The sequence below is a fragment of the Streptomyces natalensis ATCC 27448 genome (genome assembly GCF_000935125.1).
Lineage (GTDB): Bacteria > Actinomycetota > Actinomycetes > Streptomycetales > Streptomycetaceae > Streptomyces > Streptomyces natalensis.
The window spans coordinates 629,091-685,851 of the sequence record NZ_JRKI01000061.1 but is presented as its reverse complement, the minus strand read 5'-3'; the positions used below and the strand labels follow the sequence as shown (position 1 = coordinate 685,851).

General features: G+C 70.9%; 53 protein-coding genes and 1 pseudogene (2 of these 54 only partly in view). 25 read left to right on the top strand and 29 right to left on the bottom strand.

From position 1 onward, the window contains the following. The 9 genes from SNA_RS42925 to SNA_RS33735 all read left to right on the top strand — a co-directional run. A protein-coding gene (locus SNA_RS42925) for a TadE family protein (RefSeq protein WP_030072574.1) crosses the window boundary here: on the top strand, positions 1-75 show its end. Its footprint begins 309 nt before the window's first position; 75 of the gene's 384 nt are visible here — the last part of the coding sequence; the start codon falls outside the window, past its left edge; it ends in the stop codon at positions 73-75. Beyond that, a complete protein-coding gene (locus SNA_RS33770) occupies positions 75-557 on the top strand; it encodes a TadE/TadG family type IV pilus assembly protein (protein ID WP_044368129.1) in 483 nt (160 codons plus the stop codon). The genes SNA_RS42925 and SNA_RS33770 overlap by 1 nt, the downstream gene beginning before the upstream one ends. Further along, a complete protein-coding gene (locus SNA_RS33765) occupies positions 554-1,894 on the top strand; it encodes a TadA family conjugal transfer-associated ATPase (protein WP_044368128.1) in 1,341 nt (446 codons plus the stop codon). The genes SNA_RS33770 and SNA_RS33765 overlap by 4 nt, the downstream gene beginning before the upstream one ends. Next, a complete protein-coding gene (locus SNA_RS33760; protein WP_030072570.1) occupies positions 1,891-2,841 on the top strand; it encodes a type II secretion system F family protein in 951 nt (316 codons plus the stop codon). The genes SNA_RS33765 and SNA_RS33760 overlap by 4 nt, the downstream gene beginning before the upstream one ends. Positions 2,842-2,922: 81 nt before the next feature. After that, on the top strand, positions 2,923-3,816 hold the full coding sequence (locus tag SNA_RS33755) for a DUF5936 domain-containing protein (protein ID WP_030072568.1): 894 nt from the start codon (positions 2,923-2,925) through the stop codon (positions 3,814-3,816). 502 nt (positions 3,817-4,318) lie between these two features. After that, on the top strand, positions 4,319-4,480 hold the full coding sequence (locus tag SNA_RS43485) for a membrane protein (protein WP_030072566.1): 162 nt from the start codon (positions 4,319-4,321) through the stop codon (positions 4,478-4,480). A gap of 8 nt (positions 4,481-4,488) precedes the next feature. Continuing rightward, positions 4,489-5,130, top strand: coding sequence for a pilus assembly protein TadG-related protein (locus SNA_RS33745; protein ID WP_030072564.1), 642 nt, complete (start codon positions 4,489-4,491; stop codon positions 5,128-5,130). Positions 5,131-5,194: 64 nt separating this feature from the next. Further along, entirely contained in the window at positions 5,195-5,779 is a 585-nt protein-coding gene (locus SNA_RS33740) for a hypothetical protein (RefSeq protein WP_030072562.1), read from the top strand. Between the two features lie 6 nt (positions 5,780-5,785). Further along, entirely contained in the window at positions 5,786-6,400 is a 615-nt protein-coding gene (locus tag SNA_RS33735) for an OmpA family protein (protein ID WP_030072560.1), read from the top strand. Positions 6,401-6,449: 49 nt separating this feature from the next. Here SNA_RS33735 and SNA_RS33730 read toward each other — a convergent pair whose 3' ends face one another. Continuing rightward, a complete protein-coding gene (locus SNA_RS33730; protein WP_030072559.1) occupies positions 6,450-6,854 on the bottom strand; it encodes a DUF192 domain-containing protein in 405 nt (134 codons plus the stop codon). A gap of 40 nt (positions 6,855-6,894) precedes the next feature. Between SNA_RS33730 and SNA_RS33725 the strand changes: the two genes are divergently transcribed. Further along, the gene (locus SNA_RS33725; RefSeq protein ID WP_044368126.1) at positions 6,895-7,629 is read left to right on the top strand and encodes a prepilin peptidase; all 735 of its coding nucleotides are present in this window, start codon (positions 6,895-6,897) and stop codon (positions 7,627-7,629) included. Between the two features lie 205 nt (positions 7,630-7,834). Here the strand turns inward: SNA_RS33725 and mgrA are convergent, their stop codons facing one another. Next, positions 7,835-8,872, bottom strand: coding sequence for an L-glyceraldehyde 3-phosphate reductase (gene mgrA / locus SNA_RS33720; protein WP_037794080.1), 1,038 nt, complete (start codon positions 8,870-8,872; stop codon positions 7,835-7,837). A gap of 124 nt (positions 8,873-8,996) precedes the next feature. Here mgrA and SNA_RS33715 point away from each other — a divergent pair, with 124 nt between their 5' ends. The 4 genes from SNA_RS33715 (at position 8,997) to SNA_RS33700 (ending at position 14,284) form a co-directional block, all read left to right on the top strand. Next, a complete protein-coding gene (locus SNA_RS33715; protein ID WP_044368125.1) occupies positions 8,997-9,794 on the top strand; it encodes an isoprenyl transferase in 798 nt (265 codons plus the stop codon). 387 nt (positions 9,795-10,181) lie between these two features. Further along, positions 10,182-11,519, top strand: a complete 1,338-nt coding sequence (locus SNA_RS33710; RefSeq protein ID WP_030072549.1) for a PhoH family protein — start codon at positions 10,182-10,184, stop codon at positions 11,517-11,519. Between the two features lie 408 nt (positions 11,520-11,927). Then, positions 11,928-12,623: an aggregation-promoting factor C-terminal-like domain-containing protein gene (locus SNA_RS33705; protein WP_044368124.1), complete on the top strand. Its 696-nt coding sequence runs from the start codon at positions 11,928-11,930 to the stop codon at positions 12,621-12,623. A 206-nt stretch (positions 12,624-12,829) separates the two neighbouring features. Beyond that, positions 12,830-14,284 carry an AI-2E family transporter gene (locus SNA_RS33700; RefSeq protein WP_044368123.1) on the top strand — a complete coding sequence of 485 codons (1,455 nt, stop codon included), beginning with the start codon at positions 12,830-12,832 and terminating at the stop codon, positions 14,282-14,284. A 158-nt stretch (positions 14,285-14,442) separates the two neighbouring features. Here SNA_RS33700 and SNA_RS33695 read toward each other — a convergent pair whose 3' ends face one another. Both SNA_RS33695 and SNA_RS33690 read right to left on the bottom strand, forming a co-directional pair. Next, positions 14,443-14,976: an alkyl hydroperoxide reductase gene (locus SNA_RS33695; RefSeq protein ID WP_030072545.1), complete on the bottom strand. Its 534-nt coding sequence runs from the start codon at positions 14,974-14,976 to the stop codon at positions 14,443-14,445. A 43-nt stretch (positions 14,977-15,019) separates the two neighbouring features. Further along, a complete protein-coding gene (locus tag SNA_RS33690; RefSeq protein ID WP_030072543.1) occupies positions 15,020-15,574 on the bottom strand; it encodes a peroxiredoxin in 555 nt (184 codons plus the stop codon). A 154-nt stretch (positions 15,575-15,728) separates the two neighbouring features. On the opposite strand from SNA_RS33690, the gene SNA_RS33685 reads away from it, so the two are divergent. After that, a complete protein-coding gene (locus SNA_RS33685; RefSeq protein ID WP_044368120.1) occupies positions 15,729-16,688 on the top strand; it encodes a hydrogen peroxide-inducible genes activator in 960 nt (319 codons plus the stop codon). Here SNA_RS33685 and SNA_RS33680 read toward each other — a convergent pair. From SNA_RS33680 to SNA_RS33640, 9 genes are all read right to left on the bottom strand, one after another. Beyond that, the gene (locus SNA_RS33680; protein ID WP_030072540.1) at positions 16,685-17,311 is read right to left on the bottom strand and encodes a Uma2 family endonuclease; all 627 of its coding nucleotides are present in this window, start codon (positions 17,309-17,311) and stop codon (positions 16,685-16,687) included. The genes SNA_RS33685 and SNA_RS33680 overlap by 4 nt on opposite strands. Before the next feature lie 92 nt (positions 17,312-17,403). Then, positions 17,404-17,979 carry a Uma2 family endonuclease gene (locus tag SNA_RS33675; protein ID WP_030072538.1) on the bottom strand — a complete coding sequence of 192 codons (576 nt, stop codon included), beginning with the start codon at positions 17,977-17,979 and terminating at the stop codon, positions 17,404-17,406. Between the two features lie 46 nt (positions 17,980-18,025). Then, complete coding sequence (locus SNA_RS33670; RefSeq protein WP_030072536.1) at positions 18,026-18,343, bottom strand: hypothetical protein; 318 nt, start codon at positions 18,341-18,343, stop codon at positions 18,026-18,028. Between the two features lie 28 nt (positions 18,344-18,371). Further along, complete coding sequence (locus SNA_RS33665) at positions 18,372-19,088, bottom strand: ABC transporter ATP-binding protein (RefSeq protein WP_044368117.1); 717 nt, start codon at positions 19,086-19,088, stop codon at positions 18,372-18,374. Continuing rightward, positions 19,085-19,609, bottom strand: coding sequence for a PadR family transcriptional regulator (locus tag SNA_RS33660; protein WP_030074023.1), 525 nt, complete (start codon positions 19,607-19,609; stop codon positions 19,085-19,087). The genes SNA_RS33665 and SNA_RS33660 overlap by 4 nt, the downstream gene beginning before the upstream one ends. Positions 19,610-19,714: 105 nt before the next feature. Next, positions 19,715-22,078 (bottom strand): FtsX-like permease family protein, encoded by a 2,364-nt coding sequence (locus SNA_RS33655; protein WP_044368115.1) that lies wholly within the window; start codon positions 22,076-22,078, stop codon positions 19,715-19,717. Continuing rightward, on the bottom strand, positions 22,075-22,761 hold the full coding sequence (locus tag SNA_RS33650; protein ID WP_044368114.1) for an ABC transporter ATP-binding protein: 687 nt from the start codon (positions 22,759-22,761) through the stop codon (positions 22,075-22,077). The genes SNA_RS33655 and SNA_RS33650 overlap by 4 nt, the downstream gene beginning before the upstream one ends. A 93-nt stretch (positions 22,762-22,854) precedes the next feature. Further along, on the bottom strand, positions 22,855-23,142 hold the full coding sequence (locus SNA_RS33645; RefSeq protein WP_044368112.1) for a type II toxin-antitoxin system antitoxin: 288 nt from the start codon (positions 23,140-23,142) through the stop codon (positions 22,855-22,857). Positions 23,143-23,181: 39 nt separating this feature from the next. Then, positions 23,182-24,147, bottom strand: a complete 966-nt coding sequence (locus tag SNA_RS33640; RefSeq protein ID WP_030072354.1) for an SPFH domain-containing protein — start codon at positions 24,145-24,147, stop codon at positions 23,182-23,184. Between the two features lie 260 nt (positions 24,148-24,407). On the opposite strand from SNA_RS33640, the gene SNA_RS33635 reads away from it, so the two are divergent. Then, positions 24,408-26,696 carry a transglycosylase domain-containing protein gene (locus tag SNA_RS33635; protein WP_044368110.1) on the top strand — a complete coding sequence of 763 codons (2,289 nt, stop codon included), beginning with the start codon at positions 24,408-24,410 and terminating at the stop codon, positions 26,694-26,696. Between the two features lie 205 nt (positions 26,697-26,901). Here SNA_RS33635 and SNA_RS33630 read toward each other — a convergent pair whose 3' ends face one another. The 5 genes from SNA_RS33630 to SNA_RS33610 form a co-directional block, all read right to left on the bottom strand. Continuing rightward, positions 26,902-29,445 (bottom strand): ATP-binding SpoIIE family protein phosphatase, encoded by a 2,544-nt coding sequence (locus SNA_RS33630; RefSeq protein WP_044368108.1) that lies wholly within the window; start codon positions 29,443-29,445, stop codon positions 26,902-26,904. Between the two features lie 63 nt (positions 29,446-29,508). Next, positions 29,509-30,192 (bottom strand): class I SAM-dependent DNA methyltransferase, encoded by a 684-nt coding sequence (locus tag SNA_RS33625; protein ID WP_030072364.1) that lies wholly within the window; start codon positions 30,190-30,192, stop codon positions 29,509-29,511. Between the two features lie 181 nt (positions 30,193-30,373). After that, positions 30,374-31,102 carry a cytidylyl-2-hydroxypropylphosphonate hydrolase gene (gene fomD, locus SNA_RS33620; RefSeq protein ID WP_044368107.1) on the bottom strand — a complete coding sequence of 243 codons (729 nt, stop codon included), beginning with the start codon at positions 31,100-31,102 and terminating at the stop codon, positions 30,374-30,376. A gap of 222 nt (positions 31,103-31,324) precedes the next feature. After that, positions 31,325-32,773, bottom strand: a complete 1,449-nt coding sequence (locus tag SNA_RS33615) for a class II fumarate hydratase (protein WP_044368105.1) — start codon at positions 32,771-32,773, stop codon at positions 31,325-31,327. A gap of 359 nt (positions 32,774-33,132) precedes the next feature. Continuing rightward, positions 33,133-34,806 (bottom strand): fumarate hydratase, encoded by a 1,674-nt coding sequence (locus SNA_RS33610; protein ID WP_030072371.1) that lies wholly within the window; start codon positions 34,804-34,806, stop codon positions 33,133-33,135. Positions 34,807-35,045: 239 nt separating this feature from the next. Here SNA_RS33610 and SNA_RS33605 point away from each other — a divergent pair, with 239 nt between their 5' ends. Then, the gene (locus tag SNA_RS33605; RefSeq protein WP_420823541.1) at positions 35,046-35,870 is read left to right on the top strand and encodes a DUF1707 SHOCT-like domain-containing protein; all 825 of its coding nucleotides are present in this window, start codon (positions 35,046-35,048) and stop codon (positions 35,868-35,870) included. 203 nt (positions 35,871-36,073) lie between these two features. Further along, a complete protein-coding gene (locus SNA_RS33600) occupies positions 36,074-36,436 on the top strand; it encodes a WhiB family transcriptional regulator (protein ID WP_030072375.1) in 363 nt (120 codons plus the stop codon). 174 nt (positions 36,437-36,610) lie between these two features. Here SNA_RS33600 and glpX read toward each other — a convergent pair whose 3' ends face one another. Next, a complete protein-coding gene (glpX, locus tag SNA_RS33595; protein WP_030072377.1) occupies positions 36,611-37,642 on the bottom strand; it encodes a class II fructose-bisphosphatase in 1,032 nt (343 codons plus the stop codon). 204 nt (positions 37,643-37,846) lie between these two features. Here glpX and SNA_RS33590 point away from each other — a divergent pair, with 204 nt between their 5' ends. After that, positions 37,847-38,383 carry a DUF4245 domain-containing protein gene (locus tag SNA_RS33590; RefSeq protein ID WP_030072379.1) on the top strand — a complete coding sequence of 179 codons (537 nt, stop codon included), beginning with the start codon at positions 37,847-37,849 and terminating at the stop codon, positions 38,381-38,383. A gap of 133 nt (positions 38,384-38,516) precedes the next feature. Here SNA_RS33590 and SNA_RS33585 read toward each other — a convergent pair whose 3' ends face one another. From SNA_RS33585 to SNA_RS33570, 4 genes are all read right to left on the bottom strand, one after another. Continuing rightward, complete coding sequence (locus SNA_RS33585; RefSeq protein ID WP_030072381.1) at positions 38,517-39,110, bottom strand: malonic semialdehyde reductase; 594 nt, start codon at positions 39,108-39,110, stop codon at positions 38,517-38,519. A 153-nt stretch (positions 39,111-39,263) separates the two neighbouring features. Beyond that, on the bottom strand, positions 39,264-39,554 hold the full coding sequence (locus SNA_RS33580) for an exodeoxyribonuclease VII small subunit (RefSeq protein ID WP_044368380.1): 291 nt from the start codon (positions 39,552-39,554) through the stop codon (positions 39,264-39,266). A gap of 135 nt (positions 39,555-39,689) precedes the next feature. Beyond that, a complete protein-coding gene (xseA, locus tag SNA_RS33575; protein WP_030072385.1) occupies positions 39,690-40,898 on the bottom strand; it encodes an exodeoxyribonuclease VII large subunit in 1,209 nt (402 codons plus the stop codon). Positions 40,899-40,944: 46 nt separating this feature from the next. Beyond that, a complete protein-coding gene (locus tag SNA_RS33570) occupies positions 40,945-42,363 on the bottom strand; it encodes an APC family permease (protein WP_030072387.1) in 1,419 nt (472 codons plus the stop codon). Between the two features lie 82 nt (positions 42,364-42,445). On the opposite strand from SNA_RS33570, the gene SNA_RS33565 reads away from it, so the two are divergent. After that, positions 42,446-43,474, top strand: a complete 1,029-nt coding sequence (locus SNA_RS33565; protein WP_078970413.1) for a 4-hydroxy-3-methylbut-2-enyl diphosphate reductase — start codon at positions 42,446-42,448, stop codon at positions 43,472-43,474. 75 nt (positions 43,475-43,549) lie between these two features. Further along, positions 43,550-44,395: a polyphosphate--glucose phosphotransferase gene (ppgK, locus tag SNA_RS33560; protein WP_030072391.1), complete on the top strand. Its 846-nt coding sequence runs from the start codon at positions 43,550-43,552 to the stop codon at positions 44,393-44,395. 61 nt (positions 44,396-44,456) lie between these two features. Here ppgK and SNA_RS45090 read toward each other — a convergent pair. Next, a pseudogene (locus tag SNA_RS45090) lies at positions 44,457-44,735 on the bottom strand (DUF6542 domain-containing protein); the annotation flags it as partial. A 979-nt stretch (positions 44,736-45,714) separates the two neighbouring features. Here SNA_RS45090 and ychF point away from each other — a divergent pair. Both ychF and SNA_RS33550 read left to right on the top strand, forming a co-directional pair. Continuing rightward, positions 45,715-46,803, top strand: coding sequence for a redox-regulated ATPase YchF (ychF, locus tag SNA_RS33555; protein WP_030064342.1), 1,089 nt, complete (start codon positions 45,715-45,717; stop codon positions 46,801-46,803). Between the two features lie 271 nt (positions 46,804-47,074). After that, the gene (locus SNA_RS33550; RefSeq protein ID WP_030064341.1) at positions 47,075-49,198 is read left to right on the top strand and encodes an ATP-binding protein; all 2,124 of its coding nucleotides are present in this window, start codon (positions 47,075-47,077) and stop codon (positions 49,196-49,198) included. 6 nt (positions 49,199-49,204) lie between these two features. Here the strand turns inward: SNA_RS33550 and SNA_RS33545 are convergent, their stop codons facing one another. The 3 genes from SNA_RS33545 to SNA_RS33535 form a co-directional block, all read right to left on the bottom strand. After that, positions 49,205-50,446: a hypothetical protein gene (locus tag SNA_RS33545; RefSeq protein ID WP_037788852.1), complete on the bottom strand. Its 1,242-nt coding sequence runs from the start codon at positions 50,444-50,446 to the stop codon at positions 49,205-49,207. Positions 50,447-51,686: 1,240 nt separating this feature from the next. After that, positions 51,687-51,950: a type II toxin-antitoxin system RelE family toxin gene (locus SNA_RS33540; RefSeq protein WP_030064339.1), complete on the bottom strand. Its 264-nt coding sequence runs from the start codon at positions 51,948-51,950 to the stop codon at positions 51,687-51,689. Further along, on the bottom strand, positions 51,943-52,209 hold the full coding sequence (locus SNA_RS33535) for a type II toxin-antitoxin system Phd/YefM family antitoxin (protein WP_030064338.1): 267 nt from the start codon (positions 52,207-52,209) through the stop codon (positions 51,943-51,945). Before SNA_RS33535 ends, SNA_RS33540 begins: the two co-directional genes overlap by 8 nt. A 602-nt stretch (positions 52,210-52,811) precedes the next feature. Here SNA_RS33535 and SNA_RS33530 point away from each other — a divergent pair. Next, positions 52,812-53,792, top strand: a complete 981-nt coding sequence (locus tag SNA_RS33530) for an alpha/beta fold hydrolase (RefSeq protein WP_241779937.1) — start codon at positions 52,812-52,814, stop codon at positions 53,790-53,792. 147 nt (positions 53,793-53,939) lie between these two features. Here the strand turns inward: SNA_RS33530 and SNA_RS33525 are convergent, their stop codons facing one another. Further along, positions 53,940-55,322 (bottom strand): FAD-dependent oxidoreductase, encoded by a 1,383-nt coding sequence (locus SNA_RS33525; protein ID WP_044368101.1) that lies wholly within the window; start codon positions 55,320-55,322, stop codon positions 53,940-53,942. A gap of 242 nt (positions 55,323-55,564) precedes the next feature. After that, positions 55,565-56,350 (bottom strand): PIG-L deacetylase family protein, encoded by a 786-nt coding sequence (locus SNA_RS33520; RefSeq protein WP_044368100.1) that lies wholly within the window; start codon positions 56,348-56,350, stop codon positions 55,565-55,567. A gap of 329 nt (positions 56,351-56,679) precedes the next feature. Between SNA_RS33520 and SNA_RS33515 the strand changes: the two genes are divergently transcribed. Then, positions 56,680-56,761, top strand: partial view of a GntR family transcriptional regulator gene (locus tag SNA_RS33515; RefSeq protein WP_030064334.1) — the beginning only. 671 nt of this gene lie beyond the right edge of the window; the window shows 82 of its 753 coding nt (coding positions 1-82); its start codon is at positions 56,680-56,682; the stop codon falls past the right edge of the window.

Sequence of the window (56,761 nt, the reverse complement as noted above, 5' to 3'; positions counted from 1 at the left end):
CTGTTCCCCGGCGCCGCCAGCTTCCCCTGGACGGTGTCCGGTTCGGCCGGCGCGGCGAAGGAGGCCCGGGACTGATGGCCCCCTTCCCGCTCCCCGCCCGGCTGCGCGGCCGCCCCCGCGACCGCGGCCAGGTCTCGATCGAATTCCTCGGCTTCCTGCCCGTCCTGCTGGCCGTGGCGCTGGCCGTGATCCAGCTGGGCCTGGGCGCCTACGCCGTCCAGCAGGCCGGTACGGGCGCCCGCGCCGCGGCCCGTACCGCCTCCCTGGACGCGGCCGACCGCGAGACCGATCCCGCCGGCGCGGGCAAGGCCGCGATGAGCGGCTGGATCGCGAAGGGCGCCACCGTCTCGGTGGGCGGGGGCGGGGACGCGGTGCAGGCCACCGCGACCGTCCACATCCCCTCGATCGTCCCCGGCGTCGACTTCGGCTCCGCCCGCCGCAGCGCCACCATGCCCCGCCCCGCGCACGACGGCCAGGCCGCGGCGGGACCGTACGAAGGAGCCCGGGAAGTGCCGGCGCAGGGAACCCAACGAGCAGCAGGAGCACCGCCGCGATGAGCCTCAAAGCACGGATCGTCGCCCCCGAACCGCCGGCGGAGGCGCGCCACGACAACCATCTGGTCGCCGTCTACCGCGCCAAGCTGCTCGAAGAGATCGACCTCGCCGAGATGTCCGCGCTCAGCGCCGCCGAGCGCCGCTCGCGTCTGGAACGCGTCCTGGGCCACATCATCAGCCGCGAGGGCCCGGTGCTGTCCACCGCCGAACGCGCCCAGCTCATCCGCCGGGTGGTCGACGAGGCGCTGGGCCTGGGCGTCCTCGAACCGCTCCTGGAGGACGCCTCCATCACCGAAATCATGGTCAACGGCCCCGACCAGGTGTATGTCGAGCGCTCCGGCCGGGTCGAGCTGGTGCCCGTCCGCTTCGCCTCGCACGAGCAGCTGATGCAGACCATCGAGCGGATCGTCTCGACGGTCAACCGCCGGGTGGACGAGTCCAATCCGATGGTCGACGCCCGTCTTCCCTCCGGCGAACGCGTCAACGTCATCATCCCGCCGCTCGCCCTCAACGGCGCCACCCTCACCATCCGCCGCTTCCCGCGCGCCTACACCCTCGCCGAACTCATCGGCATGGGCACCCTCGACGAGCAGATGCTGGTGCTGCTGGCGGGCCTGGTGCGCGCCAAGTTCAACGTCGTGGTCTCCGGGGCCACCGGCGCCGGCAAGACCACCCTGCTCAACGCCCTCTCCGGGCTGATCCCCGACGGGGAGCGGATCATCACGGTCGAGGACGCGGCCGAACTCCAGCTCCAGCAGACCCATGTGATCCGCCTGGAGTCCCGCCCGCCCAACGTCGAGGGCAAGGGCCGGATCACCATCCGCGACCTGGTCCGCAACTCCCTGCGCATGCGCCCCGACCGCATCATCGTCGGCGAGGTACGCGGCGGCGAGACCCTCGACATGCTCCAGGCCATGTCCACCGGCCACGACGGTTCGCTGGCCACCGTCCACGCCAACAGCGCCGAGGACGCCCTGATGCGGCTCCAGACCCTGGCCTCGATGTCGGATGTCAAGGTCCCCTTCGAGGCGCTGCGGGACCAGATCAACAGCGCCGTCGACTGCCTGGTCCAGCTCACCCGGCACGCCGACGGCTCCCGCCGGATCAGTGAGATCGCCCTGCTCGACTCCCGCGGCCACGAGGACTACCGGCTCGCCACCGTCTGCCGCTTCGACGCCGAACCGATGGGCGCCGACCGCGTCGTCCACGGCCGCTTCCGCTACTTCCCGCTGCCACGCCGGGTCGCCGAACGCCTCGTCATGGCCGGCGAGCCCACCCCGCCCGCCTTCGGCGTGGCGGTCACCGACGACCAGCTCGCCCTCCGGAAGGCCCACTCATGACCGGCGGCACCGCGCTGCTTCCCGTGCTCGCCCTCGTCGCCACCGTGCTGTGCGGAGTGCTGGCGGTCCTCGGCGTACGGGCCTACGTCAGCGGGCGCGACCGCCGCCAGGCCATCGTCGACCGCCTTGCCGACGAGCACGGACTGCCCCCGGCCGCGCGCCGCCGCCGCTTCCCCTCCGTCGACCGCACGCTGCGCGGCACCCGCCTCGGCCGCCACCTAGAACGGCGGCTGACCGCCACCGGACTGGACCTGACCCCCGGTGAGTTCCTGGTCTCCCTGCTGGCCGCGATGGCCGCCCTGTGGCTGATCGCCCAGGCCACCCTCGCCCCGTTCTTCGGCCCGATCGCCGCGCTGGTGGCCGTCTGGTCGGCCGCCGCCTTCCTCAACTGGCAGCGCCAGAAGCGCATCGAGAAGTTCATCAACCAGCTCCCCGAACTCTCCCGGATCCTGGCCAACGCCACCCAGGCGGGCCTGGCCCTGCGCACCGCCCTGGGCATGGCCGCCGAGGAACTGGAGGCCCCCGCGGGCGAGGAACTGGCCAGGGTCTCCGACAAACTCGCCGTCGGCCACTCCGTCGACGAGGCCCTCGGGGAGCTCGCCGAACGCCTGCCCTCGCGCGAACTGGTCGTGCTGGTCACCACCTTGGTGCTCGCCAACCGCGCGGGCGGCACCGTCGTCGGCTCCCTGCGCAACCTCACCAAGACCCTGGAGGAGCGCAAGGAGACCCGCCGCGAGGTCCGCACCCAGCTCTCCCAGGTGGTCATCACGGCGTATGTCGTCCCGCTGCTGGGCATCGGCACCCTGCTGCTGATGAACCGCATCGCCCCCGGCGCCATCGACCGGATGACCTCCACCTTCCTCGGCCAGGCGGCGGTCGTGGTGGCGTTCGTCCTCTACGCCCTCGGCTTCTGGTTCATCCGCCGCTTCTCCAAGATCGACGTCTAGCGCGCCGCCCGCACCCCACCGTCCCCGTACCTCACCGCCCACCCACACCGCCCAGGAGCCTCGGACACACGCATGGGAAGCATGGGAATCGGAATCCTCCTGGCCCTCGCCTTCGCCCTCTCGGTCGCCGGCATCTGCTGCGGCATCGCCCTCTACCGCCGCGAGGCCAGACTCCCGCCCGACCTGGCGCTGTCCCTGGAGGTCGGCGCGACCCGGACGACGGTCGTCGGCTCGGCGGTCGACCGCCTGGGTATGCGCCATGCGCCCCTGGTCCTGCGCCTGATGGGCGAGAGACGCGTCGCCCGGGTCCGCCGCCGTATCGACCAGGCCGGCAACCCCGCCGGCCTCACCGTCGACCGCTACGCCGCCCGCCGCGCCGTCTATGGTGCGCTCGGCCTCGTCGCCGCCCTGGTGATGGTGCTGCGCGGCCAGCCCCTCCTCGCCGTCCTGATGGTCCTCTTCGCGCTCTTCTGGACCGAAGTGGGCATCTGGGCCGCGATCCGCCAGCGCAGGGACACCATCGAACGGACCCTCCCCGACTTCCTGGACGTCCTCGCCGTCGTCGTCAGCGCGGGGCTCGGTTTCCGCCAGGCTCTGGACCGCGTCGCCGAGAAATACGAAGGCCCCTGGGCCGACGAACTGCGCATCACCCTGCGGCAGATGGACATGGGCGTCAGCCGCCGCGTGGCCTTCGACGAACTGCGCAAACGCAACGACTCCGAACAGGTCGCCCAGTTCGTCACGGCCCTTCAGCAGGGCGAGGAACTCGGCTCCCCCATCGTGGACACCCTCATCCAGATCGCCAACGACATGCGCCGCACCGACGCCCAGAACGCCCGCCGCCGCGCCACCCGCGCCGTCCCCAAAGCCACCATGGTGATCACCACCTTCATGGTCCCGGCCACCATGATCCTGCTGGTCGCCGGCTTCTTCCTGGGCTCGGGCACCAACTTCGGCTCCCTGATGGGCAAATGACCACGCACGGTCGCACGCGGCCGCCGCGCGGTGGGCCCGTCCGGCGGCACCGGCCTGCTGGCCCCGGCGCGGCCCTTTGTCGCGGTGGCATCGTACGCGGCCGGATGAGTACGCTACGGACCCCGCTTCGCGCCAATGCCTTCGCAGGAGCAACGAGTTGTGCCACAGTGGATGCCGCCGCGTCGCCCCTCGTACCCCGGCACGAGCGGGCCGGTCAGTTCCAGTGGTGTCGAAGAATCCCGGGAGGATCCGGGTGATCCGGGCGATCCGGAGGATCCCGGAGGGGGAGCGGGGGTGGTCAAGGTGCGGCTGAGTGGCCGAAACGCGCCGTTGCACCGCCCGTTCGGTTTCCCCGCCGAGGAAGGGGTTCGCAATCCCTGTTCCGGGAACGCTCTTCCGGCGTACTTTTCAAGTGTTTTTCCGAGCGCGGACAAGCGCGCCGGCACCACGGGGGCAGACCAGCCGGACCAGAGCGGGCCGGCCGCCCATGAAGGGGAAGACGATGGCGAAGTGGTTTGTGGGGAACGACCGGGGACAGACCTCGGTCGAATACCTGGGCATCATCGCGGTGGTCGTGGCGATCGTCATCGCGATCGCCGGTACGGACATCGGCCAGTCCATCTACGACGCCATCACCTCGAAGATCTCGCAGCTCACCGGCTGACGGAAGCGGTGCGGCACGGCGTACGACGCGACGCAGGGCAGGCCTTCCCCATCTACCTCGTGGCCGTGGCGGGCCTGCTCTTTCTCGCGTTCGCGTTTTTCGCCGTGGGCCAGGCCGCCGCCACCCGCAACGGCGCGCAGACCGCCGCCGACGCCGCGGCGCTGGGCGCGGCCCAGAGCTACCGCGACGACCTCCACCGCGCGCTGCGCAAGGCGATCGAGGGCGAGGACTCCTGGAGCGATCTGCTCAAGGCGATGGGCGCCCCCACCGACACCGCCTGCCGCAGCGCCCAGTGGTTCGCCGGCAAGAACGACGCCGATGTCACCGCCTGCACCCCCGACTCCTGGCCGACCTCGTTCGCCGTGGCGGTCACCACCCGTGGCACGGTGGGCCGTTCGATCGTCCCCGGTACGGAGAACACCCATGCGTCGGCGCACGCCCAGGCGGTCGTCACCCCGCGCTGCACCGTACGGCCCGGCAAGGACAAGCCCGGCAAGGACAAGCCCGGCAAGGACAAGCCCGGCAAGGACAAGCCCGGCACGGGGAAGATCCAGCTCCTCTGCGACGGCCGGCCGCTGACCCTCGACCCCGGGCACCTCGACTCCTTCCCCGGACCGGCCGCCTTCTTCGCCGTACGGCTCGCCCGATGACTGCCCCGCGCCCCCGCCCGCAACCCGCCGAATCAAGCCTCTGACCAGCAAAGGAATCTCGCCCATGAGCATGCAACGCACCGCGCGGCGCCGTACGGCGGCGGCCGCGCTCGTGCTTGCCGCCGGCTTGGCCTTCGGCGCGGTCGGCTGCGGCAGCGACAGCGGACCGGCGACGGGCACCGCGAAGAAGCCCCAGCCGCCCGCCGGTTCGCACAGTTCCCCGGCGACCGCGCCGGCCGCGGATTCCAGCAAGGTCATCGCCGTCCTCAGAGGCAAGAAGGGCATGGTGCTGACCCTCAACTCCGCGGTGCGTGACTCCGGCGGATTCGTCACCGTGCAGGGGGTGCTGAAGAACACCAGCTCCGAGCCGTTCAGCGAATCGTCCGCCTGGCGCGGCGACGAGACGGAGATGCAGCAGCACGGCAACCACCTGGGCGGGGCGACGCTGATCGACATCAAGGAGCGCAAGCGGTACTACGTCCTGCGCGACACCGAAGGGCGCCCGCTGGCGACGACCGGCATCCGGATCATCAAGCCCGGGGAGACCCTGCCGGTCTTCATGCAGTTCCCCTCGCCGGCGGCCAGCACCACCGATGTGGAATTCCAGCTGCCGACCTTCCCCCTTGCCGACATCGAGATCACCGGGTGAGTGACCATGTCCCCAGGCCGCACCGTCCCCAGGGCCGCAGTGGCCGCCGCCTGCGCCGTCCTTGCCGCCGCCCTGCTGACGCAGTCGGCCCGGGCGGACGGTCCGCCCGGCACCCGTGAGGACTCCACCGCACCCGTCCGGATCGACCCCCACGACCCCGACCTGCGGATGGTCCAGGGCGCCACGCTCGCGCCCGCCAAGGTGCTCAACATCAAGTCCATCGTGGAGAGCGACGACGGTTCCGAGCGCCGTCAGGACACCAACGACAACGTCACCTTCTCGCTCCAGGCCGAGGTCCTCTTCGGCAAGGACAGCGCCAAGCTCTCACCGGACGCGCTCTCCCGGATCGACACCATCGCCTCCGAGGCCAAGAAGCAGAACGCCACCCGGCTGCGGGTCTTCGGCTTCACCGACAACCTCGGATCGGCCGCACACGGCCTGACGCTGTCCAAACAGCGCGCCGATGCCGTCCAGCAGGAACTGGCGGGCGAGCTGGGCTCGTCGGTGACGTTCGACATCCGCGGTTACGGCGAGCAGTACCCGATCGCCGACAACGCCACCGAGGCGGGCCGCAAGAAGAACCGCCGGGTCGAGGTCAGCTTCCCGCGGGCCGGGGAGTAGGGAGCAGCCGCCGCGGACGGGCCCGCCCAGGACCGGTGTGCCTCGGCGCCTAGGGCGCCGCGTCCGGGCCGCACGCTTCCACCGCGAGGCGACGGCCCGGACGCAGGCCCCACTTCGCCATCGCCCCCGCCTCCGCCTCCAGGACGTGCCGGGCGCGCAGGCGCGGGCGTCCGAAGCGGCCGGGGGGCATGGTGCGTACGGCCAGGACGGTCAGGTCCCGGCTCAGATAGGCGACATCGATCGCGAACCGCATCCGGACGGTGTGCACCCCGCTCGCCGGGGTGAGCAGCAGCGCCCCCTCGATACCGTCGCGGCCCAACAGGCCGCGGGTGCGGGCCCGGTAGGACGCGGCGATCTCCAACGGGACGCCGGCGACGGGCCAGGAGCCCGTGCCCTCGCCGGGGCCCGAGTCCGCCATGAGGAGTACTCCGGGGCCGTTCCGCCAGCGCGCCATGTCCGTCGTTCTATCAGCCGGACGGCCCTAAGGTCGACGCATGTCGGTGATGCTGATGGTTCTCGCCGCCGCCTACGGGGCCGCGGCCGGGCTGCTGATACCGCGGCCCGCCCACCGGATGTCCGTCGGCTCCGAGGAGGAGTGGCGCAGCGCCTGCCCCGGCGGGCATGCGATCGGCGGCCGGGCGCGGGGCTGGCTGGGGCGGGGGCGGTGCCCGGAGCCGGGATGCGGGGCGTACGGGCCGGGGGCGGCGGCGACGGCCGCGGTCACCGCGCTGTCCTGTACGGCGCTCGCGGCGGCCACCGGGGCCCGGCCCGAGCTCGCCGTCTGGCTGCTGATGGCCCCGGTGGCCGTCCTGCTGACCGTCGTCGACTGGCGGGTGCACCGGCTGCCCGACGTCCTGACCCTGCCGCTGGCGGCCGCGGCGGCCGGGGCGCTGGGCCTGGTCGCCCCGCTGACGGGGGAGGGCGGCGCCTTCTCGCGGGCGCTGCTGGGCGGGCTCGCGCTGGGCGCCTGCTACCTCCTGCTGTTCGTCGTCAACCCGGCGGGGATCGGCCTGGGTGACGTCAAGCTGGCGATCGGGCTGGGGATCGCCCTTGGGTGGTACGGCTGGGACGCCGTCGCCACCGGGGGCGCGGCCGGTGTGCTGACCGGGGCGCTCTACGGGGTCGGGCTGATGTGCGTCCGAAGGGGCGGGGCGAAGGTCATGCCGCTGGGACCATTCATGATCATTGGGGCGTTCGGCGCGCTGCTCCTGGGGGCGGCCGCGGCCTGAAAGCCGCCCGTGGCATCCGTCCCCGTCCGCCCGCCCGACAGGCCGAGCCACGCCGCGCCGCAACGCGATGCACGCAGCACCCCCCTGTCGGGGTTATGGTGGAAGCCCCCCCTCGGGCCGGTCCGTATTCCCCCCCACGGACCGGCCCGCTTTTTTTGTCCGGCCGAAACGGCCCCCCCGGGGGGCCTGTGCGGCGACTCGGTGTCTAGTTCCGGCGCGCCCAGATGTTCACGCCCTCCGTGGAGACCGCGTACCGATCGATCTCGGCCACTTCCTCCGCGGTGAGGGCGGGACCCTGGAGGGCCGCGACATTGGCCTCCAGCTGGGCCACGCTGCTGGCGCCGATCAGCGCGGCGGTCATCCGCTCGTCGCGCAGCACCCAGCGCAGGGCCATCTGGGCCAGCGACTGGCCGCGCCGGGCGGCGATGTCGTTCAGCCCGCGCAGCCGGCCGACCACGTCCTCGGACAGCAGCTGCGGGTCCAGGGACTTGCCCTGCGAGGCCCGCGACCCTTCGGGGACGCCCCGGAGGTACTTGTCGGTGAGCAGTCCCTGGGCCAGCGGCGCGAAGGAGATACAGCCCATGCCCTCGGCCTCAAGGGTGTCCAGCAGCGCATCGTCCTCGGTCCAGCGGTTGATCATCGAGTACGAGGGCTGGTGGATCAGCGCCGGAACACCCATTTCGCGCAGAATGCCCGCCGCCTCGCGGGTCTGCTCGGCGGAGTAAGAGGAGATACCGGCGTAAAGCGCCTTCCCCTGATGAACCGCGGAGGCCAGTGCGCCCATCGTCTCCTGGAGCGGCGTGTGCGGATCGAAGCGGTGCGAGTAGAAGATATCGACGTAATCGACACCCATCCGCTTCAGTGACGCATCCAGCGACGACAGGAGATATTTGCGCGAACCCCATTCTCCGTACGGACCGGGGTGCATCAGATATCCGGCCTTCGTGGAGAGAATCATCTCGTCACGGTAGGGCCGGAAGTCCTGGGCGAAGATCTTGCCGAAGTTCAGCTCGGCGGACCCGGGCGGCGGGCCGTAGTTGTTGGCCAGATCGAAGTGGGTGATGCCCAGGTCGAAGGCGCGGCGCAGGATCGCCCGCTGGGACGCCAGGGTGCGGTCGTCCCCGAAGTTGTGCCACAGTCCGAGAGAGATGGCGGGGAGTTTCAGACCGCTGCGGCCGGTACGCCGGTACTCCATGGAGTCGTAGCGCGATTCCACGGCGTGGTAGTCAGATGTGCCAGTCATGCTCATCTCCCTATCACGTACTTGTGACACACCTGATTGGGCTCTCGTGACACCCGACACGTAAAGTTGCCCCCTTGAGGCGACGGGGCGAGGGCCATTTCGGCACGGAGGGGCTGGACCACATATGACGCGATCTTCCGGGGTGCGCATCCCTTATCCGCCCGCACTGCGCAATCTGGTCTACCGGCTGTATGCGCGCCGGGTGGAGGGCCGCCTGGACCACGCCCAGGTGCCCAAGCACATCGGCGTCATCCTCGACGGCAACCGGCGCTGGGCGCGGGCCGACGGGCGGACCCCCGAGCAGGGCCACCAGGCGGGCGCGGCCAAGATCAGCGAGCTGCTGGGGTGGTGCGCGGAGACCGATGTGGAGGTCCTCACGCTCTGGCTGCTGTCGACGGACAACCTCGACCGGCCCGCGGTCGAGCTGAAGCCGCTGCTGGGCATCATCGAGAACACCGTGCGCGACCTGGCCGCCGACGGCCGCTGGCGCGTCCACCACGTCGGCAACCGCGATCTCCTCCCGGAGGCCACCCAGACGGTCCTCAAGGAGGCCGAGACGGCCACCGCCGACAACAAGGGCATTCTGGTGAACGTCGCGGTCGGCTACGGCGGCCGCCAGGAGATCGCCGATGCCGTGCGCTCGCTGCTGCTGGAGCACGCCGAGCGCGGCACCTCCCTGGAGGAGATCGCCGAGACCGTCGACATCGACCTGATCTCCGAGCACCTCTACACCCGCGGCCAGCCGGACCCGGACCTGGTGATCCGTACGAGCGGCGAGCAGCGGCTGTCGGGCTTCATGCTCTGGCAGAGCGCGCACTCCGAGTTCTTCTTCTGCGAGGTCTTCTGGCCGGCCTTCCGCAAGGTGGACTTCCTGCGCGCGTTGCGCGACTACGCGGCCCGGCACCGGCGCTACGGCGGCTGAAGCGGGTTTTCCGGCGAGGAGTTCGGGGGTTATCCCCCGGAATGTGCAGTTTGTGCGCGCTGAGTCGGCGGTCCGGGTGCGCCACGCCGGCGATCTTGTGTAACCAAAGGTTCATCAACCGTGCGTCATATGCCATGGCATGGGGGCGCGGGTTCGCGGGAATATCCCTGGCAGGTCGGCGTCCGGAATCAGACATCGGGCGCCGGTTCTCAGCGGGCGGCATGGGGCCGTCCGCCCGGGAGGCCCTTTGCACATCACGGACGATCGTGCGGATCGCACGGACGACGCGGAGGGCCGGCGTTCGGCCCGTGCAGCGTGGCCTGAACCCGGTCCCGTGCCCGGCGACGCCGTCGCACCCCGACCTCATCCGAGGGGGTTCGTCCACCCGTGGTGAACAGCAAAAAGCGCCGTGAGAACGGCCGGCGCACCTACGTCCTCGACACCAGCGTCCTGCTGGCGGATCCAGGCTCCATGTCCCGCTTCGAGGAGCACGAAGTCGTCCTCCCGGTCGTCGTCGTCACGGAGTTGGAGGCCAAGCGGCACCACCCCGAGCTCGGCTACTTCGCCCGGCAGGCGCTCCGGCTGCTGGACGAATACCGCGTCCAGTACGGAAGGCTGGACGCCCCCATCCCCATCGGAGGTCTCGGCGGCACCCTCCGCGTCGAGCTCAACCACTCCGACCCGGGCATCCTGCCGGCGGCCTTCCTCAACGGCCACAGCCGTCCGGGCGACAACGACTCCCGCATCCTCGCGGTCGCCCGCAACCTTCAGGCCGAGGGGTACGACGTCACGGTCGTCTCGAAGGACCTGCCGATGCGCATCAAGGCGTCCTCGGTGGGTCTGCTGGCCGAGGAGTACCGCGCCGAGCTGGCCATCACCGACTCCGGCTGGACGGGCATGGCCGAACTGGCCGTCTCCGCGGAACAGGTGGACGACCTGTTCGCCGCCGAGAGCGCCCAGCTGCCGGGCGCCGCGGAGTTCCCGGTGCACACCGGACTGGTCCTCCAGTCCGAACGCGGCAAGGCGCTGGGCCGGGTCACCGCGGACGGCGGGGTGCGGCTGGTGCGCGGCGACCGGGAGGCGTTCGGGATCCACGGCCGCAGCGCCGAACAGCGCATCGCGCTGGACCTGCTGCTCGACCCGGACGTCGGCATCGTGTCCATGGGCGGGCGGGCCGGTACGGGCAAGTCGGCGCTGGCGCTGTGCGCGGGTCTGGAGGCCGTGCTGGAGCGCCGGCAGCACCGCAAGGTGATGGTCTTCCGGCCGCTGTACGCGGTCGGCGGGCAGGAGCTGGGCTATCTGCCCGGCAGCGAGGCCGAGAAGATGAGCCCCTGGGCGCAGGCGGTCTTCGACACCCTGTCCGCGGTGACCACCAAGGACGTCATCGAAGAGGTGGTCGGGCGCGGCATGCTGGAGGTGCTGCCGCTCACCCATATCCGCGGCCGCTCGCTGCACGATGCGTTCGTCATCGTCGACGAGGCCCAGTCGCTGGAACGGAACGTCCTTCTGACGGTTCTGTCCCGTATCGGCGCCAACTCCCGGGTCGTCCTGACCCATGACGTGGCACAGCGGGACAATCTGCGCGTAGGGCGCTACGACGGCGTGGTCGCGGTCGTCGAGAAGCTGAAGGGCCATCCGCTTTTCGCGCATGTCACGCTCACGCGGTCCGAGCGCTCCCCGATCGCCGCCCTGGTGACCGAAATGCTGGAGGACGGCAGGATCTGACCCGTTGTGAACCACCGCGCCGCCCGGAGAAGCGAGGGAGCTTAGCCGGGCGGCGCGCGTGTCCGCGCGGATATCCGAAAATCCTGGGGAGTAAACGAGGTGTGAGCTTTCACACCCGGCCGGGAATTGATTCGCGGTGCCCGGTTCGGGCAGAGTCTGGGTCCTGTCAGGCCCCGCATACGGCACCACCAGCATCCCCAGAGGTGCGGAACAACCGAACTTCATAGCGAGTCGCCGTATGCCGCCCGAGCACCACGCGGACCCCCTTGGGGGACGTACCGGGCCAGTGCCTCCCGTGACCAGCCGGTCCCGCCCGCTCAACTGGGTCCGGAACAAGGGGAGACCAGCGCCAGGGGCACGATTGCGCCCGCGAGGTCACCTATGCGGGCGACGCTGGAAGGAATTCGTGTGAGCCGGATCTCGGTCCGGGGATTCGCAGTGGCCTCCGCCACCGCGGTCACCACCGTCGGCGCTGTCGTCGGCGTCGCCGCAGGGCAGCCCGCCTCGGTCAACGCCGAGGCCACCGCCGCCGATGCGACGATCGCCGACATCCCCGCGGGCGCACAGGCCCAGGTGCAGACGGCTTCCCTGACGCAGCAGGCGGACGACGCGTCCAGCCAGGCGGACGCGGCAGCCCTGAAGTCGGCACAGGAAGCAGCCCGTAAGGCAGCCGCGGAGACCGCGCAGTCCAAGAAGGACGCCGCGGACCAGGCCAAGGCGAAGAAGGACGCCGACGCGCGCAAGAAGCAGGAGGCGGCCGCCTCCCGCTCCGCATCGCGCGATGTGGGCGACCTTCTCGGCAAGAGCTCCTACACGATCGCCGAGACGCAGGCCATCGCCCATCAGATGATGGCGAGCGACCAGTTCCAGTGCTTCAGCAACATAGTGGACCACGAGTCCGGCTGGAACTACCGCGCCACCAACGCCTCCTCGGGCGCCTACGGCCTCGTCCAGGCCCTGCCGGGCTCCAAGATGTCCTCGGCCGGTTCCGACTGGCAGACCAACCCGGCGACCCAGATCAAGTGGGGCCTGAACTACATGAACGACCGCTACGGCAGCCCCTGTGGTGCCTGGTCGTTCTGGCAGGCCAACAGCTGGTACTAGGCCGTATCGGCCGCCACCGGGACATACCGGCGGCAACCGGCACTTGTGAAACCCCCGACCGCGTCAGCGTCGGGGGTTTCGTGCATCCGCGTGTCCCGCGCGCCGCGGAAGCCGGCGCCGCGGGGCGGCCGTACTCAGCCCGCGCGCCCCGGCACAGGTAACGTCGTGCCGACAGATGTGGCGTCAGGGAGGGGAAGAGAAGCGACATGTCCAGATTGCCTCAGTGGGTCGGCGGCGCCGGCGCCGGTCTGACGCGGCTCGCGCAGCGGCTGGAGGAACAGCGCCGCCGGGCGGAGGCCGCGGAGGCCGCGGCCGCCGACCAGGATGACCTGAGGCGTGCGGAGGATCCGCCCGACGGCCTCGCGCCGCCGCCCGCCCGTGCGGCCGAACCGCCGGCGGTCGTCGACGGCGTGCCGCATGCGGCCTCGCCGGACGGATCCCGGCCTGTCGCCACCGCCCCGCCGCCCGAATCCGTTCCCGCCCCGCCCGCCTATGCGCCCGCCGTCGCCGCCCGCCCGGACCCGGTCGCGGCGGTGCCGTGGGGCGTACGGGTCGCCGCCGAGGCCGGCTGGCGGCTGCTCGTCCTGGCCGGAACGCTGTGGGTGCTGGCGAAGGTCATCACCACCATCCAGCTGGTCGTCCTCTCCTTCATCGCCGCGCTGCTGATCACCGCGATGCTCCAGCCCACCGTGGCCTGGCTGCGTCACCGCGGACTGGCACGCGGGCTGGCCACCGCGCTGACCTTCATCGGCGGCTTCGTGGTGATGGGCCTGGTCGGCTGGTTCGTTGTCTGGCAGGTTCAGGACAACATCGACTCGGTGGCCGGTCAGATCCAGAAGGGCATCGCCGAGCTGAAGGGCTGGCTGCTCAAGGGCCCCTTCCATGTGACCGAGAGTCAGATCAACCAGATCGCCAAGAACCTCCAGGACGCGGTCGGTCACAACACCGAGGCGATCACCTCGGCCGGGCTGGAAGGCGTCACCGTCGTCATCGAGGTGTTCACCGGCATCCTGCTGTCGATGTTCACCACGCTCTTCCTGCTCTACGACGGCCGCCGCATCTGGACCTGGCTGCTCAAGCTGATGCCCGGCGCGGCCCGCGAGGGCGTGGCGGGCGCCGGGCCGCGGGCCTGGCGGACGCTGACCGCCTATGTCCGCGGCACGGTGATAGTGGCCCTGATCGACGCGATAGTCATCGGCATCGGCCTGTGGATCCTCGACGTCCCGCTGGCCCTCCCGCTGGCCGTCTTCATCTTCCTCTTCGCCTTCATCCCGCTGGTGGGCGCGGTGGTCTCCGGCGCGCTGGCCTGCGTGGTCTCGCTGGTCACCCAGGGCGTCTTCACGGCCCTGATCGTGCTGGCGATCGTCCTGGCGGTCAATCAGATCGAGGGCCATGTCCTCCAGCCCTTCATCCTGGGCCGCGCGGTGCGGGTCCACCCGCTCGCCGTGATCCTCTCGGTCGCCTCCGGCAGCCTGATCGCCGGCATCGGCGGCGCGGTCGTCGCCGTCCCGCTGGTGGCCGTCACCAACACGGTCGTCAGTTATCTGCGCAAGTACTCCAAGGAACAGGCGCTGCGCATGATGCCCACACCGCACGGGGCGACGGCGCTGTCGGCGGCACCGCAGCAGCCGCGTACGGAGGTGGCGGAGGCGGGGTCGTAACGGCCACCGGGTCGCAACGGCCGCAGGCTCTTCGCGTACGGCTCGCCCACGGCACCGGGCCCGAACGACCCGAAACCGCACCGGAACACGCAAAGACCCCGCAGAATCAGCATTCTGCGGGGTCTTTGCGCAATGATCCGGCGCGCTGCCGACGGGAGTTACTCCGCCAGCGCGTCCTCGGCGTCCAGCGTGGCGCCCACGGCCTGGAGGACCGAGGCGATCTTGACGGCTTCCTGGATCGTCTCGCGGTCCACACCGGCCTTGCGGAGCACCTGCTCGTGCGAGTCCAGGCACATGCCGCAGCCGTTGATGGCGGAGACGGCCAGCGACCACAGTTCGAAGTCGACCTTGTCCACGCCCGGGTTGCCGATGACGTTCATCCGCAGACCGGCACGGAGGTTGCCGTACTCCGGGTCCGACAGCAGGTGCCGGGTGCGGTAGAAGACGTTGTTCATCGCCATGATGGCGGCGGCGGACTTGGCCGCCTGGTACGCCTCGGGGGAGAGGTTGGCCTTCGCCTCCGGCTCCAGCTCCCGCAGCACCTTGGGCGAGCGCGAGGCGATCGCGCAGGCCAGCACCGTGCCCCACAGCTGCTGCTGCGGCAGGTCGCTGTTGCCGATGACCGAGCCGAGGTTCAGCTTCAGGTCCTTGGCGAAGTCCGGTACGGCGGACTTGAGCTCGTCGAGAGCCATGTCGATCGGCCTTCCCTTCAGTGGTGCGTTCTCAGAGGTGCGTTCACTCGCCCGACAGGAGGGCGACCGGGTCGAGGGTGTCGTCGCCCTTGGACCAGTTGCAGGGGCACAGCTCGTCGGTCTGGAGGGCGTCCAGAACCCGCAGGACCTCCTTGGGGTTACGGCCGACGGAACCGGCGGTCACCATGGTGAACTGGATCTCGTTGTTCTGGTCGACGATGAAGACGGCGCGCTGCGCGAAGCCGTCCTCGCCCTCGATGCCCAGGGCGCGCATGAGCTCGTGCTTGGAGTCGGCGAGCATCGGGAAGGGCAGGTCGGTCAGGTCCGGGTGGTCCTTGCGCCAGGCGTGGTGCACGAACTCGGAGTCACCGGAGAAGCCGAGGACCTGCGCATCGCGGTCGGCGAACTCGTCGTTCAGCTTGCCGAACGCGGCGATCTCGGTGGGGCACACGAAGGTGAAGTCCTTGGGCCACGCGAAGACGATCTTCCACTTGCCCTCGTAGGTCTTGTGGTTGATCTGCTCGAACTCCTCGCCCTTCTCCAGCGAGACACAGGCAGTCAGGTCGAACTCGGGGAACTTGTCACCGACAGTGAGCACGCGCTCTCCTTGCAGCGAAAGAAAAACCTGCGGGGGCCCTTTTTGAGGTGACCCGCGGCTTTCTTGTGGGGCTTGGACGGGTCAAACAGTGCCACACGACGCATTGATCAGTGAAATAGCTAGACTGGTGAATGTTGATCGGAGGTGGTTATCAGTGGTCTCACCGGTAAGCCCGGGCGGCCGGCCCCGCCAGCCCAGCCTGGCCCAGCTCCGCGCCTTCGCCGCGGTGGCCGAGCATCTGCACTTCCGCGAGGCGGCCGCGGACATCGGGATGAGCCAGCCGGCGCTCTCGGGCGCGGTCTCCGCGCTGGAGGAGGCGCTGGGAGTGCAGCTCCTGGAGCGTACGACGCGCAAGGTGCTGCTCTCACCGGCGGGGGAGCGGGTGGCGGCGCGCGCCCGTACGGTCCTGGAGGCGGTCGGCGATCTCCTGGAGGAGGCGGAGGCGGCCCGCGCCCCCTTCACCGGCGCCCTGCGCCTCGGTGTCATCCCCACCGTCGCGCCCTACCTCCTGCCGACGGTCCTGCGGCTCACCCACGGCTCGTACCCCGACCTGGACCTCCAGGTCCACGAGGAACAGACCGCCTCCCTGCTGGAGGGGCTCGCGGCCGGCCGCCTCGACCTCCTCCTGCTCGCCGTCCCCCTCGGCGTCCCGAACATCACCGAACTCCCGCTCTTCGACGAGGACTTCGTGCTGGTCGCCCCCAAGGACCACTGGCTCGGCGGCCGCGCCGACATTCCGCGGGAAGCGCTGAAGGAACTCGATCTCCTGCTGCTGGACGAGGGCCACTGCCTGCGCGACCAGGCCCTGGACATCTGCCGCGAGGCGGGCCGTGAGGAGGGGGCACCGGTGACGACCAGCGCGGCCGGTCTGTCCACCCTGGTCCAACTCGTGGCCGGCGGCCTCGGGGTGACCCTGCTTCCCCGTACGGCCCTACGGGTGGAGACGGCCCGCAACGACCTGCTGACCACCGGCTATTTCGCCGACCCCCAGCCGTCCCGCACCGTCGCCCTCGCCATGCGCACGGGCACCGCCCGAGCGGCGGAATTCGAGGAGTTCGCGGGGGCGTTGCGGGGGGCCATGCGGTTGTTGCCGGTGCGGGTGGTGGGGGGTTAGGGGCGCGGGGGGCGGCGCCGGCAGTCGTCGAGGATCTGCGTGACGTCCAGAATGACTTCGGCGCCGATGGACTCCGGAAGGGTGACCTTCTCTCCGGCTGCATGGACGCTGTGTAGACCGTATCCGTCCTCCATGGGCTGGGTGAGGACGTGGAGGCGTTCATGTTTGCGGTCGACGATCACATAGACAGGCACCTTTGCTGCACTGTAGGCGGCGACCTTTGTGCGCAGGTCGTTGGCGTAGTTCCCGGACGTGACCTCAAGGACCATCCGGAACACCGCCGGGTCGCCGCACTCGAAATCGATGATGTGTTCCCCGGCGTCGGCGTCCACCACGGACAGGTCGGGAATCGCGAAGTTCTCTGGGCCGTCCGGCAGCCACACGCCGAAACCTTCGACGACTTCCGTCTCGCCACGGTTCAATCCGGCCGCGGCGAAGGTGTCCCGGATGCGGGACAGCCCCTTCGCATGGGCCCAGTCCGAAGGTGGGGTCACGGTGAGTACGCCTCCGAGGATCTCGACGCGGTAGCCCGGGAGCTGTTCCGAGAGCTGGTCAGCCTGCTCGAGGAGCGTCAGCGGCTTGCGGTCACGCGCGTAGGGACGCTCGACAGCTGCTGCGGACATTGCATGCCTCCCGTTGACTGGTGCCGAGGCCATAATCGTAGGCCCGGCCACCCGCACGCGTCTCGTATGACCACGTTCACCCGTTCGAGGAGTCAGAGACGGGCGACTTCGAGAATCGCCGCCACGTCGATTTTGACCTCCGCGCCGATGGAGGCGGGCAGTGTGACGCGCTCGCCAGGGGCGTGGACGCGATGGCTGCGGTACGTGCCGTCGGACGGATCGGTGAGGAGGTGGATGCGGTCGTCGCGGCGGTTGACGATCATGTAGACGGGGATCCGGGCGTCGGCGTACGCGGCGACCTTCGACCGCAGCTCGTTTCCGTAATTGTTCGAGGTCACCTCCAGGACCAGGCGGAAGATCGCCGGGTCGTAGCAGTTGAACTCGACCTCGTGACCCTCGAAGTCGTCGATGACGGAGAGATCGGGGATGGCGAAGTCATACGGGCCGCTGGGCAGCCACACCGCGAGCTTCTGGAGGACGCGCGTCGCCTCATCGTGCAGTCCTGCCTCCGCGAGGAGAAACATGAGGTCGCTGAGTACCTCCGCATGGGCCCCATCCGGTAACGGCGTCACACAGATCTCACCCCCCATCACCTCGAACCGGGCGCCCGGCACCCGCTCCATCAGCCAGTCGACTTCGTCCAACAGGGTTCGTGCAGGGGCGGTCATACCGGGCCAACGAGCCTGCCCCGAAGAGGTGTTGGGCGAGGTGCGGTCACTCCGTCCGCAGGCCGTCGGGGCGCATCATGCGCCACAGTGGCGGCAGGCTCAGTGCCGTGACGAAGAGGAGGTTCTCGCGGGCCTTCTCCCGGCCGTGCCAGGCGCTGGTCAGCGACGGTACGGACGCGCCGAGCAGCAGGACGGCCACGCCCAGGGCGACGCCGAGTGCGGTCAAGGCTGGGGGCACCGCCCAGCGGTAGCTGGGGGAGGATCCAGCCCCGCGCCCGCCGCCGGCCGCGAACCGCATGCCCATGGCCAGGTCCCGGGCCCAGACCGCGGGGCCGCTTCGGGCTCCGTTGGCAGGGGCGTTCATGCGGACGGCCGGCTCATCTCGGTCCCGGTCATCTCAGTCCGGCCAGCATGTCCTTGACCTTGCCGTCGCGGACGACGATCTCGCGGTCGGAGTACGCGGCGACCCGGGACTCGTGGGTGACCAGCACCACCGCGGCGCTGGTGTCGCGGGCGGCGTCGGTCAGCAGGGTCAGTACCCGCTCGCCGTTGAGGGAGTCCAGGGCGCCGGTCGGCTCGTCGGCGAAGATCACCCGCGGGCGGGTGGCGAGCGCGCGGGCGACCGCGATGCGCTGGCCCTGGCCGCCGGAGAGCTCACCGGGCCGCTGACCGGACGCCGCGTCGACCTCCAGCCGCTCCAGCCACTCCCGGGCCTGCCGTTCGGCCTCCTTGCGCTTGGTGCCGTTCAGTCGCAGCGGCAGCGCGACATTCTCCAGCGCGGTCAACTCCGGTACCAGCTGGCCGAATTGGAAGACGAAGCCGAAGTCGGAACGGCGCAGGGCGCTGCGCTGGGCATCGCCGAGCCCGGTCAGCTCGTACGGGCCGTAGCGCACCGTGCCGGAGTCCGGGGCGATGATTCCGGCCAGGCAGTGCAGCAGGGTGGATTTGCCGGAGCCGGACGGGCCCATCACGGCGACCACCTCGCCGGGGTGGATGGAGAAGTCGGCGCCGTCCAGCGCGGGCGTGGGCCCGTACGCCTTGCGCAGCCCCTCCGCCGCGAGCTGGGGGCACCCCCGGCGGTAGCTGGGGGAGGAACCCTCCGGCGTCATGCCGCAACCGTCTCTGCCAGCTTGTCCAGCCGCGCCGCGGTCAGTTCCAGCCAGCGCAGATCGGCGTCGAGGTGGAACAGCGCATGGTCGCAGATCAGCTGGTCGGCGAGGTCGCCGCCGCGTTTGCGCTCGGTCAGCCCGCGCATCAGCCGAAGATGTTCGGCGCGCTGGGTGTCCAGCAGCTCGGCGGCGTTGCGGCCGGTCATCAGGGCCAGGACGACCTTGGTGTAGAGCGTGGACTGGAGATAGGGCTCGGGCTTCTCGGGGCGGGCCAGCCACTGGGCGACGTCGGTGACACCGGCGTCCGTGATGGCGTACCGCTTGCGCTCCGGGCCCGCGCCGGTCTCCACGGCGTCCACCTCGACCAGGCCGTTCTTCAGCAGCCGGGACATCGTGGAGTAGACCTGGCCGTAATGCAGCGGCCGGTCGTGCCCGAAGTGTTCGTCGAAGGCCCGCTTGAGGTCGTAGCCATGGCGGGGGCCGGACTCCAGCAGGCCCAGCAGCGTATGACCGATTGACATGCCGACCACCTTACGTCGTGGTGTATCGCTCGTGTATACGCGGTGCGTATAGCGGCTTTTCGAAGGGCCCCGGGGCCGCCCCCCGTACGGCCCCGGGGCGGCCGCTCACTCCGTACGCAGCCCGTCCGGCCGCATCATCCGCCACAGCGGCGGCAGGCTGAGCGCGGTGACCAGCACGACCAGCGCCGCTCCGGCCGCGACCGGCGGCCAGATGACCGACCAGGTGAGGACGGGCCTGCCCACCAGCCGCAGCAGGACGATCCCCAGCCCGATACCGCCCACCACCGACAGCGCCAGCCCCAGCGCCACCGGGACCGCGGTCTGCCACAGCACCGACCAGGCGAGCGTGGCGCGCCGGGTGCCGAACGCCATCAGGACCGACAGCAGCCGCCGCCGCTCGCGCAGCTGCTCCAGGGTGGAGACCAGCATGCTGGCGGCGATCAGCGCCAGCGTCACGGTGGAGCCGACCAGCAGTCCGGTGCGCACGCTCGCGAACTGGCTGTCGCGCGAGAAGTCCTGCAAGGCGTGGACGTCGGCCATCGGGTCGAGGCGGGCCGCGGTGTTGCGGACGTGTTCCGCCGCGTCGGGGACGCGCGGGTCGACCCGGATCAGAGCACGGGCGCTCGGGTCGGCCAGGGCGGCCGGGTCCAGGGCGCCGGGGGTGGCGAAGATGCCGAAGTCCGGGCGGCCCATGGGGTCCGGGCGGGAGCGGACCTCGCGGGCCGACTCCGGCACGGTCCACGGGCGCGTCCGGCCGGCCGGCTCCCCGGTCGCCGCGTCGATGTGGAACACCACCCGGGCGCCGGGCCGCGCGGAACTCCCGGCGTCGGCGCCCACCACCATGCCGCTGCCCTCCTTGGCGACGAAGACGTCGCCCGCCCGGCAGGGGCCGGTGTGCGCCAGCTCGCGCAGGGCGGCGCAGTCGCCGACGGTGACCGGGGTGGTGGGGATGTGGCCCTCGTCGCGCTGGGATCCGGGCCCGTAGGCCGTACCGTTGATGGTCGCGATCACGCCGCGTACGCCCTGGGTCGCGCGGAACTCCCCGGTCATCCGGCGCAGCGTGGCGACGTCCTTCGCCGGCAGGCTGACGTCCAGCTGTGCCCGGCCGGAGTCCTGGCCGGTCGACCACACGAACTCGCCCTGGACGGCGGCGAAGAACAGCTGGAGGGCGATCGCGCCGGCGACCGCGACGGTGATGCCGCTGACCGCGCGCACGGCCGCGCCGCTGCTCAACTGGAGGCGCCGGGTGGCCAGTTGCCAGGGCACCGGCCCGCCCCGCAGTCGCGCGACGGCCGCCTCGACGAGCCACGGCAGCAGCACGGTGATCCCGATGAGGAACAGCACCGCACCGCCGGTGATCCAGTTCGTGTGCGGCAGCGTGCCGTCGGCCTGCGGTCCGCCGCTGAGCAGCAGCAGCGCCGCCCCGGCGAACGGCAGTGGCAGCCGCCACCACAGCCGGCGCCGCCGCCCCTCGGCGTTCCGTACGACGCCCAGCGGCTCGATCGCGACCCCGCGCAGGGCGACGAAGGTGACCGCGACGGCCAGCACCGGTACGGCCGTCAGCACCAGCGCCGCCAGCGCCGGGACGGGCGTCACATCGGCGGGGAAGGCGTTGATGTCCCAGACGGTGACCAGACCGGCCAGCTGCCGCAGGGCCAGGAACAGCGCCCCGCCCAGCGCCAGCCCGCACAGCGCGCCGAACAGCGCCTCCCCGGCGGCCATCCGGCGGGCCATGGCGCTGTCGGCGCCGACCAGGCGCAGTGCGGCCAGCCGCCGGTCGCGCCGCTCGCCGCCGAACCGTACGGCGGTGGCGATGAAGATGGCCACCGGCATCAGCAGCACCACACACGCCACGATGATCAGCAGAACGAGCAGCGGCGGCATCGGATCGGTCCCGGTGTTCTGGCCGAAGCCGGTGATGCGGTCGCCGGTGTGGCCTGCGGGGAACGCGGTGCGGCCCGCGTAGTACACCAGCTCGCCGGGGCCGCGCAGGCCCGGTGCGCCGATCGTGCCCACCGTCTTGAACGGCAGCCGCTCGCGCAGCAGCGCGCCCTCCGGGGAGCCGAGCAGGTCCTTCAGGGCGGGGGAGACCACCATCTCGCCCGGCCCCGGCACCTCGGCCACACCGGGCGGCCGCGCCGGGGCGGGGCCGTCGGGGCGCAGCGTCAGGCCCGAGATGTGGTCGCCGCGGTAGGTGGTGTCCGTGGCGGTCACGACCAGGGTCCGGGCGGACGGCGCGGGCTGTGCGCTGGAACCCGCCGGCAGCCGGGCGTCCGACCGCTGCTGCCGGTTTTCCATGATGTGCGGAACGGACGCGGCGCCGAGCAGCAGCACCACCCCCAGCCCGACGCCGAGTGCCGTCAGGGCCGTACGGATCCAGCCCTCCCGCCCGCCCCCGGCCGCGAAGCGGACGCCCATGGCCAGGTCCCGTACCCAGGACGCACGGCGTCCGGTGCCGTATGCGCTCATGCCGCCGCCGCCACTTCCCGCGCCACGCCGTCGCGCACCACGACCTCCCGGTCGGAGTACGCCGCGACCCGGGCCTCGTGCGTGACCAGCACCACCGCGGTGCCGCTCGCGCGCGCCGCATCCGTGAGCAGGTCCATCACCCGCTCCCCGTTGAGCGAGTCCAGCGCACCGGTCGGCTCATCGGCGAAGACCACCCGCGGCCGGCTCACCAGCGCCCGCGCCACCGCGACCCGCTGTCCCTGCCCGCCGGACACCTCCCCGGGCCGCTTGCCCGCGACCTCGTCCACCTCCAGCCGCTCCAGCCACTCCTGCGCCTGCCGCTCGGCCTCCGTACGCCTGACGCCGTTCAGCCGCAGCGGCAGCGCGACATTCTCGGCGCAGGTCAACTCCGGTACCAGCTGCCCGAATTGGAAGACGAACCCGAACTCCGCGCGGCGCAGCGCACTGCGTTCGCCGTCCCTCAGCACGGTCAGGTCGCGGCCGTCGTACCGGATGGTCCCGGAATCCGGGCCGATGATCCCGGCGAGACAGTGCAGCAGGGTGGATTTGCCGGAGCCGGACGGGCCCATCACGGCGACCACCTCGCCGGGGTGGATGGAGAAGTCGGCGCCGTCCAGCGCGGGCGTGGGCCCGTACGCCTTGCGCAGCGCGCTCGCTTCGATCAGTGCACCGGGCGGGGTCATACGCGGGCCTCCGGGGGTGCGGGCAGGGGGCGTTCCATGAACATGCCACGCACTCTACACGAGGTGTATACGCATGTTGTATAGATCCGGTGTTCAGCTGTCGCCCGAGGTCTCGGGCGCCCCCGCCGCCCCTTTCGGCGGCCGCCCCCGCCGCGGAATCGCCCCCGCCCCGCGTGGCATCCGTCCCGCGTCCGACAGGGCCTTGCGCAGCAGGAACTCGATCTGGGCGTTGGTGCTGCGCAGGTCGTCGCCGGCCCAGCGGGCCAGGGCGTCGTGGATCAGGGGGTCCAGCCGCAGCAGCACCTGCTTGCGCTGCTGCGGCCGTCGCGGGGCCGGGCGCTCGTCCTGGGGGGCGGGGCCCTCCGGGGTGTCCGCGCTCATAAGAGGCCCTTCGCCGGTTCGGTGCTCACAGGAGGGCCCTCACTGGTAGAGCGAGCCCGTGTTCAGGACCGGCTGGGCGGCACGGTCGCCGCACAGGACCACCATGAGGTTGCTGACCATGGCGGCCTTGCGCTCCTCGTCCAGTTCGACGATGCCCTGCTCGCTGATGCGGACCAGGGCGGACTCGACCATGCCGACCGCGCCCTCGACGATCTGCTGGCGGGCCGCGACGACCGCGCCGGCCTGCTGGCGCTGGAGCATGGCGGAGGCGATCTCGGGGGCGTAGGCGAGGTGGCTGAAGCGGGTCTCGATGATCTGGACGCCGGCGGCGTCGACGCGGGCGGTCAGTTCCACGGCGAGCTTCTCGGTGATCTCCTCGGCGTTGCCGCGCAGCGAGAGGCCGTCCTCGTCGTGGGCGTCATAGGGGTACTCGATCGCGATGTGCCGGACGGCGGCCTCGGTCTGGGTGGCGACGAACTCCAGGAAGTCGTCGACCTCGAAGAGGGCCTGGGCGGTGTCCGCCACTTTCCAGACCACGATCGCGGCGAGCTCGATCGGGTTGCCGTAGGCGTCGTTGACCTTCAGGACGGAGGTCTCGTGGTTGCGCACCCGGGTGGAGATCTTCCGGGCGGAGGTCAGCGGGTTGACCCAGCGCAGACCGTCGGTGCGGATGGTGCCGACGTACCGCCCGAAGAGCTGGATGACCCGGGCCTCGCCGGGCGCGACCATCTTCACGCCGGTCATGAAGAAGAAGGAGCCGATAAGGAGGACGGCGCCGGCGATGGCGAAGGGGGCGGTCAGGGAGCGGTTGTCGCCGGAGCTGAGGGTGCCGCCGACGGCGATCGAGGCGATGCCGAGCCCGACGCCGATCACCGTCAGCAGCAGGGCCAGGCCGCCCGGGATGCTGTGCGCCGCGGTCTCGCGGACCTGGGGCTCGGGCATCTCGGGGGCGTCGGCGGCCGGCTCGGCCTTCGGCGGGACGGGCGGTGTGGAGTGGTCGGACATGGTTCCCCGTTTCCCGACGCGGCGCGTGATGTCCGCCGCATCGCATGATGTCACTGGTCTAGCAAAGTGATAGCAGATTAGCGTGCTGGCCTGCCAGTGCGCCAGGGCGATGACCGAAACCCCCCGCTTGGTTCCCGCACTCCCCGTGCTGTTTGTCACGCCCGGAAAAGCCGGGATCGATGAGCATCTGTTGACAGCTGCGGTGTTAGCTTCAACAGCTGAATGACCTGGGGGCGGAACCGACTGGAGTTGCTGGAGCGATGGGCCGAGCGGATGCGAGGCGGGAGCGGCAGGGGAGCTCCCGCCGGGCCAAGCCGAGTAAGAGAACATCGAAGCAGGACAAGAGCTTCATACGCCGTCTGTTCGGCTGGAAGAAGATCCTCGGGGCCTTCCTCGGGGTGTGCCTGCTGGGCATCCTCGCCTTCATCGGCCTGTACCTGTACGTGCAGATTCCCCAGAAGGGCAATCTCGACGCCAGCAAGCAGGCCAATGTCTTCAAGTACACCGACGGCAAGGTCATCGCCCGCGGCGGCACCGTCAACCGCGAGACCGTGGGCCTCGCCCACATCCCCTTGAAGGTGCAGCGCACCTTCATCGCCGCCGAGAACAAGACCTTCTACCACGACTCCGGCGTCGACCTGTGGGGCACCGCCCGCGGCATCCTCAACACCCTGATGGGCCACGGCAAGCAGGGCGGCTCGACGATCACCCAGCAGTACGTGAAGAACTACTACCTGAGCGACGAGCAGACGGTCAGCCGCAAGCTCCAGGAGATCATCATCTCCCTCAAGGTGGACGACAAGCTCTCCAAGAACCAGATCCTCGAGGGCTACATCAACACCAGCTACTACGGCCGCGGCGCCTACGGCATCCAGGCCGCCGCCCAGGCGTACTACCACAAGGACGCCGACAAGCTGTCCGTCTCCCAGGGCGCCTATCTCGCCTCGCTGCTCCAGGCGCCCAGCCAGTACGACTGGCAGGCGGCGACCCCGACCGGCCGGAAGCTGGTCCAGAACCGCTGGGCCTATGCGCTCGACAACATGGTCGAGATGCACTGGCTCAGCCCGCAGGAGCGCGCACAGCAGAAGTTCGAGAGGCCCAAGCCGCCCAAGCCGCTGGCGGGTGTGACCGGACAGAAGAGCTACATCATCGACGCGGCGAAGAAGGAGCTCTTCGCCCAGGGCGTCGACCCGAAGGAATTCGAGCGCGGCGGCTGGACCGTCACGGTCGGCATCGACCCGGCCAAGCAGAAGGCGCTGGAGCGGTCCGTCAAGCGCAAGCTCACCGACGACCTCGACCCCAAGAGGCGCAAGGTGGACGCGGACGCCCAGCTCGGCGCCGTCTCGGTGGACCCGAAGACCGGCCACGTCCTCGCGATGTACGGCGGCGCGGGCTACCCGAAGCACTACACCGACAACGCCACCCGTGAGGACTACCAGGCGGCCTCCACCTTCAAGCCGCTGATCCTCGCCGCCGCGCTGGACAAGGAGTCCCAGACCCAGGACGGCCTGCCGATCACCCCGAACACGATCTACGACGGCCACAACCGCCGTCCGGTCAAGGGCGGCACCAGCCCCTTCGCACCGCCGAACGAGGACGAGCACGAGTACGGCAATATCTCCGTCCAGACGGCCACCAACAACTCCGTCAACGCCGTCTTCGCGCAGATGGGCGCGGACGTCGGGCTGGACAACGTCAAGGACACCGCGGTCAAGCTCGGCCTGAACGGCAAGCGGATGGACGTCCAGCCCGCCATGACGCTGGGCACCATGGGCGCCAGCCCGCTCCAGATGGCCGGGGCGTACGCGACCCTCGACAACCACGGCATCAAGGTCAACCCGACGCTGGTCGTCAAGGCCACGCACGGCGAGGAGAACTTCCCGCTGCGCAAGCCGATCGGCGAGAAGGTCATCTCCCGGACGACCGCCGACACCGTCACCAAGGTGCTCACGGGCGTGGTCAACGACGGCACCGCCACGCAGGAGGTCAAGAACACCGCGTACAAGGCGGCGGGCAAGACCGGCACCTCCGACGACAACAAGTCGGCCTGGTTCGTGGGCTACACGCCCAAGCTGGTCACCGCGGTCGGCATGTTCGGCGAGTCCCCCCAGGGCGGCGCCCAGGTCACCCTCAAGGGGACCGGTGGCGGCGGCCGGGTCAACGGCGGCACCTACCCGGCGCGGGTGTGGGCGGACTACACCCAGGCCGCGCTGGACGGCAACACCGCAGCGGACTTCGACCTGGTCACCGACTACGGCAACGAGGTGCCGCCGACCCCGACGCCGACGCCGAGCTCCACCCCGTCCGCGACGCCCAGCCCGTCCGGTACGCCGAGCCAGACCCCGTCGCACAGCCCGACCCCGAGCGGCCCGCCGACCCCGACCGGCCGCCCGACGGGCGTGCCCACCGGGCCGACGCCGAGCGGTTCGGGCTTCCCGGACGGCGGCACCACCGGCGGCCCGGGCGGCACCACCGGCGGCAACGACAACGGGACGGGCGGCACCACCCCCAACGACGCCAAGAACGACGGACTGTCGGGCTTCAACTGATCCCCGGCACCCGCCACACGTAGCAGGCACGGCGCCCGGAGCATCCACCGCTCCGGGCGCCGTGCCGTGTCCGGGCGCCGTGCCGTTCCTTCGGCACTCGGCCGCGGTGGGTCACAAGAGGGGACCCCGTCCGGTTCCGGACGGGGTCCCAGGTGAAGCAGATGGCCGTACGGGGCCCGGCTACCGGTCCAGGCACCGTACGGCGTCAGGCGCGAGCGGCCGACGGCATCGACAGCTCGAACCACACCACCTTGCCCATACTCAGCCGGGTTGCGCCCCACCGGCGGGCCATTCGGTTGACGAGGTACAACCCCCGCCCGCCCTCATCGGACGGCCGGGCCTGCCGCAGCCGCGGCAACTGGGGGACATCGTCGCCCACCTCGCAGCGCAGCACATCGGTCCGCAGCAGCCGCAGCGTGATCGGCCGCTCCGCGTACCGCACCGCATTGGTGACCACCTCGCTGACCAGCAGCTCCAGCTGGTCGGTCAGCTCGTCCAGCCCCCAGCGGGCCAGCGCCCGCCGGGCCAGCCGGCGCGCCTGCCCGGCCGTCTGCGCCTTCGGGTCCAGATACCAGTACGCGACATCGCTGGGCGCTATCCCGTCGAACCGCGCGGCCAGCAGCGCGATGTCGTCATCGCGGTCGCCGGGTCCGAGCATGTCCAGCACCTCGTCGCACAGCGGCTCCAGCGGCGGCGGATTGGGGCCGGTCAGCCGGGCCGTCTCGGTCAGCCGCTCCCGCAGCTGCTCGATCCCCGTCCACACGTCCCGGATCCGCGACTCGACCAGACCGTCGGTGTAGAGCACCAGGGTCGCCCCGGCCGGCGCATCCAGCTCCACCGCCTCGAAGTCCACCCCGCCGACGCCGATGGGCGCGCCCGGCGGCACCTTCAGCACCTCCGCACGCCCGCCGCGGTGCAGCATCACCGGCGGCGGATGCCCCGCGTTCGCAATGATGATCCGGTGCGCGACCGGGTCGTAGACCGCGTACAGGCACGTCGCCATGCGGTCCGAGCCCAGCCGCTGCGCCTGCTCGTCGAGATGGTGCAGCACCTCCTGCGGCGGCAGATCCAGCCCGGCGAGGGTCTGCGCGGTCGTCCGCAGCTGGCCCATGATCGCCGCCGAGGTCATCGAATGCCCCATGACATCGCCGACCACCAGCGCCACTCGGCTGCCCGGCAGCGGAATCGCGTCGTACCAGTCGCCGCCCACCCGCGCCGTCTCCGCCGCGGGCAGATAGCGGCTGGCCAGCCGCACGCCCGTCGGCTGCGGCAGCGAGTCGGGCAGCATCGTGCGCTGGAGGGCGTCGGCGATATACGCCTCGCGGCCGTAGAGCACCGCCTTGTCCACGCCCAGCGCGGTGTGCGTCGCCAGCTGCGCCGCCACCAGCAGATCGTCCGGCTCGAACGCGGGCCGGTCCGGGCGGCGCAGGAACACCGCCGCACCGATCACCCGCCGCCGCCCGCGCAGCGGCGCCAGAATCACCCGGTGCCCGGCCGGCAGCCGCGGATCGGGCCCCAGCAGCTCCGGCAGCGCCGTCCGCGCCGCCTGCGCCTCCCCGAACAGCGGCCGCACCCCCCGCAGCACCTCCGCCAGCGGACCGCCCGGACGCACCTCGGCCAGCTCGGCCGCGCTGCCGCCCATCGCGGGCCCCAGGTCCGGCTGCGCGGGCATCACCGGCAGCCGGACGCCGCCGGTGTCCGGCTCCTCCGGAATCCGGTCCGTACGCCGCAGCCGCAGCACCACCGGCCCGGTCGGCCGCTCATCGCCCACCGGCAGCGGATCGCGCAGATACACCAGGATCGCGTCGGCGAACGTCGGCACCGTCGCCCGGCACGGCCCCAGCACGATCTCGTCGAGGTCTATGCCGCGGGCGATCCGCCGCGTCGCCGCCCCGATGAACCGCAGCCGGTCGCCGCCCGCCTGCCGGGCCGCCGCCGCCTCCAGGCTCTCGCCCGGATGCGCCGAGCGGGCCGGGGGAGCGGGCGGCGGCAGAGCCCCGTCCCCCTCCCCGGAGGCGAAACCGACGGTCTCGCCCTCCCGCTGCCGCCCGATGCTGTCGCCGACGGGGCGCGGCTCCTGGCCCGTGCGCGGCTCCTCGCCCGGCTCGGGCGCCTGGGCACGGCCCACCGCGCCCGCTCCCGCCGCCTGCACGGCGCGGGCCGCGGTTGTCTCCTCCGGCACGCCGGCCGGCCGCCCGGCCACGGGCATCGCCACCTCCCTGTACGAATCCGGGTACGCCTCGCCGTATGCACTGCCGTACGGCGAGGCAGCGCCCCGCGCCGCGGCGTGACCGGCCGCGTGGTCAGTCACATGATGACCGGTCAGCCGCCCCGCCGTGTGCTCAGTGGCATAACGTTCCGCATCGCCCGCCGTGTCCCGATCCGCCGGACCGTGATCCGCGTTCGGCTCGTCCTGCGCGCCACCGCACACGCCGCCACCACTCCTGCCGATGCCCGTCACCGTGGCCGCGGCGCAGTCCCCGCCGACGCCCCTGCCCGTGCCGTCCCTGCCGGCGGGCCGTGCGGCCTCCGTACCGGCGTCCATTGCGATGTCGTCCCCGCCGCGCACCGCGAAACCGGCGCCGGGATGCGGCACCAGCAAGGCCGCCGCGGGCTGTTGCAGGCCGCTGCGCGGATCGGGCAGCGCGACCGGCGGCGCCGCCGCGGCCGTCCCCCGGAAAGGGGACGCCGAGGGCGCGGCGGTCCGGTCCGGCCGCCGCGATTCATGGGAGGTGGGGTGCTCCGTCACGCGTGGGATTCCATCCGTCCGGGGCTGCTTACCTGATACCTGACGCGTCACGTATCAGGCGCGTCAGACGCGTCGCAGGTGCAAAAAGAGCTGGATTTCGGGTGGTACGTCCGTACTCGACGGGGCATACGCATAAGCATCCTCCCCGAGGACCTCGAAACCCGCGTCGCCAACGACCCGGCGCAGGTCATCCCGCAGGTATCCCGATACCCGGACCGAGGTGCCCAGGAACGGAATCGTGAAGTCGTCGACATCGCCTTCGACCATCGACAGGGCCAACAGCCCGTCAGACCGTAGGAGATCATGCAGCAGGCCCAGTGCGTAAGGGATTTCGGCACGCGGCAGCATGAGAAGGGAGAAAAAGGCCGCAATTCCGTCGAAGGAACCCGGGCCGCCGAGCCGGCCGCCGCGCAGATCGGCGATGTCCAGCCGGTGGAATTCCGCGTCCGGGACGTTGTCCCGGGCCAGTTTGACCATCGAAGGGGAGAGGTCGATGCCGACGACGCGATGCCCGGCATCGGACAGCTGACGGGCGCTCGGCACCCCCGTACCGCAGCCGACGTCCAGGATCCGCGAACCGGCCGGCAGCGCCCCGGCGAGCCAGGCGCCCGAGGCGAGCTGGCCCTCCTTGTGCGGAAAGGCGTCGTCGTACCGCTCACCGATCATGTCGAACGCCTCGGCCTGGCCCGCCCGGTCCAGTGCTAACCGGTTCAGCCCCTCATATTCGTCGTAGCTTGTCGCGCTCACGACCTTGCCCCTCCTGCGACCGCGGTCAAGTTCGTTTTCCCGTTCTGGAGTTGCGCCTGCAGCCTTGCGGAGGACGATCCTACGGTTGCCGACCCCCGGCACAGCAAGGGGGCTCGGCCCGGCTTCTTCCCGCGCAAGAAAAGGCGGTGTCCTTAAGCGCGTCTTTCCACCTTCGCCCACTTCACTCACCCCGCGTCCCTTTACGTCCGCACGGGCGCAAACGGTCCGCGGGGCGGTCCCAGTTCTCCGGAAGCCGCGGCACCGCCCACCCCGGATCGGGCCGCCAATTCTCCCAGCCGTCGGCGAACGGGCTGCCCCACGCCCCGATCCGGGCGATCGCCGCCCGCCCCGCCGAACGCACCTCGGCCACCTGCGCGTCGCTCATCAGCCCGTCCCGCTGCGCCTGTGCGAACTCGTCCTCGTCCCGCCACTCCCAGTGCCGGTCCGGATAGACGCAGATGTCGAGAAAATGGTCCTGGGAGTCCACCCCGCCGCTCCAACGGTGCCGCGGTTCCTCCAAATTGACGTACCAGTTCTTGAAGTGCCAGTTCCGTTCCCAGAACAGCCACACGGACCAGGGGTCACCCGGGTGCGCCAGCTTCAGCACACCGGTACCGAACCACTGGTCGCGGGAGGTGCGGCGCGCCTTGGTGTAACGGGTCGCCAGCGGCTCGCGGTGCACGGGGGTGCCGTCGGCGAGCACCGGCTTGATCACGGCGGTCCCCGGCGCCATCCACACCGCCAGCAGATCCTCGGTGTCCTGGACGACGGTCACCGGACGGGCGATATGGAAGCGGCGCGGATCGGCGTTGTCCCGGTAGCGCCACAGAATCTGCTCCCCGGCCGTCCACCGCGCCGCCCGCCCCCGTGCCCCCGCGCGAGCCGTCTCGCCTTCCGTCGTCCCCACCATGTCCGCTGTCATGACCAGAGCTTAGGACCACGGCGTGCGGCGCGCCGTGATGTGAGACGCACTGCATGTGACGGATGGGGAGGGCGGGGATGCCGGGGACGGGCGTGCCGAGGGGAGGGTGCCGAGGAGGAGGGGGTTGAGGACGAGGGTGCCGTTACGGGTGCCTCATCCGCAGGACGAGGGCGCCGTTACGGGTGCGTCATCGGCAGGACGAGGGTGCCGCTACGGGTGCGTCATCCGCAGCACATCCAGCGCCGCATCCAACTGCTCCTCGCTCAGCACCCCGCGCTCCACATACCCCTCCTCGATCACCACCTGGCGAATCGTCTTCCGCTCGGCGAGGGACTTCTTCGCGACCTTCGCCGCCTCCTCGTAGCCGAGGTACTTGTTGAGCGGTGTGACCACCGACGGCGACGACTCCGCATACTCCCGGGCCCGTTCCGTATGGGCCGTGATCCCGTCCACCGTCCGGTCCGCGAGCAGCCGCGCCACATTCGCCACCAGCCGCACCGACTCCAGTACATTCCGAGCCATCACCGGAAGCATCACATTCAGCTCGAAATTGCCGGCCGCACCCGCCGCCGCCACCGTCGCGTCATTGCCGGTGACCTGTGCCGCAACCATCAAGACCGCCTCGGGAATCACCGGATTCACCTTCCCCGGCATGATCGACGACCCCGGCTGCAAATCCGGCAGCGCAATCTCCGCCAGCCCCGTCCGCGGACCCGACGCCATCCACCGCAGATCGTTGGCGATTTTCGTCAGCCCGACCCCGATGGTCCGCAGCTGCCCGCTGATCTCGACGATGCCGTCCCGGGCCCCCTGCGCCTCGAAGTGATTACGCGCCTCGGTCAACGGAAGTCCCGTGGCCAGCGCCACCTCCGCAAGCACCGCGACCGGGAATCCCGGCGGGGTGTTGATCCCCGTCCCTACCGCCGTACCGCCCAGCGGCAGCTCCGCCAGCCGCGGCACGGACGCCCGCAGCCGCTCGACCCCGTACCGGACCTGCGCCGCATACCCCCCGAATTCCTGCCCCAGCGTGACCGGCGTGGCATCCATCAAATGCGTCCGGCCCGCCTTCACCACCTTCTCGAACTCCACCGATTTGCGCTCCAGCGCCACCGCCAGATGCTCCAGCGCCGGAATCAGATCGCGCAGCACGGCCGCCGTCGCCGCAATATGAATCGACGACGGAAACACATCGTTCGACGACTGACTGGCATTGACGTGATCGTTGGGATGCACTTCCCGGCCGCCGCCCAGCCGTTCGGTCGCCAGCGTCGCAATGACCTCGTTGGCGTTCATGTTGGACGACGTCCCCGACCCGGTCTGGAACACATCGACGGGGAAATGCGCATCCCAGCGCCCCGCCGCCACCTCCGCGGCCGCCTCCTGAATGGCCGTCGCGATGTCCCCGTCGAGCACCCCCAGCTCGGCATTCACCTTCGCCGCCGCCGCCTTGATCCGCGCCAGCGCCTCGATGTGCGCCCGCTCCAGCCGCTGCCCCGAAATCGGGAAGTTCTCCACCGCCCGCTGCGTCTGCGCCCGCCATTTCGCCCGCGCGGGCACCCGGACCTCCCCCATGGAGTCGTGCTCGATACGGAACCCCTCGGCCTCGCCGAACGCGTCGCTCCCGCCGCCGAACCCGTCGTGTGCGCTGTTTTCGCTCATACCTGTTTCAGTACCCGAGCCCGCGATTCTGTTCCCGGATACGGGCATCGGCTCGCCGATCGGCGTACGTACGGGTGAGGGCCCGGCTCCGGGGCGGAGCCGGGCCCTCGGGCGTCACCGGTCAGCGGCAGCGCCGTACGTCGGCCGGAGCTCAGGCCCTCTTGCACTTGTGGTAATCCTCCTTGAGCGCCTCGGCCTGCCGGTACTCCTTCTGCACTATCGTCCGGTACATGGCGATCTTCGTCTGGTCCGGGTTTCCCGGCCTGACGTCATGCCGGATGACGGGCCGTCATATGCGAACGGCCACCGCCCGCTTGATGCGAGAGGTGGCCGTTCGCCCTGCGGACGAGTGCCGCGGGTCAGTTCGCGTTACGCACCGGAATGCTCGTGAACGTAGGCGCCGGCGCCGGGTCCTGGAAGAAGTCGTTGCCCTTGTCGTCGACGACGATGAAGGCCGGGAAGTCCTCGACCTCGATCTTCCAGACGGCCTCCATGCCGAGCTCCTCGTACTCCAGGACCTCGACCTTCTTGATGCAGTCCTGGGCCAGGCGGGCGGCCGGGCCGCCGATGGAGCCCAGGTAGAAGCCGCCGTGCGCGGCGCAGGCGTCGGTGACCTGCTGGGAGCGGTTGCCCTTGGCCAGCATGATCTTGGAGCCGCCGGCCGCCTGGAACTGCTCGACGTAGGCGTCCATCCGGCCCGCGGTGGTCGGGCCGAACGAGCCGGAGGCGTAGCCCTCGGGGGTCTTGGCCGGGCCCGCGTAGTACACCGGGTGGTTCTTGAGGTACTCCGGCATCTCCTCGCCCGCGTCCAGCCGCTCCTTGATCTTCGCGTGCGCGATGTCGCGGGCGACGACCAGCGTGCCGGTCAGGGAGAGCCGGGTCTTGACCGGGTGCTGGGTCAGCTCGGCGAGGACGTCGGCCATGGGGCGGTTGAGGTCGATGCGTACGGCATCGAGATCGGCGCCCGCGCCCTCGGTCAGCTCCTCGTCCGTCGTCTCCGGCAGGAAGCGCGCCGGGTCGGTCTCCAGCTGCTCCAGGAAGACGCCCTCGGCGGTGATCTTCGCGACGGCCTGGCGGTCGGCGGAGCAGGAGACGGCGATGGCGACAGGGCAGGACGCGCCGTGGCGGGGGAGGCGGACGACGCGGACGTCGTGGCAGAAGTACTTGCCGCCGAACTGCGCGCCGATGCCGATCTTCTGCGTCAGCTCGAAGACCTTCTCCTCCAGCTCCTTGTCACGGAAGCCGTGGCCGGTCGGCGAGCCCTCGGCCGGCAGCTCGTCCAGGTAGTGCGCGGAGGCGTACTTGGCGGTCTTGAGGGCGTACTCGGCCGAGGTGCCGCCGACGACGATCGCGAGGTGGTACGGCGGGCAGGCCGCCGTGCCCAGCGAGCGGATCTTCTGCTCCAGGAACTTCATCATGGAGGTCTCGTTGAGGACCGCCTTGGTTTCCTGGAAGAGGAAGGACTTGTTGGCCGAGCCGCCGCCCTTGGCCATGAAGAGGAACTTGTACGCATCCCCGTCATTCGCGTAGAGCTCGATCTGCGCGGGGAGGTTGGAGCCCGTGTTCTTCTCGTCCCACATGGTCAGCGGGGCCATCTGCGAATACCGCAGATTCAGCTCCGTGTACGCGTCGTAGATGCCGCGCGAAAGGGCCTCCTCGTCCCGCCCCTGCGTCAGCACGTTCTGTCCGCGCTTGCCCATCACGATCGCCGTGCCGGTGTCCTGGCACATCGGCAGCACGCCCGCCGCGGCGATATTGGCGTTCTTGAGCAGATCGAGCGCGACGAAGCGGTCGTTGGCGCTGGCCTCGGGGTCGTCCAGGATCTTGCGGAGCTGAGCGAGGTGCGCCGGGCGCAGATAGTGCGAAATGTCGTGCATCGCCTCGGCGGCCAGCTTGCGCAGCGCCTCCGGCTCGACCTTGAGGAACGTCCGGCCGTCGGCCTCGAAGGTGCTCACACCCTCCGAAGTGACCAGGCGGTAGGGGGTGTGGTCCTCGCCGGTGGGCAGCAGGTCGGTATAGGCGAATTCCGGCATTTCGAGATAATTCCTTACTCGGAGGGGTCCGGCTGGCATCTACGGCAGCGCCCCAACAGCGTAGAACCCCGACGCACGGGGGTGGTTGTGAGGTAGGGCTCAGTAGCCGCCGGGCGGCTCCGTTCGAATTGCGCAAAAGGTAGTCGCGATCTATCGCGTTTCGCTACGCTGCACAGGTGGACGCACAGGATGACGCAGCAGCAGACGACAGGGGCTCACGGCCCGCCGAGCCGGTGAAGCTGACCAAGCCCGCCCCGGCGGCCAAGCCTGCCCCCGCCCCGACCGCCGACGCGGACATCCGGGCCTCCGACGCGGACCGCGACCGGGTCGCGGCGATCCTGCGCGAGGCGCTGGCCGAGGGCCGGCTGGACCCGGAGGAGCACGCCGAGCGGATCGACGTGGTCTACCGGGCCAAGACCATGGGCGAGCTGGAGCCCGTACTGCGGGATCTGCCCGCCCCGGCCGACGGCGCCCGTACGACGCCTTCGGCCGGGGCGTACGAATACGGGCCCGCCGCCCCCATACCGGACCAGAACCTGGTGGCGATCTTCAGCGCCTCGACCCGCAAGGGGCGGTGGCGGGTTCCCGCGCGGATCAACGCCGTCGCGATCTTCGGCAGCGTGGAGATCGATCTGACCGAGGCGGTCTTTCCGCAGCAGCAGGTGACCATCAATGCCACCTCCCTCCTCGGCAGCGTGGAGATCCGCGTTCCGGAGAATGTGACGTTGCGCAGCAGCGGCTCCGGCGTGCTGGGCGCCTTCGAGATCGAGACGCACGAGGCGGACGACGACAACGCCCCGCAGGTGCAGGTCAACGGCTATGCGGTGCTGGGAAGCGTGGAGGCCAAGCCGAAGCGGGGCGCCTGGATCCGGGATCTGCGCGACCGGCTGCGCGAGGACCGGCTGGACCGGCACGAGCGGCCCTCGGGCGAGCGGCGCGAGAAGTATGAGCGGCACATCGAGGAGCGGCTGGAGCGGCACGGCCGGATGCTGGAGGAGCGGCTGGAGCGTCATGAGCGGCGGCGGGCCGAACGGCGCGAGCGCCGGGAGGGCCGGTTCCGCTAGGCCCCTCCGATGGGCCGGCGCGGGCCCGCGAACCCGTGTTGTGCTTTTCTGCTTTCCGCACGATCGCCACGGTGTGCATAAGAGTGCGTACAGCGGGTAGGGCTGGTGCATCGTCTCTCGTACGGCTGCGGGGTGCGAAAAGCCGTGCGCAGCGAGGCGGGCAAGGGTGAATTCTTCGCCGAAGCCGTCGTCAGGAGTAGACCGTGCTGCTACCGCATCAGCCCCTGCAGGATGCCGTTGTCGTTCCGCCTCAGCGAGTGCCCGATGCTCGCGACGAGGCCGGTCCCTGGCATTCGGAGGCGGTGTGCCGCCGGGATGAAGCCGGGCTGTTCTTCGCCCCGTCCAAGGAGCCGACCGCCGCGCGGCTGGCCAGGGAGGAAGCCGCGAAGCGGGTCTGCGCCCGCTGTCCCGTGATGGTCGAGTGCCGGGAGCACGCACTGCTCCAGCCGGAGCCGTACGGCGTCTGGGGCGGGCTGACGGCCGCCGAGCGACGGGTCGTCCTGGCCCGCCGTCGGCGCCGCGAAGCCGATCTCCAGCGCGCGGCCCGGATGCCGGCGGCGGGCTGAGCCCGCGGCAGACGCGACCGGCACGGGATGAGCGGCTTCGGCTCGTAGGCACCGCCCCGTACGCGTACCCGCAACGCCCGCACCAACCGCAACACCCTGGTATCCGTACGCACTTCGCCCCCGCCGGAGGATCTTTCGGGACCTCCGGCGGGGGCGAAGCGTTGGTGCAGGGCGCTAGCTGGGGCGCTCGAAGTCGACCGAGCTGTACGCGCGCAGCTTCGCCAGGCGGTGCTGGGAGTCGATCTGGCGGATGGTGCCGGACTTGGAGCGCATCACCAGGGACTGGGTGTAGGCGGTCTCGGCGCGGTAGCGGACGCCGCGCAGCAGCTCGCCGTCGGTGATGCCGGTGGCGACGAAGAAGACGTTGTCGCCGCGGACCAGGTCGTCGATGTGGAGGACCTTGTCGAGGTCGTGGCCGGCGTCGAGCGCGCGCTGGCGCTCCTCGTCGTCCTTGGGCCACAGCTTGCCCTGGAAGGAGCCGCCCAGACACTTCAGCGCGCAGGCCGCGATGATGCCCTCGGGCGTACCGCCGATGCCGAGCAGCAGATCGACGCCGGTGCCCTCGCGGGCCGCCATGATCGCGCCGGCGACGTCGCCGTCGGCGATGAACTTGATCCGGGCGCCGGCCTCGCGGACCTCCTTGACCAGGCCGTCGTGGCGGGGCCGGTCCAGGATGACGACGGTGACGTCCTCCACCGCGGACTTCTTCGCCTTGGCGATCCGCTTGATGTTCACCGCCACCGGGGCCGTGATGTCGACGAAGTCCGCCGCCTCAGGGCCGGTGGCGAGCTTGTCCATGTAGAAGACCGCGGACGGATCGAACATCGAGCCGCGCTCGGCGACCGCCATCACGGAGACCGCGTTGGCCATGCCCTTGGCGGTCAGCGTCGTCCCGTCCACCGGGTCCACGGCCACATCGCACTCCGGGCCGGTGCCGTCGCCGACGCGCTCGCCGTTGTAGAGCATCGGGGCGTTGTCCTTCTCGCCCTCCCCGATGACCACGACGCCGTTCATCGAGACGGTGTGGATCAGGGCGCGCATGGCCTTGACCGCCGCGCCGTCCGCGCCGTTCTTGTCACCTCGGCCCACCCAGCGGCCCGACGCCATGGCACCGGCCTCGGTGACCCGGACGAGCTCCAGGGCGAGGTTGCGGTCCGGGGCCTCGGGGCTGACCTCGAGTTGGGACGGGAGATGATGCTCGGTCATCGAGCGCACCTTTCTGTACGGCGACGGCCGTGAAGGATGAGGGTGATACCGACCTTATCCGTAGGTCGCCAAAATGAGCAGAGGGCCCTACGCATGAGCAGCGTCAAGAGCGCCCGCCGTGCCGTGTTTGCGCTGGTCGTGGCCGAGACCGGGGGGCCTGTCCGGATCGTTTCGGCCATGGGGGACCATAGGGAGGTGGCAGGTATGCGAGGCAGGCAAACGGTGCGGGACATGATCCTGTCGCTGGCGGTGATCGGCGTCGTGGTCGCGGCGGTGTATTTCTTCATTCCGCACGACGACAGCCAGACCGCTCAGCAGAACGCGGTCAAGACGGTCGACTACCGGGTCGAGGTCGCCACCGCCCGGCGGGCCGCGCCCTACGCGGTCGCCGCTCCCGAGGGTCTGCCGAAGACCTGGCGCGCCACCTCGGTCTCGTACCGCGCGAGCGAGGACGGCAAGGGCGGCGCCTGGCATCTGGGCATGCTGGACCCGGAGCGGCAGTACGCGTCCATCGAGCAGAGCGATGCGCCGGCCCGCAAGTTCATCCAGGACGTCACGCTGGGCGCCGGCAAGGTCCAGGGCGAGCAGGCCGTCGGCAGCAAGAAGTGGGACCGGTACCAGGGGGACACCTACCGCGCCCTGGTACGCACGGAGCCCGGTGTGACCACGGTGATCACGGGGACCGCGCCGTACGGGCGGCTGGCGGATCTGGCCGCCGCCCTGGTGGCGAAGAAGGGCTGAGCGCCTGCGGGGCGGGGTCGAGAGGCCGCCCGTAACGCCGAGGCCGTGACGACGAGCGCGTAACGACGAGCGTAACGACGAGGCCGCCGCACCGGGAGGGCGCGGCGGCCTCGTCGTCGGCCGGGTGCCCGGCTCAGACCGTGGTGGCGGCCTCGTCGAAGGCCAGGCGCGGGGAGCGCGGGTAGAAGGCGTCCGGGCCCGGCTTGCCGACGTTGACGACCAGGAAGGACTTCTGCTTGCCGTCGCCGAAGAACTCCTTGTCGACGCCGGTGAAGTCGAAGCCGGTCATCGGGCCGGCGGCCAGCCCGGCGGCGCGGATGCCGACGATGAGGTAACCGGCCTGGAGGGTGGCGTTCTGCGTGCCTGCGGCCTCGCGGGCGGCGGCCTCGGAGAAGAAGGCGTCCTTGACCCCGGGCATGGCCGGGAAGAGGTGCGGAAGCTTCTCGTGGAAGTCCAGGTCGACGGAGAGGACCAGGGTCAGCGGCGCGCTCAGCGTCTTGGGGCCGTTGGCGCCCATGGCGTGGGTGACCAGGCGCCGACGGGCCTCCTCGGAACGGACCAGGGTGATCCGCAGCGGCGACTGGTTGAAGGCGGTCGGGGCGTACTTCACCAGGTCGTAGATCGCCTGGACCTGCTCGTCGGTGACCGGCTCGTCCGTGAACGTATTGGCGGTCCGGGCCTCGCGGAACAGGAGGTCCTGAGCGGCGGCGTCAAGGGCGAGAGTCATAAGGGCACCTCGGTGGGGTCGGCTGGGTTTTCAGGTCAACGGATACCACTGTAAAGGAGATATGTTAACTTTCAACTAAATTCGTGGAGGTTGTGACGGGGTTCACATGGCGTCGCTTGACGGGCTCGCGCGGAACGTGGCGCCGGTCCCGCCTCAGGACTCCCCGGACTCCTCCGCCAGCGCCGCGTCCAGCCGGGCCCGCGCACCCTCCAGCCAGTGGCGGCAGACCTTGGCCAGCTCCTCGCCGCGCTCCCACAGCGCCAGCGACTCCTCCAGCGTGGTGCCGCCCGCCTCCAGGCTGCGGACGACCTCGATCAGCTCGTCCCGCGCCTGCTCGTAGCCGAGGACGGACGCCACCTCGGGCTCGGCCGCCGCCCCCTGCCCGGCGTCCGTCGCGCCGTCCGCCGCCTCGCCCGTGCTGCCGCCGGTGATGTCGTCCGTCATGTCCTCGGTTTTCGCCTTCGCCATGTCTTCCTCGTCTCCCACCCTATGAGTCGGTCTGCCGCACCGGGCCGGTGCGAGCGGTGCCTGCGGTACGTGTGCTGTGCGGTACGTGTGCCGGGCGGTGCCGGGCCCGCGCTACGCCTCCACCCGGACCCCGAAGTCGCCCTCGGCCACCCGGGCCCGCAGCGCCTCGTCCGCGGCCACTTCGTCCGGTGAGCGCACGGCCGTCCCGTCGGCCCTCTGGAGCACCGCATAGCCGCGCTCCAGCGTCGCCTTGGGGGAGAGCGCGACCACCCGGGCCAGGGTGTGCGTCAGCTCCGAGTCGGCGCGGTCCAGCAGATGGCCGAGGGTGCGCCGGCCGCGCTCCAGGAGGGCGGTGATCTGCTCCTCGCGCTCCTCCACCATGCGGTGCGGCCGCTCTATACAGGGCCGGTGCAGCGCCGCCGCCAGCCCCCGCTCCTCCCGTTCGACGAAGCCGCTGACCGCGCGATAGGCGCGCTGCCGCAGCTGACGGACCCGGGTCAGCTCCTCGCCCACGTCCGGGACGACCTTCTTCGCCGCGTCCGTGGGAGTGGAGGCCCGCAGATCGGCGACCAGATCCAGCAGCGGGCTGTCCGGCTCATGGCCGATGGCGGAGACGACCGGGGTGCGGGCCGCGCTCACGGCCCGTACGAGCTGCTCGTCGGAGAACGGCAGCAGATCCTCCACGCTGCCGCCGCCCCGCGCCACGATGATCACGTCCACCTCGGGCAGCGCATCGAGCTCCTGGACCGCCTCGATCACCTTCGGCACGGCATGCACCCCCTGGACGGGGACGTTGCGCACCTCGAAGCGGACGGCGGGCCAGCGGTGCCGGGCGTTCTCCAGGACGTCGCGCTCGGCGGCGCTGGCCCGGCCGCAGACCAGCCCGATCAGCTGCGGGAGGAAGGGCAGCGGCCGCTTGCGGTCGGCCGCGAACAGGCCCTCCGCGGCCAGCGACTTCTTCAACTGCTCCAGCCGGGCGAGGAGTTCACCCACCCCCACCGGTCTGATCTCGGCGGCCCGCAGCGACAGCTGGCCCCGCGGCGCGTACCACTCCGGTTTGGCGTGCACCACCACCCGGGCGCCCTCGCTGATGACGTCGGCCACCTTGTCGAAGACCTGGCGGTAGCACGTCACGCTCAGCGAGATGTCGTACGAGGGGTCGCGCAGCGTCAGGAACACCACCCCCGCGCCGGGCCGCCGCGAGAGCTGGGTGATCTGACCCTCGACCCAGACGGCGCCGAGGCGGTCGATCCACCCGCCGATGAGCCGGGAGACCTCGCCGACGGGGATCGGCGCTTCCGCAGACGTTGAGACAGCCATACGAGCGAGAGTAGCGGCGGCCACTGACAGTGACCCCCGCCCGCGGTCACCGCGGCCCGTCCCGCCCGTCAGTCCCGGCGTCCGCCCGCCGCCGGGCCCCGTACCGCACCGCAAGCACCACCAGCCCCACCGCCAGCCACACCCCGCCCACGATCTGCGCCGTCGCCGATGCCTCGACGATCACCGCGAGCACCACCGCCAGGCCCAGCAGCGGCACCACCACATGCCGCAGCACGCTCGGCGTCCCCGCCCGCCCCCGCACCGCGAACCAGCCGATCACCGACGCGTGCAGCAGCGCGAACGCGGTCAGCGCGCCCACGTTCACGATCGAGGACAGCTGGTCGAGCCCGTCGGCCCGGCGCGCCGCCCACACCGCCGCCACCAGCGTCACCTGGGCCGCCCCGAGCAGCGCCCGGCGCGGCACCCCGCTGCCCGTGTCCACCTTCGACATCGCCCCCGGCAGCCGCCGGTCCCGTGCCATCGCGAACAGCAGCCGGCCCGCCGCGGCCTGTCCCGCCAGCGCCGCGAACGCCGCACCGACCGCCTTGCTCACCGCCACCAGATCGTGCAGCCAGCCGCCGACCGCCGCATCGACCGTGGCGTAGAAGGCCGCGCCCTGCTCACCGGGCCTCGCCGCCAGCCCGGCGGCGGACATCGGAGCCAGCAGCGCCGCCAGATACGTCTGGACGGCGAACAGCACCCCCGCCACCACCAGGCACGCGAGCACCGCCCGCGCCACCCGTTTCGGGCCTCCGGCGGCCTCCTCCGCGAACGACGCGATCGCATCGAAGCCCAGATAGGACAGCACCGCCACGGACACCGCCGACAGCACCGCGGTCACCGAGAACCCGTCCTCGCCCGTGAGTGGCACCGCCCAGCCGCGCTGCGCACCGTGCACGGCCAGCTCCACCACGGCCGCCCCCACGAACACCGCCAGCACCGCGATCTCCAGCGCCAGCACCGCGAACCCGACCACCGCCGCGACCCGTACCCCCCACAGGTTCAGCAGCGTCGTCACGGCCACCGCCAGCGCCGTCCACGCCCACTGGGGCACCGCCGGCACCAGGGCATGCATCGCGATCCCGGAGAAGAGATACGCCACCGCCGGGATCAGCAGATAGTCCAGCATCGCCATCCACCCGGCGACGAACCCCGCGCCCTCGCCCAGCCCCACCCGGGCGTACGTATAGACCGATCCGGCCCGCGGCGCGACCTGCACCATCTGCGCGTACGAGTACGCGGTGAACGCCATCGCGACGGTGGCCACCAGATAGACGGCGGTGATCGCACCGTGCGAGGCGGCCTGGAGCGTGCCGAAGATCCCCACCGGCGCCATCGGGGCGATGAACAGCAGCCCGTAGACGATCAGATCCCGGAACGTCAGCGTCCGCCGCAGGCCCCCGCCCGCGGCGCCGGTGCTCCCGCCCGCCTCATCGCCCGTGGTGAGGCCGATCGCGCCCGGCATCCGTCCTCCTTCGTACGTCCTTGCCCAGTGTGGGCCCCCGGGGCGATCGGACGTCGGCGGCGCACGCCCTACGATGGTCAGCATGACTTCTCGCCCGTCGCCCGCCGCCGCCCCAAGTGGAGACGCTTCGCGTCGCAGTGACAACCGCCGCAAAGTTCTGCTCGCCGCCCCCCGTGGCTACTGCGCGGGCGTGGACCGTGCCGTGATCGCCGTCGAGAAGGCCCTCGAGCAGTACGGCGCGCCCGTCTACGTACGCCACGAGATCGTCCACAACAAGTACGTCGTCAAGACCCTGGAGAAGAAGGGCGCGATCTTCGTCGACGAGACGGAGGAGGTGCCCGAGGGAAACATCGTCATCTTCTCCGCGCACGGCGTCGCGCCCGTCGTCCACGAAGAGGCCGCCCGCGGCAAGCTCGCCACCATCGACGCCACCTGCCCGCTGGTCACCAAGGTCCACAAGGAAGCCGTCCGGTTCGCCAACGAGGACTACGACATCCTCCTGATCGGCCACGAGGGCCACGAGGAAGTCATCGGCACCAGCGGCGAGGCGCCCGAGCACATCACGCTGGTCGACGGCCCCGAGGACGTCGCCAACGTCGAGGTCCGTGACCCGGACAAGGTCGTCTGGCTCTCCCAGACCACCCTCTCCGTGGACGAGACCATGGAGACCGTCGACGCCCTCAAGGGCCGCTTCCCCAACCTGCTCTCCCCGCCCAGCGACGACATCTGCTACGCCACCCAGAACCGCCAGATCGCGGTCAAGCAGATGGGCGCCGAGGCCGACCTCGTCATCGTCGTCGGCTCCAAGAACTCCTCGAACTCCGTCCGCCTGGTCGAGGTGGCGCTGGGCGCCGGCGCCCGCGCCGCGCACCTGGTCGACTACGCCGAGGAGATCGACGAGGCGTGGCTGGACGGCGTGAGCACGGTCGGCGTCACCTCCGGCGCCTCCGTCCCCGAGATCCTCGTCCACGGCGTCCTGGACTGGCTCGCCCAGCGCGGCTACGAGGACGTCGAGACGGTCAAGGCCGCCGAGGAGTCCATCGCCTTCTCGCTGCCCAAGGAGCTGCGCCGCGATCTGCGGGCCGAGGCGAAGGCCGCCACCGAGGGCTGAGCGCCCCGGGACCGGCACCGGAGCCCGTAGCCGATTCGAGGGGTGGGCGGCCGTCCGCGCGCCTAGCCTTTTCCCATGAGGGTCTTCGGTGTGGACATCGGCGGATCGGGCATCAAGGGTGCCCCGGTGGATCTCGGACGCGGCGATCTGGCCGCCGAGCGCTACAAGGTACTGACCCCGCATCCGGCCACCCCGGAGGCGGTCGCGGACTGCGTCCAGCAGGTCGTCGACCACTTCGGCTGGTCGGGCCCGGTCGGCGCGACCTTCCCCGGTGTGGTCACCGGCGGCACGACCCGTACCGCCGCCAATGTCGACAAGGGCTGGATCGGCCTGGACGCCGCCGCCCTGCTCACCGGCCGCCTGGGCGCCGGCCGCCCGGTCACCCTCCTCAACGACGCGGACGCGGCCGGCCTGGCCGAAATGCGCTACGGCGCCGGACGCGGCCGGAGCAACGGCACGGTCATCGTCCTCACCCTCGGCACCGGCATCGGCAGCGCCGTCTTCACCGGCGGCCGGCTTCTCGCCAACACCGAGCTCGGCCATCTGGAGCTGCACGGCCACGAGGCCGAGAAACGCGCCTCGACCAAGGCCAAGGAAGACCAGGAACTGAGCTGGGAGCGCTGGGCGCGCCGGGTGCAGAAGTACCTCGCCCATCTGGAGATGCTGTTCTCGCCCGAGCTGTTCGTGATCGGCGGCGGGGTGAGCCGTAAGGCGGAGAAATTCCTGCCGCTGATCGAGGGCATCAAGGCCGAGATCGCGCCGGCCCTGCTTCAGAACAATGCGGGGATTGTGGGCGCCGCGATGGCTGCCCATGCCGGTCGGGCTGCGGTGCCACCTCGCGCGGACGGTGCCCCTTCCCCCGCCCCACCGGCCCGGACGGCAGTGGACTCACCGGTCGGCTGGCCCGACGCTGCGCGATGAGCATCGCCTTGCGGAACAGCGCCACCAGCGCGCAGATCAGGGTGCCGGCGTAGAGCCAGGGCGCATCGAGCGCGAGGACCGTGAAGATCCCCATCACCGTCCCGCCGAAGCCGTCCGGCCCGCGCTCGATCGGCAGCGCCCCCAGCGCGAACGCGATCGGCAGCGCGACCGGCGCGGCGATCAGGTCGTACGGCCGCACCCACACCGACGCACACACGCTGACCAGCACGAAGAACACGCCGTAGGGGGTCTGCTCGGAGTCCAGGAGCAGCTGGTCGAGGAAGGCGACGACGAGCAGCGCCACGGTGGCCAGCAGCCAGCAGCCGAGACCGGTGAGCATCGGCCGCGGCATCCGGCGCGACAGCCGCGCCACGGGCGCGGGCGGAGGGGGGCGCCGGGGCCGGACGCGGTAGACGGTCGCGGTCTCGCCGGTGGGGGGAGGAGGGGGTGGGGGAGCGGGGGATCCGGAGGGCCCGGAGGGGCCGCTGGGGGCACCGGGCCTGCTGGGGGCGCCGGGTCTGCTCGGGGCGGCGGGGCGGCCGGTGCGGCTGGGGCCGTTCGGGCCGGTGGGTCCGCGGGTGCGGCTGGGGGCACTCGGGCTGCCGGTGCCACCGGTGCGGCTAGGGCTGTTCGGGCTGGTGGGTCCACCAGTGCGGCTGGGGCCGTTCGGGCCGTTGGGTCCACCAGTGCGGCTGGGGCCGTTCGGGCCGCTGGGGCCGCCGGCGCGGCTGGTGCCACCGGTACCGCCGGTTCCGCCCGGCCCCACCGGCCCGCCAGCCCCCACCCCTGCGGTTCCTGTGGTTCCTGCGGTTCCTGCCGTCCCCGAGGTTCCTGGCGAGTCAGCCGGCCCGTTGGCTTCCGAGGGGCGGGGCAGCCGGGCATCGCGGCCCACGGCGGCGGCCCGGCCGCCCCGCTGCGGACGGTCCTGATACCTGCGCGCTTTGCGTTGCTCCACCCGCCAACGGTAGGCCGCTAAGTGGGATTAATCGGTCGCAGGACACGCGCTTTGACCGAGCTTGGCGGTCCTTTCACCACACGCTCGGGCGCGGCGGCCGGACGGGCCCGGGCGTGTCCGGCCGCCGCCGGACGGTGCGCGACGGACGGCGGGCGCTTCCGGTGGCGGACGCGGGCCCGCGGCCCCGCCCCGTAGACTGGTGGATCGGCCCTCCCAGGATCCGTATCCGCTCCAGGACGTCGTCCGACGGGCGCCGTCGTCCCCGTGGACGCCGTCGTCACCTCGTCGTCGCGCCGCCGTCCCACGGACCGGGACCCGGAGCGGCTGCCCACCCACCACCACCCGCGGAAGTCGAGTCGCCACCGTGTCGCTCACGATCGGAATCGTCGGTCTGCCGAATGTCGGCAAGTCGACCATGTTCAACGCCCTGACCAAGAACGACGTGCTGGCGGCCAACTACCCGTTCGCCACCATCGAGCCCAACGTCGGTGTCGTCGGCGTCCCCGACCCCCGCCTCGCCAAGCTGGCGGAGATCTTCTCCTCCCAGAAGATCCTCCCGGCCACCGTCGACTTCGTCGACATCGCCGGTATCGTCCGCGGCGCCTCCGAGGGCGAGGGCCTGGGCAACAAGTTCCTGGCGAACATCCGCGAGTCCGACGCGATCTGCCAGGTCATCCGCGCCTTCAAGGACGAGAACGTCGTCCACGTCGACGGCAAGGTCTCGCCCAAGGACGACATCGAGACCATCAACACCGAGCTGATCCTGGCCGACCTCCAGACCATCGAGAAGGTGCTGCCGCGCCTGGTCAAGGAGTCCCGGATCAAGAAGGACGTGGCCCCCAAGGTCAAGGCCGTCGAGGAGGCCAAGGCCATCCTGGAGAAGGGCGACACCCTCTTCTCCCAGGGCATCGTCCAGGGCTCCGGCAGGGAGGAGCTGCTGCACGACCTCCACCTCCTGACCACCAAGCCCTTCCTCTACGTCTTCAACGTCGACGAGGACGAGCTCACCGACGAGGACTTCAAGAACGAGCAGCGCGCCCTCGTCGCCCCCGCCGAGGCCATCTTCCTCAACGCCAAGCTGGAGGCCGACCTCGCCGAGCTGGACGAGGACGAGGCCCTCGAACTCCTCCAGTCCGTCGGCCAGGACGAGCCCGGCCTCGCCACCCTCGCCCACGTCGGCTTCGGCACCCTCGGCCTCCAGACGTACCTGACGGCCGGCCCCAAGGAAACCCGCGCCTGGACCATCAAGAAGGGCGCCACCGCCCCCGAGGCCGCCGGCGTCATCCACACCGACTTCCAAAAGGGCTTCATCAAGGCCGAGGTCATCTCCTTCGCCGACCTGGTCGAAACCGGCTCGGTAGCCGAGGCCCGCGCAGCGGGCAAGGCCCGCATGGAGGGCAAGGAGTACGTGATGCAGGACGGGGACGTGGTGGAGTTCCGCTTCAACGTCTGAATTCCACCACGCCGCTGACGCGCTGGAATTGCCTGCACAAGGACAAGTTGCCGACGGGGCTGGGGCGATCTCGCCCCAGCCCCGTCGGCAATCCACACCGTCATTGATGGTGGCCTTGCACACGAGGTTCTCGCGGGGGGCGATGTGACGTGGGCGGGGCAGGGCTCCCCGGTTTCTGTTCGGCCTGATCGTTTCGCCGGTTGGTGTGGACGGGGATACAGTCCGGCCAGGTACCGGACCGACGGAGCCGAGGACCAGGGGAGGGGCCGGCGTGTTCGAGATCGTGACGGTGGGGGCGCTCACCGCGTTTCTCACCGCGGTGGGGAACGGCGCCGCGGGGGAGATGGGGAAGCAGCTGCTCGTGACGACGGGTGCGCTGGTGCGGCGGACCCTGGGGCGAGAGGCGCCGCTGCCGGCGGGTCCGGCCGGGCGGGATGTGCTCGCGCGGGAACTGCACGCACGGCTGAGCGGGGATCAGCAGCAGAACGGGGAGTGGGCTCAGCTGTTGCGGAGCATGCCGGTGCCCGCGGTGCCGTTGGGCACAGGGGTGGGACTGCCGCCCGCCACCAGGAACTTCACCGACCGTCAGCGGGTACTGAAGCAGCTGACACAGGAGGCGGTCCGGCCGGCAGCGGGGCGGCCACGGGTCGCCCTGCTGTACGGGCCGCCGGGAATCGGCACCACCGCGGTGGGTCTGTACTGGGGTGCCGCGCAGAATGCCCGGTACCCCGACGGACAGTTCTACCTCGACCTCCGCGACGCAGCCGCGGAGAACGGTCCCGGGCCGTCGGAGGTCCTGCTGCGCCTGTTGTTGAAGATGGGGGTCGAGCGGGGACGGATTCCGCCCACGGAGGCCGGGCGTGAGGAGCTGTACCGGCGGCTGACGGCCGGTCGCAGGGTGCTGGTGGTGATCGATCACGCCTCGGCCGTGGCGCAGGTCCGCAACCTCATCCCCGCCGCCCCGGAGGTCTTCCTCCTGGTGATCGCGTCCGGTCCGGCTTTCGCACTGGAGGCGGAGCGTATCCCCGTACCGCGGTTGGGGGACCGGGATGCGGTGAAGATGCTGAGGAAGGTTGCCGGCCCGGAGAAGGTCGCGCTCGCCAAGTCGCAGCTGCCGGCGCTGCTGGGTCGCTGCGCGGGCAACGCCTTCGCGTTGAAGGCGGCGGCGATGCGCCTGTTGACCGAGGAACTGCCGTCTGCCGACCCGGCGGACGGTCCCACCGGGCACTCTCCGGTGCGCGGCATGGCCCAGGCCGCGTGCCGGGGGCTCGGCCCGGAGACGGCGAGGTTGTGCAGGCTGGTGGCGGTGGGCGGCTGGCCCGCGTTCGACGCCGGCCTGGCCGGGGCCGCCGCGGGCGTCGCTGCGGAGGATGCCGCCCGGATGCTCACCGAAGCGGTGAATGTGCAGTTGGTGGAGCCGCTGCATGAAGGGCGCCACCGTTTCCGTCCCGAGGTGCGGCGTCTCCTGGCGGACGCCGCGGGCCCGGAGCACGGCATCGCGGAGTCCTCCGCGGCGGTGTTCCGCGTACTCGATCGCCTGCTGGACCGGGCGCTGCACGCCGCACACGCCGCGCTGCCGCGGAGCTGGCGGGTCGAGCCCGCTCCGGTGGACGGCACGCCGTACGGCGACGAGGCCGCGGGCATGGCGGCGTTGCGGGCCGAGGCCGCGAATGTGATCCGGGCGGTCTCCGTGGCCCACGAATACGGCCGTCTCGATGTGGCGCAGCGTCTCGCCCGCACGCTGTGGCCGCTTCAGCTGAAGGCCGGGTACTGGGACGAGGTGCTGCCTGCGCTCCAGCTCGCGGCCCGGTGCGCCGACGAGCACGACCCGGATTCCCCCACGGCGGCGGCACTCCACTTCCAGCTCGGGCACTGTCTGGGGGAACTGCGGCGATGGGAGGAGGCCGACCGCGAGACGCAGCTCGCCGTCGTGGGCGAGCGCGCGGCGGGCCATGTGCGGGGAGAGGCATCGTCCGTGGAGCTGCTGGGCCTGCTGTTGCTGAGCCAGTGGCAGTACGGAGCGGCGTACGAGCGGTTCGTCGAGGCGGAGCAGCTGTACCGGCGGATCTCCTCCGGGCAGGCCGGTGCGGAGGACCTGCCACGCGCCCTCGCCCTGGCCGAGCGCCACCAGGGGCGTGCCCTGCGCGGCTTGGGGCGGCTGGCGGAATCCCGTATCCGCCTGGAGAGCGCGCGGGACTTCTTCGTGGCACAGAGCGAGGCGTACAACCAGGGCCGCGTGCTCACCGACCTCGCCGAGACGCTGCACGACGCCGGCGACGACGCCTCGGCACTGGCCGGTATCGCCGAGGCGGAACGCCTGCTCAGGCCGGAGGGGGCGACTCCGCACCTGGAGTACCTCGCTGGTCTTCGGCGGCGGTGCGAAGCCGCGCAGTAGCAGCCGTCACCGGGTGCACACCACCGGGTGCACGCCGCCGGCGGCATGCACCCGGAGCGTCGCCCCGCCCGGCGGCACCTCGCCGCCGTGCACCAGCCACGCGTGCAGCGCAGAGGCATACGCAGCCGGGTCGGCGTCCGCCCCCGGGCCCGCCGACAGCCGGAACACACCGAGGTGCCGGGTGCGCACGGTGCAGCGGTCCGGCCCGCTGACGTACGCGGCGAGCGCGCAGTGCGGATGACGGTGCAGGATCTCCGCGGTCCACTCGTCCGGGCCGCCCAAGCGGGGGTCGTCCGGCGGTCCGTCACGCCAGATCACGTCGGCCGTCGCCAGGTCTCCGGGATCGCGGGTGTCCTCGTGCACGGCGCGGTGTGTTTCGCCGGCGGCGTCGTACGGATGGCCCGTGGATCGCTCGATCATGACCTCCGCACCGCGGACCCGCGTGCGGACATCCAGCGGGTTGGTACGTCGCGGGGGATCGTACGGTGGCAGCGGCAGCGGCTCCAGCAGCGCGGGAGTTGCCGGCTGGGGGAGGTCCATCAGCATGTAGAAGTGCCGTCGCAGCAGTTCGGCCGAGGCTCCCGGAGCCGAGGTGGTGAACTCCGCCGGCCCGGGGATCGGCCGGTGCCGCGCCAGCAGGTCCGCCAGCTGATCGCGCAAGGGGCCCTGCGGGTCGAGCCGCGGGGCGTCGCGGACGAACGCCGCGAGCGGCGCCTCCGGGTCCAGCCTGTCCGCCCCGGCGGCTGCCAGCAGCACCGGGGTGCCCAGCGCCGCGGCATAGTAGGAGACCGCACCGAAGTCCCCCAGCACGACATCCGCAGCCAGGAGGGCCTGCCGCCAGGCGTGCACCGGATCGATCAGAGCCAGCCCGCTGCGACGGGCCCGGTCGAGCCATATGCGGATCTGGCCCGGGCCGTGCCCGTACCAGACGTTCGGATGCAGGACGGCTGCCAGCCGGTAGTCGTCGGCCGGCAGTTCGGCGGCGATCCGGGGCAGCAGACTGGGCAAGACGTCCTGGTCACCGCCGTTCCCGAAGAAACCCTCGGGGTTCCAGGTCGAGTTCAGCACGATGAGCCGTTGTCCGCGGCGCACGCCCAGGGCTTGCCGGAACCGCTCCCGGTACGGGCGGGCGGCCAGCATGCGGTCGAAGCAGGGGTCGCCGGCGAGGACGGCTGCCTTCTCGGCTTCGGGGCATACGCGGCGCAACCGTTCCAGCTGCTCCGGATGCGACAGTACGAGCCCCTCCACGAACGGCTTCCCGTCCGACAGCAGCCACTCCGCCGACAGCCCGAAGGTCGGCTCCCGGCTCCCGGCTCCCGGCTCCCGGCTCCCGGCTCCCGGCTCCCGGCTCCCGGCTCCCGGCTCCCGGCTCCCGGCTCCCGGCTCCCGGCTCAGCGAGCCTTTTAGTATATCCAACTCCGTGTGACAGAACGCTCAATCTGCCCTGAAGCTGGTGGAGTTGACCCCCGAAACTCGCAGAAACAGCCAGGTCCACCGGCGTCACCAGTGCCTGCTCCCACGGCAGCACCGGCAGGTCCAACTCCGCGAACAGTTCCCGCAGGCCGCTTTGGAACACGGACGATTCCGTCGAGGTGACCAGCAGTTGCAGCCGGAAGTCGTCGTGGAAGAGCGGCAGTACGTCCAGCAGGCGCCCGGCGGACGTGACGTTGTGCACCACGAGCAGGACCCGGCGACGCGTTGCCCGGCTGACCCAACGATCGGCGCCCTCCCCGACCGGCACGCGTATCACCGGGGGATTGGATTGCCCCACCTGTCACCTCCTGCTGGCTGCACGGTTTCCGCGGTGCTTTCCGATCACCCTAGCTGGGCACTTGCCGCCGAAACCCTTCGCCCCGGCCAGCGGCATCACCCCTCTGCAACGGCGCCTGGAGTACAAGCGATGCGTTCGCCGGCTGACCCAGACCCTGCGCACACGGTCCCGTGAAGACCCGTGTGTGATCGCCCTTGCGGAAGCCGAAACAGCGACTGGCCACCTCCTCATCGAAAGGCATCCGGCCGAGTACGCCTACGTCCGCGCCGAGCTACGCGCCCACGAAGAGCGCGACGGCTTTCTCCCCGGAGCGCTTGCCACCAGCCCGCTGCGCGCCGAGATCAAGCGCCGCGTCCTGGCAGCTCTGGCAGACGGCACATGGGCGCATTCCACACCGCCGGAAGTGTCCAGGGGTCCTTCGGATGTGTCTACGTCGGGCCGGGCACGCCCCCCTCACCGTGCCCCGGTCACTGCCAAGAGCCCGCCGTCTCCGAGCCGGAGCCGGCCCTGGCCAGGCGGCAACCGCCGACATGCGCGACCGCGGCGATCGCCGGCTGCTGGATACGTGCGGGACCGGGCGCTACGACGGGACGTTCCCGCAGGTCACTGAGGCTTCGCCGGCATTCCGCTGCAACGTCCGGTCGAACAGTTCAGATGGGGCCGGGCTCTGGCGAGCCCGGCCCCATCCGCGTCCCAGTACTGCCCGGGCCGTCGCGTTCAGGTCTCGTAGACGGCGGAACGGTGGCCGACGTGGACGACCCATACGACCAGTTCGCCGTTGTCGAGGGTGTAGATGACGCGGTAGTCGCCGACCCGCAGGCGGCGGCGCTCCGGCTGGGAGACGAGTGCGGTGGTTTTGAAGCCGTACGGATCCTTCTCCAGCTCCGTCAGCTTCGCCAGGATGCGCAACGCGGCGTCCCGTGGGATTTTGCGGAGTTCGGCCTGGGCCTCGGGACGGAAGACGGTGCGGTATTCACTCACTGCGCGCCAGCGTCTCCTTCATGACGTCCTCGATGGGGATGCCGGCCGAGCGGTTGGCCATGCGCTCGTCGATGATGCGGTTGATCTCGCGCTCTTCCCACTGCTGGTACTTGCGCAGGACCTCTATCGAGACCACGGCCGCGACTTCCTTGCCGCGCCGGGTGATGACGGTGGGGAGATCGTCACGGTCGGCCCGCTCGACGACCTCAGCCAGGTGCGCGCGGACGTCGCGGATGGACTCTATGGGCATCTGGGTCATGAGTCCAAGGGTACCGGGTGTGCCATGTGTACACAATGGAGCGGTCGTGCGGATGGGGGTGGGGAGGGGTGGTGACGGTTGGCGCATCGCGACTCGGACGAGAAAGAGAAAGTTCGATGCCAAGGGTCGATGCCAAAGGTCGATGCCAAGGGTCGATACCAGGGGCCGATACCAGGGGTCGATCCCCTCCCTTTCGGGGATTCCCTCCCCAGGGATTCCCCTCGTCTTATCTACGGGCATTTCGTCTACGGGCATTTCGGCTGGCCCGACGATCAACAATTCCGAATTGGAATTCGGATGCATAAACGAATGCATCTGATCGCGTGGAAATTTCCGGATGCCGGATCGATTCGGGTCCCGCGGCGCCCGCGCTCCCGCCTCGCCGCGGTCGGAGCGACCGGGGAGAAGTACGGGAAGTCGGGACACCGCATCTGCCGACGCACGAACCGGCCGGAGGCCAGTCGGAAGCGACCGGGTTGTACCTCGCCGCCCGGCCACGGGCGTCGGCGTTTGGGCTCTGTCCATTATGGCCCGGGTGGGGCGGTGAAGTCATCGTTCGCGCAGGGGATTTCGGTCACTTTTTACGGGCCTAGCGTGGACGCATGACTGAAGGAATGACGGAAGAATCGCCCCGGGAAGGGCGCCGGGAAACGACCCAAGTGGCGGTGGAAGGCGTCTGCGTTGCGGGTGACGGCGTATCGCTGGCCGTACGCGATTACGGCGGCGACGGGCCCACCGTCCTGCTGCTGCACGGCGCGGGGCGGACGCTGGCGGACTGGGAGCCGGTGGCGCCGCTGCTGGCCGTACGGCATCGGGTCGTGGCGATGGATCTGCGGGCCCATGGGCGGTCGGGGGACGGCACGCGTCCTTGGACGTTCGAGACGGCGACCGGGGATGCGGCGGCGGTGCTGGACTCCTACGGGACGGCGATGGCGGACGCCGTGGTCGTCGGGCATTCGATGGGCGGGATGGTGGCCGCGCTGTGTCTGGAACGGGGCGCTCGGGCGGCGGTGAATCTGGACGGTCACGGGATGGGGCGGCCCGAGCAGTACGTGGGGCTGGATGCCGGGTACGTGACGCAACGGCTCGCCGAGGCACGGAAGTTCGCCGACGAGGCGGGCGGGCGGCCCTTCCCGGCCGAGGCGTTGGCCGGGGTGCTCGGCTATCAGGCCTCTATGGCAGGTCAGTTGGGGATCGCGTACGCGTTGCTGGAGGCGGGGGTGCGGCGGTCGCTGGGGGAGACGCCGGACGGGCAGTTGTTCCTGCGGCCGGGGCGTGAACGGGCGCGGGAGGCACAGGAGGCGATGGCGGGGCTCGATCTGTTCGCGCTCTACCGGCGAATCACCCGGCCGCTGCTCATCGCCCGCGCCCTGCGGCCGAACCCACCGGTGCCGGGCGTACCGCCGTGGTTCGACGCGCTGATGGCGGCCTACACGGAGGGCCTGCGACGCGATCTGGACGAGCTGGCACGGACGCAGGAGCGAGTGACGGTGGCGGGGGTCGACGCCACCCACGCGATGCTGCTCGAACGGCCCGCCGAGATCGCCGCGTTGGTGACGCGCTTCGTGGCGGCGAGCGCCTGACGGAGGGACGGAGGCGGAGGCGGAGGGGTGACGGGGGTGACGGGGCGAGGCGCGGGCGAGGCGGGACGCCACGGCACACCCCCGCCCGATACGCCCCGCCGCCTCCCCGCTGGGCCCCCGCCAGATCCCCGCCCCCGCTCCATCTGCCTAATGGGCCTGACGGGTGCGGCGGCCGGACAGGGCCTGGCCGATGACTTTGGCCACGACCGTGGGATGGAACAACGCGGTGGGCGGGGCCACCATGTTGGCCACCCGCGCGAAGCGGGACCACACCCGTGCGTCGCGGACCGACACCTCGAAGAGGTGCTTGTTGTACCAGTGGGCGATCCTCGCCGTGAGGGGCTGGCCGTGCGGGCTCCACATCAGGTCCGAGCTGCTCGACAGGGTCCACGGCGTCAGCACGATGCGTGCCACCGCGCGCTGGTAGCCCCTGCTCAGACCGTCCAGGCCACCGGACCTGAGCTTCTTGCGGTCGGTCAGCATGCGATGAAGGAGCTCGGCTTCCATCGCGGCGACGGTCAGGCCCTGCCCGTAGACGGGGTTGAACACGCAGACCGCGTCGCCCAGGGCGATGAGGCGGTCCGGCCAGTCCTTGAGCTTGTGGTAGAGCCGCCACTGATTGTTGACATTGGTGTAGCGATAGGTCGGCTCCTCGGTGGTGCGGCCTTCGATCTGCTCGGCCAGCAGGGGGTTCTTCAGGCTCTTCGCGAAATCCAGATAGGCGGCGTTCTCGGTGGGCGGCAGCTGGTCCTCGAATCCGAACAACGAGCACATCCAGCGGTTGCGCTCCACTGCCAGGAGGACACCGCCCCGAGGGGTGTGGGGGGCGAACGTCATCTGGTAGGCGATGTTGAAGTCCGGCCGGTTCTTCTCCGGCCGTTCGAACTGTGTCGAGGTGTAGGTGATCTTCGCCTTGACGACGCGTTTCTCGGGCGCGGGCAGGCCCATCTCCGCGAGCCAGTCGTCCAAAGCGCCTGCCCGTCCGGAGGTGTTGACCACCAGGTCCGCCGCGAGCTCCGTGGGTTTCTCGTCGCCGTCGGTACGGTAGAGCACCCGGTCCACCGTCCCGGGGCCGCTCATTTTCAGACCGTGGCACCGGGTGGCCGGAAGCAGCGTCACCTGGGGCAGCGCGAGCACCTTGCTGCGCAGGCGCCGCTCCAGTTCGTCCCGGGTGAACGTCTGGACCTTCACGCCCGTGCGCCGGCGCGGGGCGAACCCGGCGGGCAGGAGGAAACTGATGTGTTCGCCGTAGTCGAACACCGGGGCTCCGATGTCCTTGAGTTCCGCGCGGAGCCCCGGGAACAACGTCTCCAGGACCTCTGCGCCCTTGGCCAGCAGGGCGTGGGCGTGGTAGCCCTGCGGCACATGCGGGTGGGTGCCGGTGTGTTCGTCGAGCGGGTCCTGTTCGAGGATGACCACTTCGGCGAAATGGTCGGCCAGTACGCGGGCCGTCACGAGACCTGAGTAGCCTCCGCCGATGACGACGGCCTTCCCCCATGTGTCACCGTGCCTGACGGCTCTGACCTTCATGAGTGCACCCCTCCTTGAGCGCCGGCGGAGCCCGGCAATCCTGGTGAGGTACCCCTCTGCGCATCGCCTCGTCCATCGCCGCCGGGGCGCACGGCGGCACGCCGGGGGTGTTCGGCACCCGCCGTGCGCCCCGGCGGCGACGTAACAGGCGAGGGATTCCGGCCAACCGCATCCCGGCCAACCACATCCCGGCCAACCGGATTCCGGCCAACCACATCCCCGCCTACCCCGGCAACAGCGCCCTACCGCGGAAACACCTGAAACAGCGTCGCCGGGCGTCCCCGATAGCGTTCACCGCCCATGCGGAGCATCTGCTCGATGAAGGTGCGGGCGTAGGCCGCGGGGTCCTGCTCGGTGCCGACGAGGCCCTTGATGTACGCCTCGTGGGCGGCGAGCGAGGCGACCGCGCGCTCGATGCCGGGGCCGACCTCCGCGGCATGGGTGGGGTACGGGGAGCCCGCCACGGCCACCCAGCGCACGCCCGTCCACGGGGCGAGGCCCTGTTCGTCCTTGAGCTCGGGGAAGATCCAGCGGTTGCCCGCATCGCCCGCCGCGTCCAGGACGGCGCGGCCCACCACCCGGTGGTCGGGGGTGTTCCACTGGACACCGCCCCAGGTGTCGTGGTGGTTGAGGGTGATCAGCAGCTCCGGGCGGTGGCGGCGGATGGCCGCGGCCAGATCGCGGCGCAGTGCCGTGCCGCCCTCTATGACGCCGTCGGGGTGGTCGAGGAACTCGACGGTGTCCACCCCCACGAGCGCGGCGCCGGCGCGCTGTTCGGCCTCGCGGAGCGCGGCGCATTTCTCCGGCGCGATCCCGTCGATCCCGGCCTCGCCCCGGGTGGCCAGCAGATAGGTGATCTCCCGTCCGGCCGCGGTCCATTCGGCGATGGCGGCCGCGGCGCCGTATTCGAGGTCGTCGGGGTGGGCGACGACGGCCAGGGCGCGCTGCCAGTTGTCGGGCATGGGGGAGAGCCGGAGTTCCTCGCCCGTACGGAGCGGGACGGGTGGCGATCCGGGCTCGATGGGCATCGCGGATCCCTTTCCTCGGATTTCTTCGGAGCGTGCGGTCAAAAGCGTGCGATCAAAGCGTGCGATCAACCTGTGAGGCGGCCGGGCCGTGAGGTGATCGTGTCATGTCCGGGGGCGCGTGGGCGTGCATTTGGGGAGTGCGGTGCCGGGGATGCGCGTGGTTCACGGGATGGGAGGGGCGTGTGCTGCACGATGGGCCGATGGCGGGGCGCATCGCAAGCCGGTTGAGCTGCAATGCATCGCTTTACGCCATGCTTTGGCCCTGGGTTGCGATGATGAACACGCGGTTGCCACGCTGTTGCTGACTGTCAAGCTGTTGGGAGGGGCACGTGCCTTTCGGTGAGCAGCCCGCGTACCTCCGCGTCGCAGGCGACCTGCGCCAGAAGATCGTCAACGGGTTGCTGCCGCCGC

Coding starts and splice junctions, on each gene's coding strand:
- SNA_RS33670 (WP_030072536.1), bottom strand. CDS start 18,343: ATGAACGCCCCTGCCAACGGAGCCCGAAGCGGCCCCGCGGTCTGGGCC.
- SNA_RS33520 (WP_044368100.1), bottom strand. CDS start 56,350: ATGCCCATCGAGCCCGGATCGCCACCCGTCCCGCTCCGTACGGGCGAG.
- SNA_RS33730 (WP_030072559.1), bottom strand. CDS start 6,854: ATGGCGCGCTGGCGGAACGGCCCCGGAGTACTCCTCATGGCGGACTCG.
- SNA_RS33580 (WP_044368380.1), bottom strand. CDS start 39,554: ATGACGGACGACATCACCGGCGGCAGCACGGGCGAGGCGGCGGACGGC.
- mgrA (WP_037794080.1), bottom strand. CDS start 8,872: ATGACTGGCACATCTGACTACCACGCCGTGGAATCGCGCTACGACTCC.
- SNA_RS33655 (WP_044368115.1), bottom strand. CDS start 22,078: ATGAGCGCATACGGCACCGGACGCCGTGCGTCCTGGGTACGGGACCTG.
- ppgK (WP_030072391.1), top strand. CDS start 43,550: ATGAGGGTCTTCGGTGTGGACATCGGCGGATCGGGCATCAAGGGTGCC.
- SNA_RS33530 (WP_241779937.1), top strand. CDS start 52,812: ATGACTGAAGGAATGACGGAAGAATCGCCCCGGGAAGGGCGCCGGGAA.
- SNA_RS33695 (WP_030072545.1), bottom strand. CDS start 14,976: ATGGCTCTCGACGAGCTCAAGTCCGCCGTACCGGACTTCGCCAAGGAC.
- SNA_RS33715 (WP_044368125.1), top strand. CDS start 8,997: ATGACGCGATCTTCCGGGGTGCGCATCCCTTATCCGCCCGCACTGCGC.
- SNA_RS33735 (WP_030072560.1), top strand. CDS start 5,786: ATGTCCCCAGGCCGCACCGTCCCCAGGGCCGCAGTGGCCGCCGCCTGC.
- SNA_RS33570 (WP_030072387.1), bottom strand. CDS start 42,363: ATGCCGGGCGCGATCGGCCTCACCACGGGCGATGAGGCGGGCGGGAGC.
- SNA_RS33675 (WP_030072538.1), bottom strand. CDS start 17,979: ATGACCGCCCCTGCACGAACCCTGTTGGACGAAGTCGACTGGCTGATG.
- SNA_RS33535 (WP_030064338.1), bottom strand. CDS start 52,209: ATGACCCAGATGCCCATAGAGTCCATCCGCGACGTCCGCGCGCACCTG.
- SNA_RS33725 (WP_044368126.1), top strand. CDS start 6,895: ATGTCGGTGATGCTGATGGTTCTCGCCGCCGCCTACGGGGCCGCGGCC.
- SNA_RS33610 (WP_030072371.1), bottom strand. CDS start 34,806: ATGCCGGAATTCGCCTATACCGACCTGCTGCCCACCGGCGAGGACCAC.
- SNA_RS33645 (WP_044368112.1), bottom strand. CDS start 23,142: ATGAGCGCGGACACCCCGGAGGGCCCCGCCCCCCAGGACGAGCGCCCG.
- SNA_RS33615 (WP_044368105.1), bottom strand. CDS start 32,773: ATGAGCGAAAACAGCGCACACGACGGGTTCGGCGGCGGGAGCGACGCG.
- SNA_RS33740 (WP_030072562.1), top strand. CDS start 5,195: ATGAGCATGCAACGCACCGCGCGGCGCCGTACGGCGGCGGCCGCGCTC.
- SNA_RS33525 (WP_044368101.1), bottom strand. CDS start 55,322: ATGAAGGTCAGAGCCGTCAGGCACGGTGACACATGGGGGAAGGCCGTC.
- SNA_RS33700 (WP_044368123.1), top strand. CDS start 12,830: ATGTCCAGATTGCCTCAGTGGGTCGGCGGCGCCGGCGCCGGTCTGACG.
- SNA_RS33635 (WP_044368110.1), top strand. CDS start 24,408: ATGGGCCGAGCGGATGCGAGGCGGGAGCGGCAGGGGAGCTCCCGCCGG.
- glpX (WP_030072377.1), bottom strand. CDS start 37,642: ATGACCGAGCATCATCTCCCGTCCCAACTCGAGGTCAGCCCCGAGGCC.
- SNA_RS33590 (WP_030072379.1), top strand. CDS start 37,847: ATGCGAGGCAGGCAAACGGTGCGGGACATGATCCTGTCGCTGGCGGTG.
- SNA_RS33585 (WP_030072381.1), bottom strand. CDS start 39,110: ATGACTCTCGCCCTTGACGCCGCCGCTCAGGACCTCCTGTTCCGCGAG.
- SNA_RS43485 (WP_030072566.1), top strand. CDS start 4,319: ATGGCGAAGTGGTTTGTGGGGAACGACCGGGGACAGACCTCGGTCGAA.
- SNA_RS33760 (WP_030072570.1), top strand. CDS start 1,891: ATGACCGGCGGCACCGCGCTGCTTCCCGTGCTCGCCCTCGTCGCCACC.
- fomD (WP_044368107.1), bottom strand. CDS start 31,102: ATGGTGGGGACGACGGAAGGCGAGACGGCTCGCGCGGGGGCACGGGGG.
- SNA_RS33565 (WP_078970413.1), top strand. CDS start 42,446: ATGACTTCTCGCCCGTCGCCCGCCGCCGCCCCAAGTGGAGACGCTTCG.
- SNA_RS33665 (WP_044368117.1), bottom strand. CDS start 19,088: ATGACGCCGGAGGGTTCCTCCCCCAGCTACCGCCGGGGGTGCCCCCAG.
- SNA_RS33640 (WP_030072354.1), bottom strand. CDS start 24,147: ATGTCCGACCACTCCACACCGCCCGTCCCGCCGAAGGCCGAGCCGGCC.
- xseA (WP_030072385.1), bottom strand. CDS start 40,898: ATGGCTGTCTCAACGTCTGCGGAAGCGCCGATCCCCGTCGGCGAGGTC.
- SNA_RS33660 (WP_030074023.1), bottom strand. CDS start 19,609: ATGTCAATCGGTCATACGCTGCTGGGCCTGCTGGAGTCCGGCCCCCGC.
- SNA_RS33770 (WP_044368129.1), top strand. CDS start 75: ATGGCCCCCTTCCCGCTCCCCGCCCGGCTGCGCGGCCGCCCCCGCGAC.
- SNA_RS33755 (WP_030072568.1), top strand. CDS start 2,923: ATGGGAATCGGAATCCTCCTGGCCCTCGCCTTCGCCCTCTCGGTCGCC.
- SNA_RS33650 (WP_044368114.1), bottom strand. CDS start 22,761: ATGACCCCGCCCGGTGCACTGATCGAAGCGAGCGCGCTGCGCAAGGCG.
- SNA_RS33765 (WP_044368128.1), top strand. CDS start 554: ATGAGCCTCAAAGCACGGATCGTCGCCCCCGAACCGCCGGCGGAGGCG.
- SNA_RS33680 (WP_030072540.1), bottom strand. CDS start 17,311: ATGTCCGCAGCAGCTGTCGAGCGTCCCTACGCGCGTGACCGCAAGCCG.